Source organism: Sphingobacterium sp. 40-24 (genome assembly GCF_001899705.1).
GTDB lineage: Bacteria > Bacteroidota > Bacteroidia > Sphingobacteriales > Sphingobacteriaceae > Sphingobacterium > Sphingobacterium multivorum.
The window spans coordinates 1-57,671 of record NZ_MKWH01000048.1 but is presented as its reverse complement, the minus strand read 5'-3'; the positions used below and the strand labels follow the sequence as shown (position 1 = coordinate 57,671).

The window sequence follows — 57,671 nt, the reverse complement described above, 5'->3', positions numbered from 1 at the left end:
TAATAGCCCACGACGGCAAAAAACCTGAAATGGTCGCATTTGTCAAAGACCACCAGGAATTATTGGAGCGCGCCAATATCATTGCCACAGGTACTACAGGCTCTTATGTCAGGCAGACAGGACTGCCTGTAGAATTAAAATTAAGTGGCCCCATGGGTGGTGATGCACAGATCGCAGCTTTAGCCGCCGAAAGAAAAGTGGACGGCATTATTTTCTTTCGCGATCCACTAGGAAAACATGCACATGAACCAGATATTCAAATGCTTATGCGTGTATGTGATCTTTACAATGTCCCTTTGGCAACAAATCCTGCAACTGGAAGCCTTATCATTGAAGGTCTATTAGAAGACGTTGAATCCTAATTTCTATCGCTTATGGACAATGAAGTAATCGTTTCAATAGGGAAAATCCCCTATACAACGACAGTACAATACGGAAAGCATCAAATAACGGTCGATGAACCTGAAGATATAGGCGGTGAAGATCAGGGCATAAACCCTACTCCATTACTGTTATCATCCTTAGGGAGTTGCAAAGCCATTACCGTCAAAATGTATGCGGACCGCAAAAATTGGCTCCTGGAAGAAGTACAGGTGCGTTTATCTTATGAGGTGCAAACAAGTGAGCAGCAGCAAACGACCTATATACAATGCTTTATCAGCTTTAAAGGAGATCTAGATGAGGTGCAAAAGCAGCGGTTGTTCAAAATTGCTGAAAAGTGCCCCGTTCATAAGATATTATCAAATCCTATTGTAATAACTTCAAATCATTTATAATGTTTCTTGGGATAACGGATAACACTAATTATATTTGTCCGCGCAAAAAAGACCTTTAATAGCTCCTAGAATCGAATAGAAAAGGTTACTTGTCCTGCAATATAGATAATTGGAATAAAAATAAAGCAAACAATGCAATTGGATCCACAAATAGCAATAGACTCGCCTTTTAGATCGATCAAACGTGAAGACTGGAAAAATTTAAACGGAAAAGTATTGCACAATTTCAGTGTCGAAGATCTGGAAAATCTCCATGCACTGAATGAACCCTTGACAAATCAGGAAATAGAAGAAGTCTACTTTCCCTTGAGTCATCTACTTGAGATTCATATTGATCGTTTCCAAAGTCTTCACCAGCGAACAAACCGCTTCTTTGGCAAGGAAGTGAGCAAACTGCCTTATATCATCGGTATAGCTGGGTCGGTTGCTGTGGGAAAAAGTACGACAGCCCGTGTGCTACAACGTGTGCTTAGTCTACTCCCGTCCAAACCGAAGGTCGATTTGGTGACCACAGACGGTTTTCTTTACCCGAATCAATATCTTATCGAACGTGGTATTCTAAACCGAAAAGGCTTTCCTGAAAGCTATGATGCTAAAAGATTGATTCATTTCCTTTCAGCAGTGAAATCAGGAGCTCCAAAAATTACGGTTCCAGTATACAGCCACCTGGTCTACGACGTGTTGCCGGACGAACAGCAACAAGTGATTGAACAACCCGACATCCTTATTGTAGAAGGGATAAATGTATTACAAGTCAATTCCCAGCGACCACGAAAGGGACATAGCGTATTCGTTTCCGACTTTTTTGATTATTCAATCTATGTACATGCCAGCGAGAAAAATCTTATTGAATGGTATACCAATCGATTTGAGTCACTGCGTGCCACTGCATTTCAAAATCCGGCTTCATTTTTCCATAAATATGCTAATATGACAGCTGATGAAAGTCACACCATGGCTGTAAATATCTGGAACGAAATTAATAAGCCCAATCTAATTAAAAACATTTTGCCAACGAGATATCGCGCCGATCTTATTTTGGAAAAAGGAAGCCACCACTTTGTTAAAAATGTCAAAGTAAGAAAGATTTGACCCTACAGTCTCGTAAACTGCAGGATTTCATTTAATATGCTGCTTTGTACCTGTTGATGTACTTTATTGCTGGACGAGATTGCACTAACCTCAACTTTATACTTGATATAATCTTTAGTCATATCGGCGACCTTAATTGTAAAACCTTGGGAATGATCTAAATTTGGATTTTTTTGTAATAATGGACTTAAATACTGTTCCAATTCCGCCACTGCAAACGAACGATCAATCGGCAATTCGAATTTTACAACAATTTTATTTGACTTTTGGGAGGTCTTATTGACCAACGTTGCAGTAAACACCAAATTATTGGGAATCATCACAGCGTCGTCATCTTCATCGCGCACAACCAGATTAGCCAACGTGATATCCACGATTTTCCCCTGATATTCGCCGATTTTTATGCGATCGCCTACAGAAAACTGATCCGAAAACATAATAATCAAACCAGATATCATATTCGTGATGTATTCTCTAAAAATCACAGCAATAGCCATTGCGACAATTGTCATGCTGGTGATAAAATCTTTTGGGTTAATCCCAACCGCTATCATTAGGCTGACAATAATGAAAAAGACATTGCCTACCGTGGCGACACGCGTAATTCCGAGCACAAAATTACCCCGTACAACCTGCTGCTCATTTCGGCTATTGTATAGTTTTACAAGGATAAAATGACCAATGGAGATCAGGACACTAGCTGTTAGAAAAGTATTTAAGCCGTATGCCATATTCTGGATGATCTCCCGCTGCTTATAAAAGGTTTCAAACTGAACAAAGGATGCCGTTAGCGCAATTAACAATATAATTCGGACGATAAAAGAAATTGAAATCGGTTTTGTCATTTTTACACAAGCTTAAGTTGTCTATCTAGTCAAATTTAATGTTCTCCCATCACTATTCACGATATTTCATGTAAAATGGCTTCAAACAGGCTTGCTAAACTAAACAATTTTACTTTACGTAAAAAGCATTATCAGGAAATAGCTATCTTTGCCTAAAGACATTACATGCTATTAAATGAAGGAATCGAACGTGCAAACTGAACTTAACGTAAGCGGAATGCACTGTGCAAATTGCGCTATTTCAATCCACAAATACCTAGAAAACAACGGTGCTAAGGATATCTATGTCGATTTTGCATCAGATGAAGTGAAATTTTCGGAGATACCGCTGGAACAAATACCTGTGCTGGTCAAAGGCATTGAGTCTTTGGGTTACAAAGTTATGGAGGGTAAGGATAAGAAACCTAGCTTTTGGAAATCTATCGAGCTTAAGTTCCTCTGCTGCCTCATCTTTACGATACCCTTGTGGAGTCACATGTTTACGAATTTACCTATTCTGCATGATCCCTTTATCCAACTCGCGCTTTGTGCCCCAGTTTACATCATTGGTTTTTCCTATTTTGGCATCAGTGCATTTCGTTCCATCTGGAACAAAATGCCCAATATGGATGTACTCATCTTTATTGGATCTACAGCTGCTTTTGCCTATAGTCTCATTGGAACATATTATAATCTAGGACATGATTACCAGTTCTACGAAACATGTGCAACAATCATAACATTGGTATTTTTGGGAAATGTCCTCGAAAAAAGAGCCGTTACCAAAACCACATCAGCCATCAAAGAGCTGGTTAAATATCAAGATATACCCGCTATCAAAATTGAAAATGACCAAGAAGTCGAGCTATTAGCCCGAGAAATTAAATCCGGTGATATTTTAAAGGTAAATTCTGGAAATCTCATCCCCGCTGATGGCGATATTTTGGAAGGACAGGCTTGGGTGGACGAATCTATGCTAACCGGAGAAAGTCTACCTATTGAAAAACTTAAGTATGATGCCGTCATTGGCGGTACCTTACTAACCGAAGGAAATATCAGAATCGTGGCGACCAAAGTTGGGTCTAAAAGTGTACTGTATCAGATTATCCAATTAATTAAAGATGCGCAGAGTAAAAAGCCACCTATTCAAAAATTCGGTGATAAAGTAGCCGCTTATTTCGTTCCAATCGTTGTGACGATATCATTTTTCACTTTTTTTGTTACTTATTTTATCGCACAATTGCCGCTGCAGCAATCCCTCATGAATGCCATAGCTACCCTTGTTGTATCCTGTCCATGCGCTATGGGGCTAGCCACACCTACTGCTGTCATGGTTGGCCTGGGAAGAGCTGCAAAAAGTGGAATACTGATCAAAGGCGGAAGCACCATCGAGGAGATGTCCGATCTCAAACAGATGGTATTTGACAAAACGGGGACCCTAACGACAGGCGATTTTAATATCAAAGCGATTCAGACCTTTGGTATCGAACAATCGCAAGTCGAATCGATCATCGCACAATTGGAGAGTTATTCGAGCCATCCGATCGCCAAGTCGATCCGAAAACAGCTCAAGGAGATAAAATCTTACCGCATTATCTTTAAGGAAGTCAATGAAATAAAAGGGAAAGGAATCTTTGCGACCGACACAAATGGAAATAACTACTCCATTTGCAATGCAAAACTTGGCGAAAAAGATTACTCTAATCGTTATGACCTTACCTTAACCATCAATGGCGTTGTAATTGCAGGCATTGTCCTCGAAGATCAAATTAAGCCGTATGCAAAGGAACTCATCCAATACCTCAAAGATAAAGGCATACGGCCTATTCTTTTGAGTGGAGATCGACAAAGCAAATGTGAACGCACAGCACAGAAACTTGGTATTGCGGATGTATATTGGGACAAATCGCCAGAAGAAAAATTAGCAATCTTGTTCAAACTCAAAAAGAATGGCCCTACCGCAATGGTTGGTGACGGTATCAATGACGCTCCCGCATTAGCTGCTGCCGATGTTGGCATCTCGCTTGGCGATTCGACACATATTGCCATCCAATCGGCAAAGGTGGTTTTATTAAACAATGAGCTCAAATCTATTGAAAAGCTGCTGGAAATTGGTCACCATACCCTATTGACGATAAAGCAAAATCTCTTTTGGGCGTTCGCGTACAATATTGTGGCCATACCGCTTGCCGCGGTTGGCTTTCTCGGACCTATGCTTGCCGCCCTTAGCATGGCCTTTTCAGACTTAATTGTCATCGGCAATTCGATTCGGCTCCGCTTTAAAAAAATCAAATAAAAAGGATACCCCATAAGTACCAAGACAATCCATAAAAGATTGTCTTTTTTGTGTATATTAGGGCTTAAATCACTCGCTTTTGAGGTTAAATTTTTGTAACTTCGCATGCGTGGCAAGCCAGTTTAGAGGGCTTGCATACTAGTTTTATTGAAACCAAATTCATATGGCTGAAGAAACAGAAAACGACAACAATCTTGTTCCGGCAAACGACCGGATTATCCCAATTAACATCGAGGATCAGATGAAGTCTGCCTACATTGACTACTCCATGTCTGTCATTGTATCAAGAGCACTTCCTGATGCGCGTGATGGCATGAAGCCAGTACACAGACGTGTTCTTTATGGCATGCTGGACTTAGGGGTTACCAGTGGCAAGCCTTACAAAAAGTCTGCCCGTATCGTTGGTGACGTATTAGGTAAATATCACCCACATGGTGATTCATCCGTTTATGACACCATGGTTCGTATGGCTCAAGATTGGAGTTTACGTTATCCTTTGGTAGATGGTCAAGGTAACTACGGTTCCATCGATGGCGATCCACCTGCGGCGATGCGTTATACGGAGGCAAGATTAAAGAAAATTGCCGAGGAAATGCTATCTGATATCAACAAAGATACGGTTGATTTCCAAAATAACTTTGACGATTCCCTACAAGAACCAACAGTCCTTCCCACCCGTATTCCAAATCTCCTGGTCAACGGAGCTTCGGGGATTGCAGTGGGTATGGCTACAAATATGGCCCCACATAACCTATCCGAGGTTATCGATGGTACAATCGCTTTTATTGATAATCGTGATATCGAGGTTTCGGAATTGATGCAGCACATCAAAGGTCCAGACTTCCCTACAGGTGCATTAATCTACGGCTATGCTGGGGTTCAAGATGCTTGTAATACAGGTCGTGGCCGTATTGTTATGCGTGCAAAAGCTGAAATAGAAGCAACCAAATCGGGTAGAGAGCAGATTATCGTCACCGAAATTCCTTATCAAGTGAACAAGGCGAATATGATCGAGCGTACAGCCGAATTAGTTAACGAAAAGAAATTAGAAGGAATTTCTGCTATTCGTGATGAATCTGACCGTACCGGGATGCGTATTGTGTACGACATCAAGCGCGATGCAAATGCAAATGTTGTTTTAAACAATTTGTTTAAATACACAGCGCTACAAACTTCATTTTCAGTAAACAACATTGCTTTAGTTAAAGGAAGGCCAATGCTATTGAATCTGAAAGACATGATTCATGAGTTTGTAGAGCATAGACATGAGGTAATCGTTAGACGTACACGCTATGAGCTGGCGGAAGCTGAAAAACGTGCTCATATTCTAGAGGGGTATTTAATTGCCTTGGATCATTTGGATGAAGTCATCAAGTTGATCCGTAATTCGGATACTCCGGAAGATGCACGCCTTGGATTAATGGAGAAATTTGGCCTATCCGATCTTCAGGCTCGCGCGATCCTTGATATGACCTTACGTCGTCTAACAGGACTGGAACGTGATAAGATTAAAGAGGAATATGCTGAATTGATGAAAACAATTGACTATTTAAAATCGATATTGGAAGACGAGGGACTTCGTATGAAAATTATCAAAGATGAGTTAATTGAGATCAAAGAAAAATATGGTGACGAACGTAGATCCCAGATTGTACACTCTGCTGAAGATATGCGTATGGAAGATTTTATTGATGATGAAGAAATCGTTATCACAATCTCCCACAACAGTTACGTAAAACGCACACCATTATCCGAATACAAACGTCAGGGTCGCGGTGGCCGCGGATCAATTGGCACAAATACACGCGAAGAAGATTTTACCGAACATATCATTACAGCGTCGGCACATAATTATATGCTGCTATTTACAGAGGCAGGTCGCTGTTTCTGGTTGCGTGCATTTGAGATTCCTGAAGGAAGCCGTACTTCTAGAGGTCGAGCACTTCAAAATATCATCAACGTTCCAAAAGAAGAGAAAATAAAGGCCTTCATCCTGGTGAAGAACCTGAAAGACCAAGATTATTTGGAAAACAACTTCATTATTATGTGTACCAAAAAAGGTACGATTAAGAAGACGTCTTTGGAAGCCTATTCTCGTCCAAGAGCAAACGGTATCAATGCCATCAATATCAATGAAGGCGATCAATTAATTGAGGCTTGTTTGACTACTGGAAGCAGCGAAATTGTCATGGCACTGCGTTCTGGTCGTGCAATTCGTTTCAATGAATCTACGGTTCGTCCAATGGGCAGAACGGCAACAGGTGTACGTGGTATCACCTTGGCAGCGGAAAGCGATGAGGTGATTGGCATGATTAGTGTGAATGATTCGGAAACTACCGTGTTGGTCGTTTCTGAAAAAGGATATGGAAAACGTACAGATATCGAGGATTATCGCGTAACGAATCGTGGTGGTAAAGGTGTGAAAACAATCAACGTCACCGATAAGACAGGTGAACTTGTTGCAATTAAAGGCGTTACGGACAACGAGGACTTAATGATCATCAACAAATCTGGTATTGTTATCCGCATTGCTGTAGAAGAGTTAAGAGTAATGGGACGTGCAACACAAGGTGTAAGGCTCATTAATTTGAAAGATAACGACGAGATCGCGTCTATTACGAAAGTCGATCGTGAAGAAGAATCTGAAGAAGAGTCTGAACTGACCGAAGAGTCAACGGAAAATGGTGATTCGACTTCTGAAGAAAACACGGACTCAAACGAAGAATAAATAGTCTAATGAAAAACTTACTGATATCATTGTTAATATCTGCAAGTAGTTTAACTGTTGTTGCCCAATCCAATTTAAAGGAGGGCAGCAACAGTTTTGCTTTATATACCAAAACTGGCGAATTTAAAAATCTTGAAAATGCGCGAAAGTTTGCAGACGCCGCCTTCCAATCAAAGAAAGATTCGGCTTCTGTCAATAATAACCTTTTAAGGGCATTGGTATATAGCTCCTTGGCAGTTGCAGATTCAACAAGGAAGCAGCCCTATAAAATGGATCCTATCGACGTATCCATCAAATCACTTAAGCTTCTGGATCAAAAAAAAGCACGTCGAAACTTTCCTGCGGAAATGGACTACATTCGTCAAAATCTTGCTGGAGCCATATCCTATCAGGGAGCGTTGGCTTTAAAAGATGGCAAATTTGACAAAGCTTATAAAGCTTACCTTCGAATAGATTCACTTGGTTTCAAAAATAATGATCTCAAATATAATCTGGCGGTACTCTCCGGCAAGAATAAAGATTATATGAATTCAATCAAATATTATGATGAACTCATTAAAAGTGAACATCCAAAGCCTAATTACTTTCTTGAATTAGCGCAGATTTATTCGCTCGGAGGTACTAAACAGGATGTCTTGAACGTTCTTGAAAAAGGACATGCTATATTTCCTGAAAATAAACAGATACTTTTTAGATTAATTGATGTGTATTCGGCCAATAATTCTTATGACGCTATCTTAAATGTCATTGCTGATGCTATCCGTCTAGAACCTGAAAATGTCGAACTGAACTATATTGCAGGCTATTCTTACGAAAATGCCAATGATATAAAACGGGCGAAAGAATATTATAATAATGTATTGCGATTGGATCCGAATAATTATGAATCTAATCTTGCATTAGGGTTAATCAATCTGGAGACTTTATTAAAGGAGCCTTCCAACCAGGATATACAAGAGTTGACCATCGAGTATCTGTTGAAGGCAAATGAGATTAAGCCTTATGATGTCAATGCGCTTAAAGCTTTGGCTAAATATTATAAGCTTATTGATGACGCATCTCAATTAGACAGAGTGAATTTATTATTGAATCAATTAACAGTTAAATAGATATGAATTTAAAATCTCTATTATTATTAGCAGCAATAGGTACTGTATCTACCTCAGTTTCTTTTGCGCAGACGGGCAATGTTAAAAAGGCAAAATCTGCCCTAGCGAAATTCCAAGAATTGAAAGACGCTGGTACGGTTCAATTGGGTATTCCTAATTTGAAATCGGCGAAAGAAGCTATTGACGCAGCTGTTGTCAATGACAAAACAAAAGATAATGCGGAAGCGTGGACGGTATATGCATTGGTAAATGCAAACCTATCAACAATAGATAAGTCATCTGAATTAGCGAAATTGGCTGAGGACGGAATTGCGAAAGCAAAACAGCTGGATACAGACGGTGCGAATAAAGCGAATATTACTGTTGCAGAACAAATTCTGGGACAATATAATTTCAATTTGGGAGCAGAAGCATATCAAGCACAAAAATATGCTGAATCGTACAGCTCTTTTACAAAAGCGTTGACCTATCTTCCTGGAGATACATTAGTTACTTATTACAGCGGTGTTGCAGCGCTATCAAATAAGGATTATAAGAATGCTGTGGAACGTTATAAAGAACTAATTCCAAGAAAAGATTTCTCTTCGCATAAAACGATTATGGTCGATCTACCGAAATTGTACCTCTCTATGCAAGATACAACTTCAGCACTTGAATATGCAAAAAAAGCCGCTGAAGCTTATCCAGATGACAATGCGGCGATGACTCAAAACATCGAATTGAATCTGATTACAGGCCACGAAAAAGAAACAATTGATGCTATCACTGCACAATTAGCAAAAGATCCAAACAATAAAAGCTTAAATTATTACCTAGGCATAGCCCAATCTTCAGCGAAAAACGAAGACGCAGCAGTTGCAGCATACAAAAAAGCATTGGAGATTGATCCTAACTTTTTTGAGGCAAATACAAATTTAGCAATCACGTTAATGAACAAAACACGTGAAAAATTAAATGTTGTTAATAATAACAGAAAATTGACGCAAGCGCAATATGATGCAGAATTAAATAAGATTAAAGCAGAATTAAAGCCAGTGCTTCCTTACTTAGAGAAAGCAGTTTCTTTGCAACCAAAAAATGTAGATGCTTTAACGAATTTAAAGAACTACTATATTTTTATGCAAGACGAAGCTAAAACGGCCGAAATCAATGCTAAGATCAAAGAAGTAGAGTAAAAAATAAACTTCCATAAAAAAGCCCGCATCTGATGACGCGGGCTTTTTTATGGAAGTTTTTTAGGGTTAAGCTAAAATCGCAATTAACTCAATCTGAAATATCAACGTACATTCTCCTCCTTTTCGAGGTAACAACTCTTCCTTTCCATAAGCCAGTTTTGGTGGAAGGCACACCTCCCAGATTGATCCAACCGGCATCATTGAAATCGCTTCTTGCCAACCCACGATGAGTTCATTAATATAAAACGTTTCGGGGCGCTTCCGCTTATACGAACTATCGAATACAGTTCCGTCTAGAAGCTCGCCTTTATAATGGCAGATAACTTTAGCCGACTTCTTGGGAATTTGCCCCGCCCCCTTTGTTAATACCTTATAATGCAAACCCGATGCGCATACGACTACTCCTTCTTGCTGGGCATACTTTTCCAAAAATACCTTTCCAGCTTCCAGATTCTTTTCCGCAAGCGCTACTGAACTTAACTTATTTTTCTTTCTCTGAACCAAAACTCAATGGATTAAAATTCAATATTGCTAATTATTTATGTTAGCCTCAAAAATAACAGCTTTTTCTCCTTTTAACGAAAAAAGACCAAGTTTTTGTTCGATAGAACGCCTTTATCAAAGTAACTTTGCATCTAAGGTTTTCTCGAAACTGAATGCCTTACTCACCGGACAGTTTTCCTTCGCTTTATGCGCTATTGTTTGAAACTCAGTTTCGCTTATCGTTGGCACCTTTCCTTGCAGTTCAAGTTCAGATCGCACAATTGAACCATTCTCGAACACGATTGTCGACACGGTGATTAATTCTTCCGGGACAAAACCGGCTTCAGAAAGAAAAGCGCTCAATTGCATGGTGAAGCATCCTGCATGTGCTGCTGCCAATAATTCTTCGGGGTTTGTCCCCACACCATTTTCAAACCGTGTCGAAAATGAGTATTGCGTATGATCCAACGCTGTACTGTCTGTGGTCAGGCTACCTTTTCCTTCTTTCAGATTGCCATTCCATTGGGCTGTTGCTTTTCTTCTCATGTTTTCTATGCTAATTATTTAATTTTTCTAACGTTAATTTCTCCTGTCGCGATTCTAGCCTTTCAGGTATCTTTTATAGAACAAACAGTCGATCAAAAAGTTGTACATTATTGAATAATTGATGTCGCATTTTGAACAGCGCTTACGTTAACAATTGTATTAAAACTAAACTCATGAATAAATTATTGTACCTTTTCATCCTTGTTATCGCCTTCAATTCATGTAAAACTCGTCAAGTCAAAGAACAGGCTTTGATACAGGACTGTCCTGAAGAGAAGATTGTCAATAAAATACCTGGTCCCCCAGTAAAGGGTGAATCTGAAAAAGTTTACTATATCTATCAAGGCAAAAGAATTTCACCAAAACAATTTGACCAAGAATGGCTCGAGAAAAATTGTGATATTAAAGAGACAGTTGTTTATTGATTTTATTTCTTAAAACAAGCATAAAGACGTAATTTCGCCTAAAATTTTTATAATGACAGTTTCTCTTCGGGAGGTCAATCAAAAGATTTTAGGCTACGTCTCTTTAACTTTCCTTGGTTACCTCACAATCGGCCTATCGCTTGCTACCCTCCCCATCTTTATTCATCAAACTTTAGGATTTAATACAATTATTGCGGGACTGGTTATTAGCGTTCAATATATCGCTACTTTCCTACTACGTGGTTATGCAGGAAAAATTGTGGACACCAAGGGCCCCAAGATTTCCGTTCTGCGCAGCATGTTATTTTTTGCATTATCGGGACTCCTTTTACTGCTTGTTTTTTTATTCCGGTCTCAGCCTCTGCTCAGTTTGGGTCTCCTACTTATTACCCGCTTGTTTACTGGAATTGGAGAGGGTCTAGTGGGTGCGAGCCCTATAAATTGGGCATTAATGGAGCTCGGCGACGAACATGTCGCAAAAGCGATCTCTTTCAACGGAATAGCCAGCTATGGTGCATTGGCTATTGGTGCGCCCTTGGGTGTGTTGCTGGTGGATCATATCAATTATGAAGCTTTGGCTCTATTGACCAGTGCTATTGGTCTGCTCGGCTATTTTTATTGCCGCGCAAAAACACCCTATCAAGTGGCAGGTAAAAAGGCTGAAAAAGTGAGTTTTAGACGCGTATTGATTTTAGTAGCTCCCTTTGGAATTTGTCTTGCTTTAGGTGGTCTGGGGTTTGGCAGTATCTCCACTTTTATGACGCTTTACTATGAACATTTCAATTGGGAAAATGGGGCAGCATGCTTAACTTTATTTGGCGTATTTTTCATTTTAACACGACTAATTTTCAATAAGGTTATTGACCAATATGGTGGGCTCAAGGTTGCCTTAGTTAGTCTTTTCGTTGAAACAGTAGGCCTCGCGGTTATCGCCGTGGCAATTGATCCCTTATGGACCCTATTGGGCGCTGCGTTAACGGGTTTTGGCTTCTCATTGGTATTTCCTGCGCTTGGTGTCGAAGCCATTAAACGGGTAGACCAAAGTCAACAAGGCTCTGCTCTGGCTGCTTATGGGCTATTTATTGATATTTCACTTGGCATCACAGGTCCATTAATTGGCTTTTTGGCCAATAATAGGGGGATGACAGCGATATACCCATTTAGTACCATGATGGTCTGCATTGGTTTTGCCGTTGTTGGAAACCTACTCTATCAAAAAAAGCGGGAGCTGACACCATAGTCTCCACTAAATCCATACATCGTATCAAAGATATACCTACAAAAAGAGCGGTGAATGTTTAAACATTCACCGCTCTTTTTGTAGATATATTCGTTAAATTTAACCCTCAATACTAGGTACGCCAACAACTTCATTGGTATCAGCATTGTAATCGATACCCTCAAAATTGAAACCGAACAAATTGAAAAACTCGTTACGATAACCTTCAATATCTGAAATTTCCGCTAAATTTTCAGTTGTTGCTTTCTCCCACAATGCTGCAACTTCAGCCTGAACATCTTCACGCATTTCTAAGTCATCAACACGGATACGACCTTTTTCATCAAGCAATACTTTGCCGTCAGCAGTATAAAGTCGCTCGGCAAACAAACGTTGCATTTGTTCAATTGTACCCTCGTGAATTCCTTTTTCTTTCATGACTTTGTACAATAAAGAAATGTATAAAGGAACAACAGGAATAGCTGAGCTTGATTGCGTAACCAAAGCTTTATTCACCGATACATAAGATACACCATTAATATCGCTCAAAATCGCGTTTATGGCAGGCACTGTTCCTTCTAAATCATCCTTCGCACGACCAATCGTACCATTACGGTAAATTGGATAAGTAAGTTCAGGACCTATGTAAGAATAGGCAACTGTTTTCGCTCCATCAGCTAACACACCAGCAGCTTTAAGATCTTCGATCCAAAACTTCCAGTCTTCTCCACCCATAACAGCTACAGTATTCGCAATATCATCTTCATTTTCAACAGGCTGAATGGTAATATCTGAAATTACACCCGTATGGAAATCTACCGTTTTGTTGGTAAATGGTTCTTGTATCGGTTTCAAAACAGAAGCATGTGCTACCCCCGTTTTTGGATGCGTACGGCGTGGTGATGCCAAACTGTAAACCACTAAATCAACCTGTCCCAGATCCTTTTTAATAAGTTCAATAGTTTGTTTTTTCACTTCGTCCGAAAAAGCGTCGCCATTGATACTTTTGGCATATAATCCCGCCTCATGGGCTTCTTTCTCAAAAGCTGCGGAATTGTACCATCCGGCAGTCCCGGGCTTGCCTTCTGCCGCAGGTTTTTCAAAAAATACACCGATTGTAGCAGCTCCAGAACCAAATGCTGCAGAAATCCGAGATGCAATACCAAATCCAGTAGAAGCACCGATTACCAATACTTTCTTTGGACCATTCGCGATCTCACCTTTGGATTTCACGTATTCAATTTGATTTTTAATGTTTTGCGCAGCCCCTTGTGGATGCGAGGTTAAACAAATAAAACCTCTAGTTCTTGGTTGTATAATCATCTTGATTAATTTTCTTACTACTTGTTTTATTGATTAGGCAAAATAAGGAATTTTAAATGAGAAAATCGCGATAAAAATCAATTAGTTTTTGTTTCATTTTCATTTAAACGGACATTTGCTTACTTTCACAAAGTTAAGTATACATCGCATTCCACTTATTTATGCCAATCCAATTTACAATAAAAAAGAATAAAAAAAATGCACTTTTTTTAGGAACGCTAGCCGCCTTATTTTTTGCCAGTACCTTCGTTCTAAACCGCATTATGGCCGTGTCCGGTGGAAGCTGGCAATGGACAGCCTCCTTACGGTTTATTTGGATGCTCCCAGTCTTACTTATCATTGTTGCCATAAGAGGAAACCTCATCGATTTACTTAAAGAAATCAGATCCAACCTTTGGCAATGGCTTCTTTGGAGTACCATCGGATTCGGACTGTTCTATGCGGCGCTTACCTATGGCGCAAATTATGGCCCATCTTGGCTCGTGGCCAGCACTTTCGAATTCACCATTATAGCCGGCATGTTTATTGGTCCGTTGCTCGAAAAGAAAGGTCAGCGAAAAAGCATATCAAAAGCTTCACTCCTCTTCTCCATTCTAATTTTTTTAGGTATTCTTTTGATGCAAATTTCAGAAGCCCAGTCAACCTCCTTAAACAGCATGTTATTGGGAACCATCCCTGTATTGATCGGTGCCATTGCCTATCCCTTAGGTAACCGTAAAATGATGAAAATATCAAATAATAGGTTAGATGCTTTTCAACGCACGCTCGGGATGACGCTCTGTAGTATGCCATTTTGGATTATCCTGAGTCTATTTGGCTATTCTGATCATGGTTTACCAACTGATAGCCAGCTCTTCCAAACCTTTTTAGTGGCCATTTGTTCGGGGGTGATTGCAACACTTTTATTTTTCTCAGCTACTGATTTCGTTCATCACGATCATAAAGCCTTAGCAGCTGTAGAGGCAACACAGGCCATGGAAGTTATTTTTACGCTGCTAGGCGAAATTCTCATCTTGCAGGCGGCACTTCCAAATGTATATTCCTGTATGGGTATTGTATTGGTGGTCATTGGCATGATACTCCATAGTCGCACAAGTTAATAATCCCCTATCTTTTATCTGCTTGTAATGTTCTGCTTATTTTACTCAGGTTTAAGCTGTTGGCCATTGCCGAGAAAATATCATAATAGGTTCCTTTATGTGTGTATAGATCTTCATGTTGTCCTTTCTCCACCACCATCCCCTTTTCCATGACCACAATAGCATTGGAATCGATGATCTGGGAGATACTGTGGGAAACGATAATTACTGTACGGTCTTTCTTTATGGCATCCAAACTATTTTTAATCTGTTCGGTCGCAATGGCGTCCAAATTAGCCGTAGGCTCGTCGAGAAAAATAATCGGTGGATTTTTTAAAAACAAACGAGCTATAGCGATCCGCTGCTGCTGCCCCCCTGACAGCGATTGCGCATCTGAATCGTAACCTTTGGGCAAATCCATAATCTGCTCATGGATATAGGCCTTTTTGGCCGCTTCAATGATCTCTTCCCTGGAACTTCCCATTTTACCATATTCAATATTTTCAAAGATAGTTCCTTTAAAAATATGATTCCGTTGCAATACCATACCGATATGTCGACGGAGAAACGCTGTATCGTATTTTGCCAAGTCTACCCCATCCAAAAAAATTTGCCCACTGGTGGGTTCATAAAATTTATCCAATAAGTTGATAATCGTACTTTTCCCGGCTCCACTCAGCCCCACTAATGCCGTAATTTCATTTGGCTTGATCTCAAAATTTACATCCTTTAAAGCAACCGTCCCATTCGGATATTCAAAAAATACATTCCGTAACGCCAAATGTCCTTTTATCTGTGCCGGCTTATAATCTCCCTTTGATTCTATATACTCGTCAGATTCCAAAATTTCAAAGAAAGATTCCGAATAGACCAGGGCATCGTTTACTTCATCATAAATCCGGTGCAGCTGACGAATCGGTGCCGAAACGTTATTAAATAACATAATATGAAACATAATCGCACCAATGGTAATTTGGCCCGAGAGAACAAGATAGGCCGTTAAAACAATAATTATGACAACGGCAATCTGTTCTACGAAATTTTTAATGCTATCGTAAAAAAAACTTGTTTTTCGAGTTTCCATTTGATTCTCAGTCATTTCATATTGAATCTTTTCATGACGTTTCGCTTCTTCTGGCTCTCGAACGAAAGACTTAATTACCAAAATTGAATCGATCAAACTAATGATCCGATTATTTTTCGACTCCCGGTATTTGCGCATCTGCCTCCTAAAGCCCGTCAATCTGGAGGCTTGGGTCTGACTAATATAAAGATACAAGGGAATAACAGCCAATCCCACTAGACCTACGTATACATTAGCGTAGAACATACAGATTAATGCAATGATTGCATTGGCAAACAAAGGTAGAATATCAATAAAGAAATTTTGGACCAGACGTGTCAACGAACTGATCCCGGCATCTATCCGGGTAGCCAATTTTCCACTTTCATTGTCGCTTGAGGTATAGAAGGCTAACTTATAGGTTAAAATGCGGTTTACAATGGATTGAGAAAAGTCACGTGCGATATAAATGCGAAGTTTCTCCCCGTAAAATTTCTGACCAAATTGCACAAAAGCGTAGACAATTTCTTTAATTAGTAAAATAACACTGATTATACCAACAAGATACATGCCCTTCGATAAAGGCTCCTTGGCGACCATCAGCTCATTAATTTGATCGACGGTATAACGTAAAATAAAAGCGTTTATTTGCGCCGCGAAAGACCCCACTACCGTTAATAGCAACGTATAAATAATCAGCTGACGATAAGGTTTGGCAAAGGGAACAATTTTCTTAAATAATTGTGGGATAGTCATTGAAATCGATTTAATACACAGGAAACAATTAAGCTACGGACATTGTTTAACTGAAAGCATACAATCAATTTGATCGCAACGTCGGGCTGACCTAAATTAGGAAGATATCCAAACCGTGAGGCCAGCTTCTTTGATAAGCGAATAACTTAAACGGTACTGTAAGGAATATGTCTGGCATGACACAAACAGGGCTATCCAAAATGGATAGCCCTGTTTGTGTGAAGTGATAGCCCCGCTACATTAACCAAAAATCCGATTTAACACTTTGGCAAGGCGTAAACCACCTTTGAGCATACATTGCTCCATAATATCCTTGTTTTGATAGACATAAGTGTACGATAAATTGGCGTTATTAGCTACGTCAGCGTAAATCTTTTCAGCTAATTGATTTGATTCATACAACCAATTCGAGAGTTCTCCAGCCGCTAACTGCGCATTCTCTTTTTTATTGTTCACATCTAAAACAGTTGCAAACTCGGTGTAACTATACTTCTCATTATCAACCAAATCGCTATCCCATACACGATGAATATTCGATTTTTTTCCAAACCAGCTTACTTCAATCTTATTGCCTCCTTGATCCTCAGCACGGCTAACGTGCATGGGTTGATGCGCATCGCCCAAAATATGGATCAAGAAATAGAGGTTTTGCTTTTGCTGGTCCATTGGAAGAGTTTTATCTGCAAACGACTTCTCAATACGTAACGCTGTCTTATAAAGATTCTCGTCGGCTGAACTTTCCAAACCCAATTGAAAATCAGCCCAGGGTAAATTCGAGTTTAAATTGATAAAATGGGAATTTCCCAGTTTTTTAAATTCAGGATTGGGATCTGATTTAATAAAATCTCCCCAGTTGGCCCAATAAGCCAGTTTCTGTTTTCCAATAATTTTCCCTATATTTTTTTTGGCTTTTTTTGTCAAATGGCGTTCCGCAATTTCGGCCACGACACGATGTCCTGTTGTACCCCACGCAAATACCGAAGAAAGCTGAAAACACATTGCCATTGCCAGCAAACCCTTAATCATTTTTTTCATTAGATTGTTGTTTTAAATGATGACGAAGTTCTTACCTGTAAAAAACGCTATTCTCTTCACAAACTGGAGTTGAAAAGCGGAATCAAACCTGTAATAACTCATCTTACTATACTAAATGTTAATTATTTGAAAATATCGAAGGTATACTTCGCTGAGGACCAAAACTCATCCAGCGCAATTATTCGAGGCTTAAAAAAAGAAATGAGCTCAGCCCAGTCTGTCTCTTTAAAAACGCTGTAACCTGTTAAGCTTGTGTAGATCCGACAAATCGGTTTCCCATATTCGTCCGTTCCGTCCATGTCCCAAATCCACTCCTCTTCAAGAAGATCCTGCAACAACGCTTTAAACTGAAAAAATTGTTCTGCCATCAATGCCCTCAGTCCAGCATCAGGTTGTGACCACTGTATCGCAACAGTTGCCACTTTGTTATCCGCATCCATTTTGAAGTATAAATGCTTAATGCCTGTCTTGTAGTTGATCCAATTTACCTTATCCCCATCTGCAGAAGTATGTAAAGCCATAAATTGGCCAAACTTCGTCCAGAATAACTGTTTTAATTGTTTTATCTCTTCCCTTGAATACACCGATACAAATTTTAGTCAACAAAATTAGCAAAATAGCGCGGTATGTCTAAACCTTATTGGTATCAAAATTGTTGTTTTAACAATATATATTCGAAAGATGAACATGGATAAGAAAAAATCACTGTTACTGTTAGCTGGCGTCGCACTTAGCGCTGTGGCCTATAATGCCTTTAAGCCCGTCATCTCGCGACCTGACGTCGTCGATCCTTTTGACTTGGATAAATACCTTGGAAAATGGTATGAAATAGCTAGACTCGATTTTTATTGGGAAAAAGGCTTAAGTCAAGTTTCGGCAGAATACAGCAAAAATAAAAATGGTACAATACGTGTCAATAACCAAGGCTACTCCGAAGACAAAGAACGCTGGAAACAGTCTATCGGAAAAGCTAAATTTGTCAACAGCCCCAATGAAGGTGCACTTAAAGTGTCGTTCTTTGGACCGTTTTACAGTGGCTATAATATCGTAAAAATAACATCGGATTATAAATATGCACTTATTTTTGGAGACAACCTCGACTATATGTGGATTTTGGGCCGTGAAAGGGAAATTCCAGATAAAATAAGAAATGAATTTTTAACCTATGCCCTCCAATGTGGATATAAAACAGGCGATCTGGTGTGGACCAAGCACTAATCCTGTATAGATCAAACCTTAGTTAAAGATAGGGGCCAATAGCTGATAGTTTAACGTCTTGTCCTGCGAGAGCACATCGGCTATTTCTTCAATATCCTCTGGGGTAATTGCATTTCTGATACCTGCATTGTAAAGGTTCGTAAGGAAAAATGCAGCTTCACGTTTTTCGTTAAGCGGCAAAATTGAACTCCCGACATAGAAATTTAATACAGATACAGCATATTCGCCAAACAGGTTAAAACCGAAATCACCATTTTTCTGGAGGCAATAACGCATCATTTTTTCAAAATCAGAACGCAAAGTATCTTTAATCTCAGTAGTCATTGAACATCTTTTTAGAGGCATAGTTGCCGAAAATAGTGTATAACAACATACACTCTTCTCCTGGCTGGACAAAAATGCAAAAAATATCCCAAACAATGTACCGCGAAGCAGTAGATTGTTTGGGATAAATGAAGCGTTATGCTACGAATGGTTTACAATGCTTCTGCATGTTGAGAAACATCCAAGCCAAGCTCTTCATCTGTTTCTTCGACGCGCAATGGAGCGATAAGATCGGTGATCTTCAATAGTACCAATGAACCCACGAAGGCAAAAAATGACACCGCAAATAACGCGACCATATGGACAAAAAACAATTTCGTCTCGCCAAAAAATAGGCCATTGTCCACAACAAGTGGATTAACATTATGGTGAGCAAACACACCGGTAAGTACCATACCAACCATACCGCCTACCCCGTGACAAGGGAACACATCCAACGTATCGTCTATACTTGTTTTGCTTCTCAGATATACAACCAGATTACTAACCAAAGCACCAACCAAACCAATGATCATCGCATGTGGAATACTGACAAAACCAGCTGCTGGAGTAATCGCAACCAAACCAACAACGGCACCGATACATGCCCCCATTGCTGAAGGTTTTTTTCCACGTATGATATCAACAAATATCCATGCCATGGCGGCCATGGCCGATGCTGTAGTTGTGGTCGCAAAAGCATATGCTGCCAACGAATTTGCTCCACCAGCAGAACCGGCATTAAATCCAAACCAGCCAAACCACAGGAGTGCTGTACCCAATATCACATAGCTTATACGTGCGGGGTTATGACTTTGCGTCTTACGTCCTTTTAAATAAATAGCAGCTGCCAACGCTGCCCAACCAGCTGACATGTGCACAACTGTACCACCGGCAAAATCAAGAACACCAAATTTTGCCAATATACCTTCTGGATGCCAAGTAGCATGTGCCAATGGCATATAAATAAAAATACTGAATAGGATAATAAATAGCATAAATGAATTGAAACGAATACGTTCCGCAAAAGCCCCAGTAATTAATGCCGGTGTGATAATCGCAAACTTCAATTGAAACATAGCAAACAAAACCAAAGGTATAGTGGGAAGCGCTCCCCAAGCAACATTCCCTAATGTACCTTTCATCATAAAAAATGTACGCGGATCACCCACAATACCACCGATATCATCGCCGAAAGCTAAACTAAAGCCAACAATGACCCAAAGGATTGTCATTAAACACATACATATAAAGCTTTGCATCATCGTTGAAATTACATTCTTCTTGCTAACCATACCGCCGTAAAAAAAGGCAAGTCCAGGTGTCATAATCAACACCAATGCAGAAGAAGTCAACAACCAGGCCGTATCTCCCGTATCAAATTCTGTCTTGTTTAAGTCAGACAAGTCAATCGAGGGAAATACAAGTCCTAATACTCCCAAAAGAACTAGAACAATGAGTGGAATAATTTTTTTCATTTGTTTAAACTGATTAGTGTTTTCAATACATTAATAAAATTGTTAAAAAAATACAAGAACAAAACAAAAACCTACTTTCGCTTATAATTTTTTCAAATATAAAGTCTTTTTATTAAAAAAATACCATGTTATTTTATTTTTTATGATTTTTTTTACATAATTTCACAAATACAAATACAAAAACCACAATAATCACTTTATTTTTAAACCAAAAACCAAACAAAACAAGAAAAACAAAGATAATTTCACCTAAAAACATCAAGCAAATCAAACTTAAACCCCAAAAAACATGAAAAGACTTCTAACAACCATCATTTTATCGACATTTCTAATAAAAACAGCCGCGTGCCAAGAAGAAACAAAAGAAAAAGGAATAGAAATATCCGGATCAGTAGACACCTATTGGAAATATGATTTTCAAAACAAACCCAACATCAACACCTATTTTACGGAAGACAACAATTCTGTGTCTATTGGCATGGTGGATTTGGCTGTAAAAAAGAAGTTTAAAAAAGCATCATTTGTCGGAGAATTATCTTTTGGCCCCAGAGGGCAGTATCGATCCATTATGAATGGTGATGGCCAGGCCGGCGATGACAAAAACAGTTTCCACATCCAAAATTTATATGTAGGCTATGATCTAACCGAGAAGCTCAATCTTACTGCAGGATTCATGGGAACATTTGTGGGTTTTGAAGTAATATCGCCCACATACAACTTTCATTATTCAACTTCCTATTTATTTGGCGCCGGCCCATTTCAAGACGCAGGTTTAAAAGCTACCTATAGTTTCTCAGACAAAGTAGCCTTAATGGTCGGACTATTTAACGACTGGAACGTCTATCAAGATATGAACGGAGTTTCCCATGTCGGATCACAACTGGCCTATACTCCCAATGACAAAAGCAGCTTCTATCTCAATTTTCTGACAGGATCGTCCGCTGGCGGTAAAAACAATTACAGTTCCGGGACCTTGGTCGATCTCGTTGCTAATTATGACTTCACCTCAAAATTTTTCCTTGGATTAAATGCTACAAATTATAAAAAGAGAGATGGTGGCGGTTACTCTGGAATAGCACTTTATCCAAGAATTCATTTTTCAGAAAATTTTGGCCTAGGATTACGCGAAGAGTTTTTCCAAACGCATAAAGAGGAAGAAAATGGAATCCCTAGTTCCAATATCCTCGCAACCACCTTAACAGCAGAATACAATTACCATGGATTCAAATTTATTCCCGAAATCAGAATTGACAAAGGAAATACCGAACGATTCATCAAGAACGACTTAAGCCCAACTAAATCTGCAGGACAATTTCTATTGGCCTGTGTATACAGTTTCTAAAGAGCATTCCATTACACCAAAGAAAAGGGCAGGTTACACTGCAATGCCCCCAAAAGCGAGACACTTTCTGGGGGCATTTTTATGAGAAAAAACATAGTTTGGAATTCAAACTTAGTCTTGTCGATCGGATCGTTCAAGGTTATTGTTCAGCAGAAAACACTTACCGTACACTTATCGAAACATGCCGATCCATAATACGATCGGATTCGGGCGCATCTGCCTTATACTTGGCAAACTGTGAACCGTACCCCTCTGCACCGATTACCTGTTTGGAAAGCTGCTCTTTACCCAGGTAATCCTTTACAGCTGTTGCGCGCTCAAGCGATAACTTTTTATTAAAATCCTCATTACCTGTTTTGTCGGTATAACCACCGATCTTAATATTGGCTGCAGGAAAAGCCTTTAATATCGCCGCAAGATTACGCAGTTGCACCTGGCTTTCAGGCAACACCTCGGCTGTACCTGTTTTGAAATTCAGGTTATCGAAATCAAACCAGGTATTTTTCAGGGAATCCTCACCGATCGACTTATAATCGGATTTTAGAAATTGGACCAACTGATCTTCTATCCCGCCTTTAAATGCAGCAAGTTTGACACCATCTGGCAAGATGACCTCCGTCTGCTCGCGCTCCACTAAACTGGAACCTGTTTTCATGGTACTTGAATCCACCATTGCACTGTTCACACTGGTGTCGGTAGCACCGTCTTGCTTACTGCCACTGCAGCCTTTTCCAAATAAAAACCAGAGTAGAGCCAATATAACCAAGGCGATAAAAATCTTCCACCAACCGCCACCGGACCCGCTTCTGGAACTGTTTTCAGCTATCGCTGCCCGCGACTCTCCTGTTCTCGGCAATGACAAAGGCTCTTTATGTGCTTCCAACTCATTTGCCGGATTAATGGAGCTTGACTTATGACTATCGACCTCCTTGACAACATCAACAGGAACTGCAGGTTCAGTCACCGACTCCACAGGTGGAGAAAAATGCGCCCCATCGAAAAGCTTTCCAAAGGCACCTAAACCTAAACCCGCTGGCACAGCAGCAGCAAAAGCTGTTTTATTTTCCTGCAAAACATGACCGATACGTTCAAAATCCCAATTTTGTCCCTTATTTGTTAAACTGGAGAATATCGCTGGCAGAGAAAAATTCATTAATTTCCCAATGGAACTACCATCATAGCCCAAATAACCGGCAACGGTACTCAAAACGGTATCCAGGCCACCACCAAATATTGATCCCAGTAGCCCAGCCGAATTCTCACCTTCCACCGCACGAGCCCCTGCAGACTCATCCGCGTTTGTCACACCGCCGAGAAGTCCTTTGAGATCAAAATCCGCGAAATGCTGCTTGGCCTTTTCAAGTATTGCCGAAATTCCACCGGAATCGGAATGTTGGCTTAAACCTAAAAACAAGGCGGGAATTGTTGCATTCAACCCCTGCTTCACCCCCTCTTTATCCTGGTTTAAAACTTGCCCTATCTGAGCGACCGCTTCTTCGTCAAAAAAGTCCTTCGCCCCTTTTAAAAGCTGATTTTCCATAATCTTCGTTTATTTTTAGTTTTTATAAAACTCTAACAAACAAAGGTTTAATTTGTTTACTCAATACGATTTACTGATCAAAATCACCCGAAAGCCATTTCGGAAGAACAAACTCGGATGCCAAATGAGCCCATCGGTAGTTCTGCCAATTAGCTTTACTGATCCACAGCACTTCGTCCAGCTCTTCGTAAGCCTCAAATGCATGACGCTCTGCCAGTTTAATTAAATAGATATAGCCCACGACAACCGTATTAAGCTCATTTACGGCTTGCGTACTGTGGCTTCCGATAAACCGTATTTCCATCCCGCCCACGTCATACTGAAGCTCCTCCTTGAGTTCGCGAATTAAGGTCTCCTCACGGCTTTCTTCCGGAGCTACCTTCCCGCCGGGCAGCTGAAAATAGCTAGAACCTTTTTTACGAACCATCAGCAAATCTCCTTCTGGGGCAAGCATCACCCCCGAGCAAATAACAATTTTGTCCATATCACTTATTTCACACTGATTATTTCAGACCACAAAACTAACTTTTTATCCATCATCAAAGAAATATATCCCCCGCATTCAAGACAGCTCTTTACAACCAAATTTCACACCAAGTGAACGTCCTAACCTCGAAAATCTGTTAGGGTTCACAAAACGAATATTAAAGGTTTAACGGTAATTCTTTTTCTTTCAACTGCAATAAAATTGCAAATAATAAACTAATTATCTAAGTTTAAGGTATAAAACGATAATCTATACATCCATATATGAATCGAAGATTAACCTGTTTCATACTAAGCATGTTGTTTCTATTGCTGGGATGCCGGCAAGATAAGAAAAACACAACAAAGACCAATCAGCAAACTGAACAGCGAAAACCTACACCTCCTAAAGAGCAGGTTGAGAAGAAAAAAGTATTTACGGCTGAGGATATTATCCTAAAAAAAGAGCTGCTTTACAACAAATACACCCTGGAGGACAGTTATCCCTATAAAGATACCACGCGAGGTTTTCAATGGGATAAAATCAAGGAACGCCTGGCCTTTATCGAAAATTTTCAACAGTCTCCATCGCTGTACGGCGTTCTACAAAATTATCAAAATGAAAAGGGCGAAGCGCCAACAATCCAGAATTATAAGCGGGACTCTTATAAACGCGTGTCCGACAGTTTCAATGTCGAACGCTATCAAGCGGCACCCCTCTACGTTCTTAACAGCGCGAAGGCCGTTCGTTACGGTCGGGACGGCTGGCTCGTTCGCGTACAAGGCCCCGACAGCATCGCACGGATTCCGATTGAGGGTATTTCATTCGAAGGGAAATATACCGTACCCAAAAGATATCTTCGTATCATTAGCGATACCGTACAGTTCAACATTATCAATGTTGTCGATGTGAAGAACCAAAATATCTGCACCTTGGAGAAGGTCGGTAGCGAATGGCTTGTCCGAAGCATGAACCCCGTGACGAGTGGCCGGCACAAACCTCCCCATGCCCAGGAAACACCGACAGGCCTCTTTGTGGTCCAGGAACACAAATCCAAGATGTTTTACTATGAAGACGGTACCAAAACTTATGCCGGATTCGCCCCCTATGCTACCCGATTTACCGCCGGGGCCTATATACATGGGGTTCCAGTTAACAATCCCAACGGCAGCATCATTGAATATAGTGAGAGTCTGGGCACAATACCCAAGTCCCATATGTGCGTCAGAAATGCGTCATCTCACGCTCAATTTGTCTATAAACGGTCAAAAGACCTCGCTTCGCTGGTTGTTGTTATTGATTAACAATATTTAACATTCTGTAAATCAAATATGTATTATCTTTAATCATTAATTTTGTAAACATCTACACAGAAAAGGGAGAAGAATGGGAAATACGTTTATGTTTCTTTTGATGGCACTTAATACAGCACTGTCCTCACAAGAAGAATTAAAAACAACAGATCAACAAACCACCAGCACTCATCGTATCAATGTCGAACGTCAACATACCGAAGTTGACTCATTGTATGATGAAATGAATCTAGGCAAAGTATTAAAATACGAAGCGTTTCGTCAAGCAATGGAAGGCAGAAAAGAACTTCCGATCCACAACAAGGACATCATGACCGTCATCGATTTTTCATTGGCATCAACGGAAAAGAGGCTTGTGGTACTCGATCTTGCGCACAAAAAAGTACTATTCAACACGCTGGTCGCACATGGAAAAAATAGCGGTGAAAACTATGCCGTCAATTTTTCAAATCAACGGGAATCACTGAAAAGTTCTTTAGGATTCTTTACAACAGAAAACACCTACAATGGCGAGAACGGCTACTCTTTGGTTTTAAATGGTCTTGAAGAGGGGATAAATGACAATGCAAAAGCACGATATGTTGTGATGCATGGCGCCGACTACTGTAGCACAGGAACAATAGCAAGTTTAGGCAGACTTGGCAAAAGCTACGGCTGCCCCGCGGTTCCAAGAGAGTTTGCAGGTCCAATCATTAACACAATCAAAGATGGAACGTTGTTGTTTATTTACGCTGACAACTCCGAATACCTCGCAAAAACACGTTTGATCCATCAACCTAATATATTAATGGCTCAATTTCAAAAAAGACAGTCTGCCTTTGATCACGAAGGCTAACAACAAAAAAGCCTGATAGAAATATTTCATCAGGCTTTTTTATGTTGTAAATCACTGTCCGACAGAGCACCTTCGCATTCACGTTAAGCTAAGATTTATGCTTTTTCTTAAATTTCAACATCCAATTGTAAATTGCATCGTCATGAAACAGTCGTTCCACGCTTCCGTGTGTGCCCCCTTTTATTACATTTAAGCTCACATTTGCTTCCGGATCCTCTCTTTTTATCGCATTCATAATTTTTCGGGATTCCGAAATTGGCACAGCACGATCAGCAGTACCATGATGAAGCCATATCGGCACCTGCGTCAGGTTAGATGCATACTGACTCGATCCACCACCACATATAGCAACGGCAGCAGCCACCCTTTCAGGATATTTGCCAGCCACATCCATTGTGCCATAGCCTCCCATACTCATGCCGCAAACGTAAATACGGTCGGGGTCGGCATTGTAATGTTCAATAACATAGTCAACAATTTCGATCACTTTGTCTGGATCCCATCCTCCCCGGGACTGTGGTGCAACAATTATCCCAGGTACATCCTGCCCTTTATTGATGGCATACAATACACCGTAACGCTTTACACGGTCTAAATTTGTCCCGGACAAACTTCTTCCGTGCAAAAACACAAACACAGGCTGCTTTTCAGATTCCAATGAATCCGGTGCAGCATCTTTCAATAGAAAAGGATAAGCAGTCTCCCCTTTTATAGCGTGTATCTCCTGCGCATTTACGCGCATCAACAGCATAAAGAAAAAACAGATATACAGGTAAATTTTTCGCATACTTCTTGTCTATGACTATTTAGCTTAATTTTGGAGCACTAAAAATACAATTAAATGACTTTTATGGTATGCATTTAACATGTTTTAACACTTCGATTTCGAGAACATGGCCATTCAAAGAAAAGAAAGGCCTCATTCCTTATTAGCACAAATTGATCATTTGAAAGATTCCATCCAATTATAATTGCATTTCATGCCAAAATTATCTTAGTTTGTAACATTGTCGCAAAATATCCAAGCTCTCACATGAAAATATTGCATACCGCCGATTGGCATTTAGGAAAACGATTGGACAGTTTTTCCCGGATAGATGAACAAGTACTGGTCATGGACGAAATCGTTCATATCGCAGATCGGGAAAACGTGGATCTGGTGATCATCGCAGGAGATCTGTTCGATGCCTTCAATCCAGGTGTGGAAGCCATTGAGTTATTTTACCGAACCATCAAGCGTCTTACAAAGAATGGCATGCGCCCTGTAATAGCAATCGCAGGCAATCACGATTCACCTCATTTGATTGATGCGCCCGATCCTTTGGCAAGAGCGTCGGGGATCATCTTAATCGGGCATCCTCATGCTGTGGTCACTCCTTTCGCAACAGAGGGTTTCACCGTGTTACAGTCAGATACAGGCTTCATCGAATTAAGCTTGCCGCAATTTGACGACCCGATTCGTATTCTTCACACAGCCTATGCCAATGAAATACGCTTAAAACAGTATCTAGGCGAAGAGAAAGAAAGTAAATTGAATGAAGTGTTAGCGGCAAATTGGCAAAAAATAGCCAATACCTATTGCGATGATAAAGGCGTCAATATATTGACGGCACATCTTTACATGAATAAATTGGGCAGTCCACTTTTAGAGGAGCCAGATGGCGAAAAACCGGTCAAAATTGGTAATGCAGACTTAATCTATTCAGAGGCCATCCCGCCGCAGGTCCAATACACGGCATTAGGGCATCTCCATGGTTATAAAAATATCGGTTCGGCTGAGAAACCGGTGATTTATGCATCTTCGCCCCTATGTTATAGCTTTTCGGAGGCTGGGCAAACTAAATACGTTGCGCTGGTGAATGTATCGGCCGGCGAACAAGCAATTGTCGAGCGCATTCCATTGACTCAGGGCAAACCGCTGGTCCGAAAATCATTCGACGATATTGAGCAGTGTATATCTTGGTTGTCTGAAAACCCCAATGCATTGGTGGAGCTCACGCTGAAATCGGAGACCTTCTTAAAAGCCGAGGACCGCAAGCGAATCTATCAGAGCCATTCGGGAATAATCTACCTCATTCCGCTCGTTAAGCAAGATGAGCAAGAGCTGCTTGAAGCCAAAGAAATTAATCTTACACAAGACATGTCGACCTTATTCAACGATTATTTTAAATCCAAGAACGGCAACCAGGCACCCAATGATGACATCCTCGATCTTTTTCGCGAAATCCTAAACTCATAATCCATGATTCCATTAAAGTTAACTCTAGAAGGGATATACTCTTATCAAGAACGTCAGACGATCGATTTCACTGCGCTTTCTCAAGCAGGTCTTTTTGGTATCTTCGGTGCGGTGGGTTCCGGCAAATCATCGATATTGGAAGCAATTACCTACGCCTTATTTGGGGAAACAGAACGCCTGAATGCACGGGATAAGCGCGCTTATAACATGATGAATCTAAAGTCTAACCGATCTTATATTGAGCTTGATTTCGTCAACTTTGAAGACCGTACATTTAGAATTACCCGCGAATTTAAACGCAATTCCAAAAAATTCGATGATGTGAAATCGCCCACGGTTGTACTCTACGAAAAAATCAATGAAGCATGGGTTCCACTAGAAAGCAGCAATACACAGCATATCATCGGATTAAGCTATGAGAACTTCAAGCGGACAATCATCATTCCTCAAGGACAGTTTAAAGAGTTTATAGAACTCGGAGCCAAGGAACGCACGGATATGATGAAAGAAATTTTTCAGCTGCATCGATTCGACCTGCAGGATAAAGTTTCCAACCTCTATAAAAAAAATCAGTCCGAACTGGATCACCTCAACGGTCAATTAATCGGATTTGATGAGGTCACAACCGAACTGATAGAAACGACCGAAACAAATCTCCAACTGGCAGTCGAGTCCTTTGTCGTCCTTGAGTCGTCGTACAAGGCGCATCATGAAAGGTTCTTAAGCCTCAAAAAACTCAAAGAGGATTTCTTAGAACTCCGAACAGTGAAAGCACTCTTTCAGCAATTGCTAGAACAAAAAGATGAAAAAGAAACTTTAAGGTTAAAGTTAAATCGCTTTGAGGAAGCGCAAACCAACTTTCTACATATTCTTAAAACTAAGGAAAAATTAGCGGCGGAAGGCCTAATTACACAGAAAAGAGTAGAAACTGAAAAGCAGAGACAGGCCGAAATTCAACAGCTGATCCAGGAGCATTCCTCAAGTCTAAATCTGTTGAAATCACAATATGAGCTGCTACCACAGCGTCGTATTCAGGAATTGGACCTGGAATTGATAAGCCAATTGATTACGTTTTCAAATGAAATCAAGAGTTTACAGGATCGGGCGCAGAAGGGACGCAATTTTGTGCAGGAAACGAAAGATCAACAACGACATTGTAAAGCCAGAATTCAGGAGACAGAAATTCAAATCGTCAGCCTAAAGCGAGCAAAACCCTCATCTCAAGAACTCATGGAGCTGGGTCAGTGGTATACCAAGCAGCAGAGCATCCAGCAGCAGGAAGACGACCTGAACAAACAGGCCATTGATTTAGAAAAAAGCATAGCCATACTGAAGAATGAACTCCATGCCTTCCATCCTGATCTCGAAGAATTTCGATCCAATCATCCTCTTGTCGTCAATGCCCTCGAGCAAAAACTTCAAGCACTCCAAGATGAAAAATCTCATCTTCTCCTGCAGCAAAGGCTGACCCAATATGCAGAAAACCTTAAAGCAGGCTCCCCGTGCCCACTATGTGGAGCTTTGGAACATCCCGCCATCAATCAAGGACAGGATATTTCTCACCAGGTTGCCGCTAATGAGAAATTGATTACTGAGACAAATGAGAACCTTAAGCACCAACAGGATCAGCAATTTCAGGTCGAGAAACTTCAGCTACGTTTGCAGTCACTAAATGATCAGCAACAAGATCTACATACGAAAATACAGCTGAATGCCCGTAACAAAATTGCGCATGCCCAACAATTTACATGGGCCGGTTATAGTCCTTCGGATGAATCCAGCTACACATCAAATAAGCAGGAGCTTGCCCGGATCGAAACGCAACTAGCAAAAGTGGAGCAACAACTTGGCGAACATCAAGCTACACTCGCCTCCGTTGAGGAAAAGCTGGAGAAATACAATAAAGCACTGCATCAGTTTGAACGTGATGAAGCAAGCAAACAGGCCCAGATTAATCAAAATATGGGGAATCTAAAAACGCTGCGCTGGTCCGACTATAAAATGCGGGAGTCCGAAGCAGTCGAACAGGAATATACTGCACTGAAAAGATCGAATCTTGAGATTGAGCGCGACTACATTGCTTTAAGCGAACGATTAAATGAGTTAAACAGTCAATTTGCAGCCCAAAACAGCTTGGTACAGACCATTGTTGAACAGCTCGGACATATCGAACGTGAAAGTCAAGAGGCCGATGTCACGCTCCAACAGCTACTTGAGGCGTCACCCTTTGAAACGTTGGAAGAGATTCGGCAAATACTCGCGGAGAATTTGTCTGTCATACAGATCCGACAAGAGCTGGAGCAATTTCAGATTCAATTTGAAACGGTGAAGGCACAGATCAGTCAGTTGGAAAAGAAACTCGTCGACCAGGTATATGACGAAAACCAATTTCTCGCGCAGGAAAAAATCCTGGATGAGAGCGCCCAAGAATTGAAAGCAAGCACAGAAAATGTTGCCCGACTTCAACAAGAGCGCGATCAGCTAAGAATCGCCTATGCTAAAAAGGAAAATCTCCAGCAACAACAGATCAAACTAAGTTTACGCCACGATAATTTGAAACAACTTTTTAATCTATTTAAAGGTGCGGGCTTTGTGCAATATGTTTCTTCGATTTATTTACGGCAGCTGTGTGATCATGCGAACATTCGTTTCCATCGCATGACCCGCAATCAACTTAGCCTGCAGCTGAATGACAACAATGAATTTGAAATTATCGATTATTTGAATGAGGGAAAAAATCGCAGTGTAAAAACACTATCCGGTGGACAGGCATTTCAGGTATCCCTAAGTCTGGCTTTGGCCTTAGCAGAAAGTGTACAGTCTAATTCGCGTGCGGCCAGAAACTTCTTTTTTATCGATGAAGGCTTTGGAACACAAGATATCACTTCTGTTAATATTGTTTTCGAAACCCTATTAGATTTACATAAGGAAAACCGCATCGTCGGTATTATTTCACATGTTGAAGAGCTCAAAGAACGTATTCCAGTATCCCTTTCAATAGAAAAGGATGAAGAGCGTGGCAGTCAAATTTTTATCAATTAATTCCGTTTTATTTTGTATATTAGTTATAGCGGTTCCGCTGAACGAGCCTGATCGCTATAACCAACAAAAACAAAAGATTATGGGCTTATTTTCAAACAATAAAAAAGGAAAAGGGTCTCATCCTTTTTTTCATAAGGCGACCAAAACAGTAAGCGGCACGGCCTTTTCAGCTAAAGAAACCAGTCAAACAAGGACGGTACAATCCATGCTTTTTGTCAAACAATACGATATACTAACGATCTTAAGGGAGGTTTTAATGCCGCAGAATCAAAACTAAAATTAAGCAGATTTCCATCTTCCATACTAACGTGAATGATGTTGGCCCTCCATGTAAACGTAAACAGACTATGTTTACTACGCACGATTAGTGCCTAGGTTAAAGAAAGTCTAGGTACAGCATAGCGTATAAAGCTATCAAAATTTAGCAAAACAACATGATTGCTAATCACTGGGAACCAGAACTTCACAATTGGCTTTAGGGCAGAAAAAAGAAATACAATAAAACATTGAAATTATAAAAAAGAAAGTTTATTTTAACCAGACAAAACTTTTTCCAAAAAAATATTGTCATACGATAAATAACAATCGATAGACAGTATATTTGTCAGCTATATGAAGTACAAACAAATCAACAATAATTCCATCAATCAAATCATGCTAATCGTCATCATTCTGGCGATATGTATATTGATCTTTACAAGCTTATTCTACTACCTCCCCGGTTTTCTGGGAGCAGTTACCTTATATATTCTTTTTAGAAAAATCAATTTTAAGTTGACTGAAGAAAAAAAATGGAATAAATCTTTCGCCAGTATTTTATTGATATTATTGACTATCATATTCTTGGTAGGGCCACTCTATCTGTTAATCAACTACATGGTACCTCAGGTAACAGAAGTCATTAGCAACAAAGACGATCTGATGCACAAGTTTGACTCGATCAAAACGTACTTTAAAGATAGCCCCTATTTAAGCAATATCGATCTTTCTGATACCGCCTTAATGGGAACGCTTCAAAAAGCAGCTAAATTTATACCCAATATTCTGAATTCCGTTGCGGAAGTTGGTGTCAATATACTGGTAGCGCTATTTGTGTTGTATTTTATGTTGGTTAGCAGCAAAAAACTAGAACAAACCATTTATCAAGCGATCCCTTTCACCCAAACCAGTAAAGCCGAGTTGTGGAAAGAGTTTGATATGATGGTAAAATCCAATGCAATCGGCATCCCGATTTTGGCTATATGCCAAGGTATTGTAGCGGGGCTTGGTTATTGGTTCTTTGGCTTGGAGAGCCCGATCTTTCTGGGAATTCTTACCGCAGTTTCCACTATAATCCCAATTTTGGGAACGATGGTGGTGTATCTACCAGCAGCGCTTTTTCTACTGGCGAATGGACAGTCCGGAAATGCAATAGGTCTTGCCTTATATGGTATCATTATTATTGGTAGTATTGATAATGTACTTCGATTTACCATATTGAAAAAGTTGGGTGACGTTCATCCCTTAATAACGGTATTCGGTGTTTTGCTGGGATTAAACCTATTTGGTATGCTGGGATTGATCTTCGGTCCACTAATCCTATCTTGTGTGGGTGTATTATTGAAAGTGTATAGCATTGAATTTGGAAGAAGTACGCCAGAAATTATTCAATCTACCTCATTGACAGACTCAAAGTCTACGCATGACGGTCCTGACATCATAGAATAAAGGAACTGCAACAGGTTAAATTGTTTTGATCACAACATGCATTAATATCCAGTATACTGTCATAAATGAATTTCTACGATTAAGAATCCCTTTTTTTTCATAGTTTTGATCATTAGTATAATACATTCTTCAATACTTTCTACGTAAAAATTGACGATGTATTAAGCATAAACATTAAAACGATAAAATCACGAAAACTGATTTAAAAGCAAACGTATTCTATGAATAAAAAGATAATCTTAGGAGTGACAGCGTTATTGGCCGCCGGCATTCTTTCCTCATGCAACAACAACAAACCGAAAACAGATCAAACTGCAAATACTACGCAGGAAGCCAGTGCTGACAGCCATGATCATGCAGGTCATGATCATGCAGACCACGATCCTAGTCAAGCTGCGCCAAAGCAATCTTCCGACCCTGCGGCCATTCTGCCTAATTTCACATTTTATCAGCTTCGTTCGGGCATCCGTGTTACGCAGGAAAACGTTGCTAAAGACAAGAATACCGTTTTTATTCTATTTGATCCCGGGTGTAGTCATTGCCAACATGAAGCTACGGAGCTTGAAAAGAATATTGATCGTATAAAAGACGTCAATATTTATTATATTTCCATGAATGATCCGGCCTTAGTACTAGGTTTTTTTGACACCTTTGCACCTAAACTATCCAAAGCATCCAACGTAGAGGTATTGATTGATAAAGACCAAACGTTTATACAGACCATCCACGTACCTTCACAATTTCCCGCAAATTACGTCTATGGTGCGGACGGAAAACTAAAAGCACATTGGGAAGGTGAAAAAAATATTAACGAAGCAATAAGCCAATTTCATAAATAATCTGAAATGCTAAACATAGCAATCAATGGATTCGGACGCATCGGTCGGAATACACTACGTAATATCTTTTTACGGGAGGCTTTCGATGAACTGCAGGTCATTGCCATCAATGACCTGACAGATACGAAGACCTTAGCCCACCTATTTAAATACGATTCTGTACATGGTCCTTTTCCTGGCACCGTGACACACGATGAAAAACATATTATTGTCAATGGTCTTTCCATCTTGGTTACCAATGAAAAAGATCCTGCAGCACTGCCTTGGCAGGAGCTTCAAATTGATGTTGTCATCGAATCTACAGGGTATTTCACCAGTCGTGACAAAGCGGCTCTCCACCTGGAAGCTGGTGCAAAAAAAGTGATTATCTCCGCCCCGGCACAAGATAAAGACATTCCAACAGTGGTATTGGGCATTAATGACAGTGTCATTGATCTATCTGCTTCGATTTTATCCAATGCCTCCTGTACAACAAACAATGTTGCTCCCCTCGTTAAAATATTGGATGAAAATTGGGGCATCAGAGATGGCTATATTACCACGGTTCATTCCATGACGGGAGACCAGAATCTTCACGACGCACCACATAAAGATTTAAGGAGAGCGCGGGCAGCATCGTCGGCGATCATTCCAACAACTACTGGTGCCGCTAAAGCGATTACCAATGTTTTTCCGCATCTGCAGAATAAACTTGGCGGAGCCGGGATACGTGTCCCCGTACTCAACGGTTCATTGACGGACTTTACCTGTACGCTCGAGAAAGAAACCACTGTAGAGGAAATCAATAAAGCATTCAAAGCTGCAGCAGAAGACGAATTAAAAAACGTATTATTTTATACAGAAGATCCCATCGTTTCGGTAGATATCATCAATAACCCCTATTCATGTGTATTTGATGCGCAGTTAACCTCGGTGGTGGGCGGTCTGGTCAAAGTTGTGGGCTGGTATGACAATGAATTTGGTTATTCCAATCGTTTGGTTGACCTTCTGATCAAGATCGATAGGCTCACACATAAGGTTGCTACCTCATCATCATCTTAGGATAGGTGGCGGCATAAAAAAAGCGTCCTTGCCAATTATAATTGGCAAGGACGCTTTTTTTTCTTCATGCATTAATTTTACATTTCCCCTTCAACGCCTAATCCAAATAACGCAAAATCATATTTGACCGGATCCAGCGGATCCAGTAAACGCAGATTGGCTGTTAATTCCTGGGCTGTTTTCCAATTCACTTTATCCAGCGTAATTAGACCAAATTTGCGGGCAACACGCTCGACATGGACATCACAGGGACAGATGAGATCTTTTGGGGACAGGCGGTGCCAAATACCAAAATCTACACCTTTTGTATCTTTTCTGACCATCCAGCGTAAAAACATATTGATCCGCTTGACGGTTGACTTCTGTGCTGGACTACTAATGTGCTTCCGTGTACGAACAGGATAATCAGGTAAGGAAAAGAAATAGGTTTTAAAGGCATTCAGTGCCATTTCTAGGTCGACCTCTTCCCTGTTCTCCTGTCCTACGAGAAAAGCATCCTCCAAAGATTCGAAATGCGCATAGTGATGCTTAAAAAAAGAAACAAAATAAAGAATGTCGGTATCATTGAAGGTACGGTGCTTAAATCCCAGCAAGGTCTTTAAATCCTGTTCTTGGTGATTTACAATATAATCGTATGGCGAACCATCCATACGAGCCACCAGTTCATTACATTTATTGATAATCGTCTTTCTTTGTCCCCAAGCCATGATGGAAGCCAAAAATCCCATGATCTCAATATCCTGTTTCCGGGAAAATTGATGGGGAATCGATATGGGATCATTTGGAATAAAACCAGGTTGATTATATTCATCAACTTTCTTATCCAAGAAATCTTTCAGATCAAAATCAACGTCCATACTAATCCTTATCTTCCAGTTTGAAGAATACCTTTACAAATCTTTGCGATCAAGCCTGGGCCTTCGTAGATAAAACCGGTATAAACTTGAATGAGACTGGCTCCAGCATCTAACTTCTCAATGGCATCTTTCGCCGAATGAATCCCCCCTACACCGATGATCGGAAATGCCTTGTTGGATTTTTCACTTAAGTAGCGAATCACTTCCGTTGAACGTTTGGTCAAAGGACGTCCACTTACACCACCCGCTTCATTGATCAGCTCCTGTTGGCTCTGTAAGCCTTCTCTTGAAATCGTCGTATTCGTTGCGATAACACCTGCAATTTGAGTTTCCAAAACGATCTCGACAATATCATCCAATTGACTATCCGTCAAATCGGGCGCTATTTTAAGCAAGATGGGCTTCGGAGCCGATTTTGCGATATTGAGGCTTTGTAAAGTATTCAATATATGTTTTAAAGGCTCCTTTTCCTGTAAATCCCGTAAGCCCGGTGTATTCGGAGAACTCACATTGACAACAAAATAATCCACGTAGTCAAACAATGCATTGAAGCAATAAATATAATCATTGACAGCTTCTTCATTGGGTGTCACCTTATTCTTACCGATATTTCCCCCTATTAACAATCCTTTTCGATCCTTTAGATTTTTCAATCTTGTAGCGGCAACATCTGCCCCCTGATTATTAAATCCCATTCTATTGATCAACGCTTCATCGGGAACAAGGCGGAACATCCTGGGTTTATCGTTGCCCGGCTGTGGCTTAGGAGTTACCGTTCCAATTTCGATAAAACCAAATCCCAAATTAGTCATATCCGCAATATATTCCGCATTTTTATCAAAGCCAGCAGCAAGGCCCACCGGATTTTTAAATTTCAATCCAAAGACTTCGCGTTCCAAACGTGGATCTTCCACGGTAAAAAAAGCATTCAATAATTGTTTGGCGCCCCAAATTTTTGAGAAAACATTCAATCCACCGGTCACTTTATGGTGAGCCGTCTCCGGATTCATTGTAAAGAATATAGGTTTGACTAATTTATACATAATCGCAAAGTTACTCAAAGAAGAAGAAATATTCATTACTTTTGTACTTTTGCAGTTGAAATGATATCAATAAATAATTTAACATTTGAAATAGGATCTCGCGCTTTATATGACGAAGCAAACTGGCATATCAAACCAGGAGATAAAGTTGGCTTGATCGGTGCCAATGGTACAGGTAAATCGACTTTACTTCGCCTTATTGTCGGTCAATATACGCCCACATCAGGAACGATTTCCATGGCGAAGGACCTTAAGATTGGTTATTTAAACCAGGACTTATTGTCGTACCATTCTGACAAAAGCATTTTGCATGTTGCCATGGAAGCTTTTGAGCGCCAAAATCAATTACATGCCGAAATCGAGGACTTACTCCACAAACTAGAAACAGATTATTCGGATGAAATCCTGAATAAACTAAGTGATAAACAAGTAGAATTTGAGGCTTTAGATGGTTATAACATCGAATTTAAGGCCCATGAAATCCTTGCCGGTTTAGGTTTTTCCGAAGAAGAACAGAAAAGACCATTGGCCACTTTCTCCGGAGGATGGCGTATGCGGGTTATGCTTGCCCGTATCTTATTGCAAACTCCAGATATTCTGTTATTGGATGAACCGACCAACCACATGGACTTACCTTCCATCAAATGGCTGGAGAACTATCTGCAAGCATTTGATGGCGCCATTGTGATTGTTTCCCACGATCGATATTTTCTTGACCGCATCATCAAGAAAACGGTAGAATCACGTAAAGGAAAATTAACACTTTATGCAGGTAACTACAGTTTTTATCTTGAAGAGAAGGAACTACGGAATGAATTGCAGGCCAATCAATTCAAAAACCAGCAAGCCAAGATAAAACAGGAAGAACGCCTTATCGAGCGTTTCCGCGCCAAGGCTTCTAAAGCCAAAATGGCGCAGTCGCGTATCAAAGCATTAGATCGCTTGGAGAGAATTGACGATGTGGACGATGACAATCCTACGGTAAACTTCAGCTTTAAATTTTCAAAACCTTCGGGGCGCCACGTCGTGACATTGGAAAATATTTCCAAGTCATACCCTAACCTGGAGATCTTAAAAAATACTTCAGCCATTATAGAAAAGGGTGATAAAATAGCCCTAATTGGTGCCAATGGTAAAGGTAAATCTACCCTCTTACGTATCGTGGCCAATGCGGATCACCAGTTTGAAGGAAAAGCAGAACAGGGACACAATGTTTCGCAGACATTTTTTGCGCAACACCAGCTGGAGGCGCTGCACCTGGAAAATTCCATCCTTGCCGAGTTACAAACTTTTGCGCCGAAGCATACAGAGACTGAATTGCGCTCGATCCTTGGATGTTTTCTATTCACTGGTGATGACGCATTCAAAAAGATCAAAGTACTCTCCGGAGGTGAGAAATCGCGTGTGGCCCTTGCAAAAGCATTAACCGCGGACGCGAACTTCTTAGCGCTCGATGAGCCTACCAACCACTTGGATATGCAGTCTGTCAACATTCTGATCCAGGCCTTGCAGCAATACGAAGGTACATTTATCGTTGTCTCCCACGATCGTTATTTCTTAGACAATGTAGCAAACAAAATCTGGTACATTGAAGACAAACAGATCAAGGAATACCCAGGTACCTATCAGGAGTATGAAGAATGGGCTGCAAAACGCGTCGTAAAGGCGGACGTAAAAACGGAGAAAAAAATCAAGGAAGAACCCAAAGTAAAGAAAGAAAAGCAACCACTTACGGAAGATAAAACACGTTTGTTGAGTAAAAAAAATAAGGAGCTAACGTCTTTTGAACAAAAAATTGAAGAGCAAGAAATTTTAGTTAAAAATTTAGAATCAAAACTTGCCGACGAAGCAGTGTATTCGGATGCGACTAAGTTACAGGAAACTACACGCTCTTACAACTCAGCGAAGGCATTATTGACGCAATTTCAGGAGAGTTGGGAACAGCTGGCGGAAGAAATCATGGAATTGGAAAATGGTTAATTTTTTTGGCTTAAAATCAGCTTATTAAACCTCAAAGCGTGATTTTAAGCCAAAATTATTTGCAGGAACAGGATTAAAGCCCTACTTTTGCATCACTTCAAACAAGGAACGGCAGTTCAAAAACAAAGAAGTAGGATTCCGTAGCTCAGCTGGTAGAGCAATACACTTTTAATGTATGGGTCCTGGGTTCGAATCCCAGCGGGATCACTCTATGGTCATCAGGATTTTCTAAATTCTGATGACTTTTTTTTTGACCTTCTAACCCACTCTTACTCAGCCTAATAAGATTAAGAAAAGCATTCGATTTAGGAGTTCGAAAAGTCTTGCCGTCAAACTCCAGTTTTTGGTAGTAAATTGAACTCGCAATCTTCCTTCGATCATCTAAGCTACCTTCGACATATCTCTGCGCTAAATTGGATATACCATCTAACGCTAAAGACAATTTGCCTGGGATATCTTGATCCTTACCTGCTTTAACAAGTCCTTTCAAATTCTCTTCGAGTTCTTCAAGTTTCTGTTTACATTCTTTTTTGACCTCATTGTAATCGTCCTCGTCCAATCTATCAGTTAAAAACAGATCTCTTGCCTTAGTTAACTTTTGGTTGACTTTCTCGATATCTGCGATCACTGATTTTCTTTCGTCATCCACATTACCACAATATCTTTTGTAATTCCTTAAAAGAGCCACTTTTAGAAGGTCCTTATGTTCAGGTAAGATCTCATATTTTCTTAGATCATCAACAAACTTTTTGTTTAAATCGTCAGAGTTATGTCTGAATCCACATTTAGAATTACAGTGATAATAACTGTAAAGTTTGGTATTACCTTTGGACGTACTTGCAGTCAATGTACTACCACAACGAGGGCAGATTAAAATCCCTCGTAAAGGAAAACTTTCATTGCTCAAAACTTTGCTCTCTCCTACCTCAGTCCTACTCTTTCGACTTTTCCCGTCCAGAACCCGCTGAACCTTCTCAAATAGTTCTTCGCTGATTAAAGGTACATGCTTCCCTTTAACGTAATGTGCAGGTTCATTCTCAAATTCCGCAATAAAAACTTTTCCGGCGTATACTGGATTTCGGATAGCGACCATGAAGGCATTTCTGGTCAAATTTTTACCCTCTCTTTTATTCATCAGCACTCGAATGTGCTCAGAAGGCAATTCGCCTTTCGCAATTTCTTCAAATGCCCATATGATATTATCAGCCTCAGGATGCAAAACACCTATATATTTCCTTCCATCCTCTGTACATCTGTTTATATATCCGTACGGCGGTGTGCCCATAATCCGGCCTTCTTTTCGTGCCCTCCTCATTCCATAGAATACATTCAAAGCCCTCCTATCATTTTCAACTTCCGGAGTTGAGAGATATATCGCCAGTACAATCTTGTTCTCCGGGATCTTAAGGTCTAACGGCTGTTCTATTGCTTGAGGCTCAACTTGTAAACTTTCTAAAACACTGATCATATGATAAGCATCCCCAGCATTTCTACTAAACCGATCCCATTTAGTAAATAGGATTAACCGTGGCTCTCGATCTTTCTTACTTCTTTTCTTTAAATTTTTCAGATAAGCGCTCCATTCCGGTCGTTCAAAATTTTTAGCGGAATGATCCTCAAATATTACATTCTGAACTGCAATACCGTACTTTGCACAATACCCCTTTAGCCGTTCTGCTTGATCTCGTTGTGAATAACCTTTGTCAGCCTGTTCATCTGTGGATACTCGAATATACAGGTCGGCAATTTTGCTGCTATAGTTCTTTTTCATACGAATACATTTAACTGTGAATACTTTTAGGAATTAACATGAAAGGACTGCTGTCCTCGTCTTCATAGGACGGAAATCTGAAATGTAACTCAGCTGTCCCAAATAACTTAGTCTTTCTCATTGGAAATTATTTATAATCTTGGAAATCGCGGTTAAACCAATAAGCTGAATGCTAATAATTTATCACCACGAAGAATATTACAAAATTACAAAAAATAGATTATTCCGGAGAGAAGTACTGTTTGATAGTGACCCTTGTTAGCATATGTAAAAAATCGAGCATTTCGATAGCTTCTTCTTCAGTAACCTTCTTACCGGTTTTGCGGACAACCTCCATAAACTCGTCTAGGGATATTTCTTCCAGCTCAATAAAAGCGGATTGCTTCAACATCTCAAGGTTGAATTTTTTCCCTGGTTTGGAAGTTCCATATTTTTTCATATTAGCTGACACCTTACTGGTAAAGCTATCTTAAAATCTCCCCAACAAACCAAGAATGGAAAAAAAATGAGTAACTTTTCCTACCAGTTCCTATCAATATCTTTTTCATTTCATTACGGCAAACCATAAATGCTTTTAAATACATTTAACTATTTTAGTGTATTAAACACATTTTCAAAATAACAAGTAGATACATATATATTTCGACTCTTTAAGGCATTGTTTTTTAACTGACATATTGACCTTAAGGATTAGATGGATGAAAGCTTAGATTCAGCAATATTCCAAGTATAAGGTCAAGGAATTTTGTATAAATGGGACAATTTGTCCTTAAACAATTTAGGGCATAATTACTGTGATCTATAAATTACAAATTATAAACATATGGCAACCAGTGTAATTGCAAGACAGAGCGGAGACGACTTCCAATCAAAATTCTTTTGGCTAAAAGCCTGTGGATTGAACCATTCACATACATGTATCAAAAAAGTTGCCTGGGAAATGGACTGTACGTTTGGATTCGATGACGTGGTCGTATATTATGATCCAGCAGCCAAAGAATCCGGGTATGATGTTACAGAAGACTACTACCAAGTAAAATTCCATGTTGACCACAAAAGAGGCTTTACGTGTGAAGCGCTAATGGATCCGGAGTTTATCGGAAATAAGACAGAATCAATTTTACAGAGATTACATAACAATTATAAAAAAGATCCAAATACTTTTGCTTTAAAACGGTACAATATAGTAAATACTTGGGGCTTGGACCGGAACGATGATCTACCGAGATTACTTGGAAATAATGGAGGCATTCGGCTTGACGTTTTATTTAAAAATGGGCCTAAATCAGCAAACGGTAAAATAAGGGAGGCATGGAAAGCTCATCTTGAAATTGATAGTGATGAAAAATTGCGAGAAATCCTTGCACCGTTGAGAATAATGCACAGTTTTGGTGATGAAAGGCAAGTTAAAGATCAACTAAATACTAATCTTGTCTTGTCAGGATTGAGACCTATACCTGCCGATCAGCACTCTAGCAAATATAACGACCTCATTCAAAAATTACACGCGTCGGGCAGAAATGTATTTACCAAAGATGAACTCTTGGAGATTTTAAAGGCAGAGGATCTTTACGTAGGCAAAACAGCCGAAGAAGATTTTTTTAAAGTTGGTGTGCGCAGTTTTAGAAAAGGTGCTGAAAATTTAGAAAATGAAGTTGACCAAATTAGCTGTTTTCTTCACTGCTTTTCTAGTAGATTTATTTTAGAAGAATATGCTGGAATGGAATTCATTAACGAACAAATAAAAGCAACTGCAGAGAAAATAATTGTAAATAAAAAACCTGTATTATTACATCTGGATACACACCTATCTCTAGCGACCTTATTGGGTTCGCAGCTCAATCCTAAATATGGCGTTCCAGAAATTACCCTTGTACAAAAAACATTTAATGGCAAGAAGTTATGGAAAGCCGATGCGGAAACGACACCGGTACAGACTGCTCCTTTTTGGACAATCACCGAGGAACAGCTCAATGAACAAGGTGACGAAACAGTCTTGTCAATTAACGTGACCCATAATATAATCGAAGATGTAAATGCATTTGTCGAAGAAAATCTCGCCCACGTCAAAGCACGTGTCCACGCATCCTTACTGCCAAAAATTGGAGCTACTTCATTAATCGATGCCAATCACGCAGTTTCAGCACTTGAAGAGCTAATAAGTACAATGAAAACGGTGAAACGTAAATCCCAAGCGATGGGAAAAGTTCATGTATTTATTGCCGCTCCAAATGCCATGGCTTTCTATCTTGGTCAGAAGATCAGCCTGCTTGGAAAAGTGGCGCTATATGAGTTTGACTTTGAACAACAGCGAAATGGTGGGTATCATGCCATTCTGGAAATATAATAACTTAATATTAAACCTACATGAAAATCAATTCGTACTTCAATGACTTTTTGTCAAATATTAGACTCACATCTTCTCAAAAAGATGATTTAAAAAGAGGACATAAGACATTACGCGACCGTCTTGCTGCAGATGATGAACTTAAGGACATCATTATTTCAACATTCCTACAGGGTAGTTACAGAAGGTCTACCGCCGTCAGACCTTTAAATGGTAAGCGCGCAGACGTTGATGTGATAGTAGTCACCAACCTAGACCGAAATGAAATTACACCTCAGCAGGCCATTGAAAAATTTATCCCATTTGTAGAAAAACATTATAAGGGAAAGTATGAAATTCAAGGTCGATCAATTGGAATTGAACTATCTTACGTTGATCTGGATATTGTAATAACTTCTGCTCCGTCTGAATCAGATAGAGAACTTCTAAAATCAAGCAGTGTGACATCTAGTCTAATGCTTGAAGATTTTACCAATGATTATGAATGGCGCCTAACAAAAGGATGGAGCGATCCTGATCCTATGAAAGCTTTTAACTTTTTGGCAGAATCTGTAAAAAACCAAGCTGAGTGGAAAATGGAGCCTTTATGGATTCCGGACAGTGAAGCTAATTCCTGGGACCAAACTCATCCACTAGAGCAGATCCGTTGGACTAGAGACAAGAATAAAAATACAAACAAGCATTTTGTAAATATTGTTAAAGCATTAAAATGGTGGAGGACGCTGAAGCTAACTGACCTAAAATATCCAAAAGGTTATCCAATCGAACACATGATCGGTGATTGCTGTCCGGACGGTGTCACTTCTGTTGCCGAAGGTGTTTACAAGACACTGCAGGGAATAGTAGACACCTACAGTTCAGAGAGGTTATGGGGGACTACTCCTGTCCTACCTGACCGAGGTGTACCAGAACACAATGTGTGGAAAAGAGTTTCCAATGATGATTTTATTTCATTTTATGATTCTGTAGAAGAATATGCAGCACTGGCGAAGGAGGCATTGGAGGCTGAAACTTTAAAGGAGCAGGTAGAGAAGTGGAGAGAATTCTTTGGTGATAAATTTCCATCATACGACGGAGATGACACCAAAAATACGCTATCCTCTGGCTCAGCTGGGTTTACAACAAGAAAGGAGAATACAGATGCTGGACCAGGTAGATTCGCATAATTTGGAGCCTACCGAAATATTGAAAGCTGCTCGCAGGCAACTGGAGGATATTAAAGGCTATCAAATGCTAGAGGATATGACTTGGGATTACATCGTAAAAAAGTGGAAACTGACCTTTAAAATATCCATTGAAAGCTCTGACCAGGACTTAGTGCCAAACGATACCGTTTGGCATGTTTTAGTTGACCAAAAATATCCCGCAGGCAATATTTTGGTGATGCCTGACAGCAAAGAAGGCATTACAACCACTTTTCAGCATCAGGATTTTAATCATATCATTAAAGATCGACCATGGTCCAGCGGCAAGCTATGTCTTGACGAGAGTCAAGGAAGCTGGGGAAGAAAACAATATCTTACCGAACCGAAATACGGAACATCAAGACTTTATTGGCATATCGATAGATGTAAAAGCTGGCTAACCGCCGCCAGCAATAATACTTTGGTTGAAGATGGTGATCCTTTCGAATTGCCAGCATTCCCACCAAGACAAAAATACCAGCTTTTTTTTAACGAAAACAGGGCTACATTTGATAGCTGGTGTAAAAGTGATCATAAGGAAGGAACTTTCACTTACAAGCAATTGAGCAAGGAAATTTATGCAGTCCTGCAATTTAGAAGCGACAATTTTAGCATTGAGCCTAACTGGGGTAAATACATTACGGATAGCCAAAACGGGCATCAGCACGGAATTTGGCTAGTTCTTGAAAATATTCCAGTAATTCGCCCGTGGCAGATTCCAACTACTTATGGAGAATTAATTGAGATATTAAATCTTCAAAAAATTGATCTGCTATCCACCTTTGTAAAGCAGACACACAATCTAAAGAAACAAGGCTCATTTCCTAATGCTGTATTTTTAGGTTTTCCTGTAGCAGAGCGGATCGGACAGGGAAATCATTTAATGCATTGGTTTGCGTTCACATATCCACAATTACCAAAAATAAAAGGATTCCGACCCAATGCCACCGGCTTATCAAAACATCTAATCAAACTGGCTTTACAGCCTAATAAAAAAATAAACTGGATCAAAACAGACAACTGGAATCAAGAACAATTGACAAATAGAGGCAGAATGAAAAAAGATACGTCAGAAATGAAAGTATTGTTAATTGGAGCAGGATCTGTTGGCTCAATTTTCATTCAGTCACTGGTGAGACTTGGTATGAATGACATTAAAGTAATAGATCCTGATACGTTGGTCGCAGGAAATTTATCGCGCCATATTTTGACACTAGACTCTATCGGGCTTCCAAAAGCCGAAGCATTATCAAATCATCTGAACCGCATATTCCCTTCTGTACATTGCACATATGAAAATTCTTCGCTTGGGGATGCCATCAGTCAAAACAAGGTAACCTTATCAGATTTTGATATTGTTATTGAAGCCACTGGTCAAGATTCCGTCATTGCTTTTCTCAATGACAGTTTGGTGGATAGCACATGTTTGCTTACATCCATATCAACAGGTTATATGGCAGACACTTTGTACCTCTATACGATTCGACTCAATAGCGGTGAACAAAATTTTTTAAGTGATTTTAATGCAAAATCTAAAAAATGGCTGGAAATGGATGCAAAAAAGGTAAGCGGAGAAGAACAATTAATTGAAGGTATAGGCTGTTGGCACCCCTTATTCCCTGCTAGAATAGATGACATACAAATGCTTGCAGGTGCCGCAGTGAAAAGTTTTGAAAAGCAGATTTTTGATGGTGACACATCTAAATTAACCATCATCCAAAAACAATATAACAACAACGATACATTTATAGGTATCAAAATATTCGAAGAATAACGATGGTCTACGCTAATATTGAAAATAATTTAAAAATTCATCTTTCCGAAGATCTACTTTTTGAACTACAAACGTACTGCTCCCAGTCCGGAAATTTAGAAACGGGAGGAATACTGATCGGATATTACGAAGATAATAATATGTCAGCGAATATTACGGCTGTCACCGGTCCGCCCAGTGACTCTAAACATGGTAGAACAACATTTGTAAGGGGAACAAAGGGTTTAAAAAAAATCTTAGACAACCACTGGCAAAAAGGTCGATATTACCTCGGAGAATGGCATTATCATCCCTATGCTTTACCTGATCCAAGCTTCCAGGATATCAACCAGATGAAGAAAATATCCACAGATCATAAATATCATTGTCCAGAACCATTGATGATTATTATCGGAATGGAAGGAAAAAGCTTCATAAACCGTATTTTTGCGTCTTTAAAAGGGCAAAATTTAATTGAGTTTCATCCGATAGAAAGAATAACCACCTGATGTAAATTAAAATGATCCCGTTTCACTTGTATTTCCTCGAATTTCATGGTTTTTTTCATTCTTCAATTTTGCAAAGATCAAGAAGAAAACTTTCTGCTTTTTTTTCATAAAAATAACGGTAATGCTAAAAATAGCTTAGAATGAGTAGTTTACGAGGTGGTCTATCGTTGTCGGTAACGATTTAGTAATGGTGCTTGTTGCATTCATCTTCACTCAATTTCCTTGTAAATCAATAGCAAATATAAAAAATATATTAAACAAAACCCCTCTTTTCGTGGCTTGTTTTTACATTCCCATTTTTATATTTCACATTCTTTCATAAAATCTTACGGGAAAATCTTTCAAGAGTTAGGGTCATATTGGGAAATAATGTGGGGTTTAAAGGCAATATTTGTAAACATGAAGTAGTGCTTACAAATAAACCTTTAGCTATGAGAAAGACTTTGAGCCACATTCTTGCCGAAATTGAGAAACAGGAACGTAAAGTCTCCTCCTCTACGACACGCCTTATTGATGAAGCCTATCAAATGACGATTTATCTGCAAGAGTTATTGAATACGCTAAAGGAGTACATTTTGAAAGAGGGTTTTAAAGACAATAAGGAAGAAATCAACTTCTTTAAAAATACCAAACCGCAAATACTTGGCAAGCTGATATACTACAATAAGGTTTTTCGCATCGAAACATCCTGTCCTGTGGAAACCGGAAAAATGTACCATTCCTATTTTTCAGCGCAGTTGCAGGAGTTGAAGCTGGATTTTAGGGAGAACATCAGCAATTCCTATTTTTACCGATATTATCGTTTGAGACGGGTAGACAGGGATGAGGAATATTTTATGCGGGGACGGATAAACTATCATGACGGGCTAAACAGCTTTGTTTTTGAAATTGACCCGCAATTTAGTACTTACTATGATTATAAGGCAGCACGCATCATAGCAAATGAGTTATTATATTCTTATTTGATAACGAGGATTAGCCCCGATGATAATCCTGACAATATTTTATTGGATGGAGAAGCCAAAAAAGATATATTTTGGACACAGACAAAGAATGCACTCATTGAATTGATTTACGCCCTCCATGCTGCCGATGCCATTTCACACGGAAAATTGGGTATTCGCAAAATCAGTATGGTATTTCAAATCCTGTTCCGTGTTTCTCTCAATGATATACACAACAGCTTTCACCGTATGAAAACCCGTTCAGGCTCCCGCACTTTGTTTTTAGACCAACTCAAATCCAGCTTAGAGGATTACATGGACAGGGAAGACAGCTACTAATAACAAACCTTTTACCATAAATGAACAGCATCATACGGTGCTGTTTTTTTTTGACCATTAGCCTATATGTGTATATAGACACATCCGTTGTTTGGAATACCCGTTTGCAACATTAAAAATAAGAAACTGCTACAAAACAGCACTTTACGCCAATTGCAAAAAAAATGAAAAAAGTGCCTTTTTGATAGACACGTATCGGAAGACAGCCCCAGCCAAACGCTCCAATTTTGTACAGTGAACATTAAGCAACTGTGCAATGAAAATAATAACCATTGAAGAAGAAGTATGGAAGCAGCTCAACGAGCGCATTAAATCCATAAGCGAGTACCTCCTGAAACTGGAAGACACCAGTTACGATAGTTTGTGGCTCAATAACCATGAAGTCTGCCAGTACCTCCACATCAGCGAAAAAACGCTTTGGCGTATGCGTACCAAAGGCGAAATCGCCTACTCCAAGATGTACGGACAATATTACTACACCATACGAGCCATAAAGGATATGCTCAATGCCCACGCCGTGGAGACCAGCGAGGAATATGTGCGGGAACTTATGGCAAAGGGCAAAAGCTATGTCGAAAAAGGGAGAAAAATAAAGTCGGGAAAATAATTAAAACGTATTGCTATGAACATAGACAGAATGGAATTTTTTGCGTGGATGGAGCGTATCATGGAGCGTTTCGATATTCTGAAACAACATCTCATAGATATGCAGAAGCAACGCAATACCATAGACGGCGAAGAACTATTGGACAATCAAGACCTCTTGCAAATGCTGAAAATCAGCCACCGCTCTTTGCAGCGATACCGCTCATCCGGCAAGCTGCCGTATTACACCATTAGTGGCAAGCTGTACTACAAATTATCGGATGTACACCAATTCATAAGGGAAAGTTTCAACGTTCCCCTGCAACGTACAAAGGACAATCAGTGACAAACGATGCCACCGGGAGACAGGTACGGCTATGCCGTACCCACATCCATTACTTTCGGCAGATAACATTTTAAAATATCAATATTATGAGCGAACAGACAATTGAAAATCCACAGCAAGCCCCCGAACAGCTTTCGGATGTTTTGTTGGTCATGGATAAAGAGAAAAAGAAAATCCAAGCGGTTACAGGCATTGATGAAAACGGTAGTCTGAAAACCGTTGATGCCGATAAAAAGAACCAAAGCGAGTTCATGCGGGTAGATAAGAGCGGGGATATATTTTCCAACTTCTTCTCCAACTTTTGGCGGCAGCTAAAAGCCCCTACACGCTTCTCATTCTTTAAAGTACCTGCACAGGAAGCAGTCGAAACAGCCCAAAAAATTCAACAACAGGTTGATACCCCTACCAAAGAGGGCGAGGCGGTCATGGTCAAGCATGAGGTCAAAGAGCCAAAGGAGCAACAACAAGAAAACAAAAAAGATATGGAAACAGCACAAACAACACAGGCAACGCAAACAACAGAAGCAACGCCGGAAAAAAGCGATTACCGCTACAAAGCCGAGGATATTGATTGGAAGACCTTAGAGCAACTCGGCGTGAAACGGGAAACCCTCGAAAAAATGGGTGCGATGGACAGCTTATTAAAGGGCTACAAAACCAATTTTGTAGTGCCTGTAAGTGTCAATTTAGGTACGGTTGTACTCCGTTCGGATGCAAGGCTCGGTCTTCATAGTGGTCAGGACGGAACGCCTGTATTCGCTATGTATGGTGTCCGTCACGAGCCGAACCTACATGCACCTTTCTTCGGTCACGAATTTACAAAAGAAGACAGGGACAACCTGCTCAAAACCGGAAACATGGGGCGTGTCGTGGATTTGACTTATCCAAAGACTGGCGAAATAGTTCCGTCTATTCTTAGTATTGATAAATTGACAAATGAGGTTATCTCCTTACCGCAGAGTTGGATAAAAGTGCCTGACGAAATTGGCGGTGTAAAACTCAATGAAGAACAAAAGAAAGACTTATACGAGGGCAAATCTATCTACATTGAGGGTATGGTTTCCAAGAAAGGAAAAACTTTCGACAGCGATGTCCAGTACAATGCGGATAAGCGTTACCCGGAGTACCTTTTTGACCGGGGTGCAAACTATAAACAATCCCAAAACCAGCAAACCAGCCAGCAACAGGGACAAGCACCGTATGAAGCACCGAAAACGTTCAGGGGAAAAGAACTGACCGACCAGCAATATGAAAAGTACAATGCGGGGCAAACAGTTCATGTGGATGGTTTGATTGACAAGAAAGGCAAAAAATATCAGGGCTATATCACCTTTGATAAACAAACCGGGAAAGAGGATTTCTCATTCACCAACCCCAACAAGCTGAAAGATAAAATACAGCCCGCCGAAGCCAATAAAACGCAGGTATCCGTCAATTCCGAGGGGAAAACCAACGAGGCGACCAAAAATATCCAAGAGCCTTTAAAATCCCAACAGAATGCTCCTGTCAACAAACAACAACAGGAACAGCAGGAACCACCCAAAGCCAATAAATCCAGAGGCATGAGACGATAATCACTAAAAAAAAGATATGAAAGCAGTTATTGCAGAAAAACCAAGCGTAGCCCGTGAGATAGCCGCCTTGTTGGGAGCCACCGATAAAAAGGATGGCTACCTGACAGGTAACGGCTATCAGGTTACGTGGGCGTTCGGGCATTTGGTCGGACTGGCTATGCCGGAAGACTACGGATTGTCGGGTTTCCAAAGGGAAGCCCTGCCCATTTTACCCAATCCCTTTTTACTGACGGTACGAAAGGTAAGAAAGGATAAAGCCTACGTTCCCGATAGCGGAGCGGTTAAGCAGTTGAAAATTATAGAGCAGGTCATCAGCCGCTCGGATAGCATCATCGTGGCTACCGATGCAGGGCGTGAGGGCGAACTCATCTTTAGGTACATTTATGAATACCTAAAGTGCAACAAACCATTTGAACGCCTTTGGATAAGTTCACTTACCGAAAAAGCCATCAAGCAAGGGTTTGACAATCTAAAGGCAGGCAGCGACTTTGACGGGCTTTACCAAGCCGGGCAAGGACGGAGCCAAGCCGATTGGCTCGTGGGTATCAACGCTTCGCAGGCATTGAGTATTGCAGGGCGTGGCGTGTACTCCCTCGGTAGAGTACAAACGCCCACGCTTGCCCTTATTTGCAAACGGTATCTCGAAAACAAAAACTTTACCGTCAAAAAGTATTGGCAGATACAGTTAGGACACCGCAAGGAATTTGTGGACTTTAAAAGCCTTTCCAAAACCAAATGGGAAGACAAAAAGCTGGCTGACGATACGCTAAAATCCATTGAGCGTACCGGAACAGCTACGGTTACTGCGGTCGAAACCAAAACAGTTTCAGAGCAACCACCCTTGTTGTTCGACCTGACGGGATTGCAAAAGGAAGCGAACAAAAGGCTGTTCCTGACCGCCGAAGAAACGCTGAACATTGCCCAAAGCCTATACGAAAAGAAACTTATCACCTATCCACGTACCGGGAGCAAATATATCCCCGAAGATATTTGGGCAGAAATACCCGCATTGGTAAGGAAGTTGGAAGCAAGGGCATCCTGTAAAGAAGCGGTTGGGAAACTGAAATGGGGTCGCTTCAATAAACGTATCATAAACGATGTAAAGGTAACAGACCATCACGGTCTGCTCATCACCGAAACGCTCCCATCCAAATTACCCCTAAACGAAGAAGGCATATATGACATGATTGCCCTGCGTTTGCTGGAAGCCCTATCACAAGCCTGTACCAAAGAAATAACCGACATCACATTACAGGCTTTGCATTATGATTTTACGCTGAAAGGCTGTAAAATCCACGAAGCGGGTTGGCGTGGTATCAGAAAGAACTTTAAAGAGGATGACGATGAACCTATGCAGGAATTACCGGAATTAAAGAGCGGTGATGAACTGAAAATAAAAGAGGCATCCGTATTGGAAAAGAAAACCAAACCGCCTGTGCTTTATACCGAAGCTGGTTTGTTGTCCGCAATGGAAAATGCCGGAAAGGAAATAGCGAACGAAGACGAGCGTAAAGCCCTGCAAGGCATCGGCATTGGCACACCTGCTACACGGGCGGCAATCATCGAAACGCTTTTTAAAAGGGATTATATCAAGCGTGAAAAGAAATCCCTTATTCCTACCGAAAAAGGATTACAGGTCTATGAAGCGGTAAAGGATAAAAGAATTGCCGATGTAGCCATGACCGCCGAATGGGAAATGGCTTTGCAGAAGATTGAGAACAATGAGGCAGATGCTACGTATTTTCACCAATCCATGAAAGCCTATGCCTCATCCGTTACACAGGAACTTTTGAGCATCAGCATTGCGGGCGAAAAGCATCCCGAACTCATTTGTCCCAAATGCAAAAACCATAAACTGCTTATCAGGGATAAGGTGGTCAAATGCCCCGATGAAACGTGTAACTGGCTCCTGTTCCGCAATATTTGCGGGGTACAGTTGAGCCTTAACGAAGTAGAAAACCTCGTAAACAAAAGAATGACCAGCCTTATCAAAGGAATGAAAAGCAAAGCGGGCAAAAAATTCGATGCCCGTATAGTACTGAAAGATAATAGCGAAACCTCTTTTGAATTTAACAACAATACATATAAAAAGAAATGAACAGCAACGCAATCATAAGCCGGAAGGAAATAGAAAACCTTATTTACACGGTACGGGGCAAACAGGTTATGTTTGATAGCGACCTTGCATCTTTATACCAAGTAGAAACAAAGAACCTCAATAAAGCCGTAAAAAGGAATATCGAGCGTTTTCCCGAAACGTTCTGCTTCCAACTGAACCAAGAGGAACTTGAAAACTTGAGGTTCCAATTTGGAACCTCAAGTTTAAATTACGGCGGCAGGCGTTATTTACCCTACGTGTTCACCGAGCAAGGGGTCGCCATGCTATCCGCCGTGCTGCGCAGCGAGATAGCCGTAAAGGTCAGCATTGAGATTATGAATGCCTTTGTGGAAATGCGAAAATTGTTAATCGGCAATGCCGCATTGTTTTCCCGGATGGATAAAATGGAACTCAAACAGATTGAAGCGGACGGCAAGTTTGAGGAAATCTTTAAGGCTTTGGAAAGTGATAAGCTGCACAGCGAAAAAGGTATTTTCTATGACGGACAGATATTTGATGCCTATACCTTTGTCGCAGATATTATACGGAGCGCACAAAGGTCAATTATCCTTATCGACAACTATGTGGATGATACGGTGCTAACGCTACTCGGAAAGCGTGGGCAATCCGTATCAGCCACTATTTATACCAAAAGCATCAGCAATCAGTTACAACTCGATTTGCAACGCTACAACAGCCAATATCCCGCTATCAATATCCATGCTTTTGCCCATGCGCATGACCGTTTCCTCATTATTGACGGGACAGAACTGTACCATATCGGCGCATCATTAAAGGATTTGGGCAAGAAATGGTTTGCCTTTTCCAAGATGAACACGGAGGTTGGCAAGATGCTTTACTTTTTAGATAATACATAAACTACGAACTATGAAAAACAAAACGCCACTTACCTATTACGGGGGCAAGCAAAGGCTGGCTTCGGTAATTTTACCGTTAATTCCAAGTCACGAAACATATACAGAAACCTTTGTTGGTGGAGGTGTAATTTTTTGGTCTAAAGCCCCATCCAATGTAGAAATTATAAACGACAACAACCGGGAAATCATCAACTTTTACGAAGTTGTACAAAATGAGTTTATTGAACTTGAAAAATTAATCCGGATAAGTTTATACAGCCGCTCATTACACAGCGATGCAACCGTTATGTACAATAACCCGCATCTGTTCAGCCGTATTCAGCGTGTATGGGCGGTGTGGGTGCTTGCTTCCCAATCCTTTGGCGGTAAGCTAAATGGTGGTTGGGGCTATGAGCGGACAAAGAAACAGGCTTCCACTAAGATTTGGAGAAAACGGGAAGCATTTACGATTGAATATGCCATAAGGCTGCAATCGGTACAGGTTGAATGTATGGATGCGCTTCGGGTTATCAGAAGCCGGGATTATGCGGGGGCATTCCACTATTGCGACCCACCTTATTTTAATGCACATTGCGGTCATTATAATGAATACAATATAACCGATTTTGAAGCCCTTTTATCCCAATAGTGGTATTGCTACACGAGTGATGGAGGGCATTCTGTGTTAGCCTTAATAGAGGGGCAGTTTGATGAAAATAACCCGGCTTCATGGGAAGATGATTTGTGTCCCTGTCCTGTAAAGGCAGTCATGAGGAATTACCGGATATTAAACGGCTATCCCGTAGCCCCATTGAGGTATGACAGTATGTATGGGTTACGCTCGGAACCGGTAGACGAGGAATTTTGATAAAAAGTAAACGAGGATCTGCAAGTCCTCGTTTACTTTTTCCCTATTTACCATCGCTACTTCTCGTCCTGGTTATTCATCTTATTGATGAGGGCATCCCGAAGCGCATCCGCAAATTTGGTTGGGTTAATCTTCCGGTTTTTGAGTTCCAAAAATATATGATAGACATTACCTAAATCAATATTGAACACCCTTTCAAAATACTTGGCAATCTCCCTTATGTCTGCATTGCCATTGTCAAAGACACCCAAAGCGTGCAAGGCATAAATCAGCTCGGTCAGGTAGGCTTTGCTGGCTGTCCAAGTCAACTTTGGCAGGTCGGCATATTCTTCGCCCTGTTCGGTGGTTTTATATAGTTGGTCTTCGATATAGACCTGTATCAAATCATTCGCTATTATCTTGGCTACCTTGTAATCGTGGGAGGTAGAAAAGGACTGGTCAGACTGAAAGTAATAGGTATCCAGCCACAGCTTTATATCGTGCTTGCCCCGTAAAAACATTTTCTCGTCAAGGAACGAGTTGTTGCTACGGTAGTACTTGTAAAAATCAATGTTGTTGTCAAAGAACCTTTTCAGCTTCTTCAATTCTTTTTTAAGGTATTTTCTAATGCGCTTTGACCCGTAGGGCTTTCTCGTTTCAATTTTATAGATGGCATTGTAGTAGATGAGTTTTGCAACAATGACTGGCTTTTGATATTTGAAAAACCGGATTTCTTCATCAGCGTTCTTAAACCCTCTTTTCAAGACATATTCCTTTACTTCTGACAGGCATTGCACAATGCGGTTTATAACAGCTTCCGTCCGTTGTACCGAGCAATCGTTTTCAATCTCCAATTCGTTGATGGCTGTTTCCAGTTTATGTAGTGTTTCATTATAGAATTTATTCATCCGCTTATTTTGATATAGATGTTATTAGTTAAAACAGAAAAGCTAATACTGTTCATATTAGCTTCCTTATGCAATTACTGCAACGTGTATCGTGTTGATGATGGAACGATAGATAGATTTTGTTGCATACTTTAATGGGTTGTAGTATGATGCAGGTAAATCATTACGAATTATACCCGCATCACCAACTGTTTTTTGACCGATATTTTACGGTTCGCAGTTTACAACCTTAGTTATTCAATTTTAATAAGTCAAGGCAAGCCCTATACCCCATCCCATATCACTATCATAGTGGGTGCGGATGCCGATGTTTTTGTTGATGATGTAACTAAGTTCTCCCATATATTCATAGTCTGTGTTTACCATGAAGCCACCTCTTAACCTTTTGGTGATGGGAATATCCTCACGCATCAGCGCCAGCCTTACAATACCATCGTGATAAACCTCTGCCTGAAAATTAATGAGCATGGGCAAGGTGTACACAAAACCTAAGCTCACAGCCCGGCGTGTATCCTTTTTATTCTTTTGTCCGAATAAGTTTGTTTCGTGTTCGTCTATTCCCATTTTTCGGTAACGCCAGTCAAATCCCACAAAGGGCATAAACCATTGCATTTTCCCCAAATACCTGCCCAAATGGGTTTCTACTTCATAGCCGTGCATATCATTGTAACCTAAACGCCATTCCGAACTCAAATTCCACCTTGTGTTTTGCAGCATTGCCATACCGTCATTACCATTGGTGGCGAAATCATTCTGTGCCATGAAATGGGGCATGTTGCTTTCCCGCTGTAATGCTTTATAGGATTTAGCCTTATCAGGCAGGTAGGGGTTTTGGTAATCGCCTACGGCAAACACCCTGTTCATCCCCGACATCATGTGGTACAGGATGTGGCAGTGAAAGAACCAATCGCCCTCCTCATTGGCGGCAAACTCGATGGTGTCCGTTTCCATTGGCATGATGTCAATGATATTTTTCATAGGTGCATTTTCACCTTTGCCGTTCAGCACCCGGAAATCAAATCCATGCAGGTGCATCGGGTGGCGCATCATGGAGTTGTTATAAATGGTGATGCGCAGAACCTCACCTTTCTTAACGGGTATTTTGTCCGTTTCAGAAAGCACCCTGTTGTCCATGCTCCAAACGTAGCGGTTCATATTCCCGGTAAGGGTAAATTTTATGTCCTTTACGGGCGCATCTTTGGGAAGCGTGGTATTGTAGGGAGATTTGAGCATGGCATAGTTTAAGGTAACAATATCTCCCAAAGCATTTGCATTGTAACGGTTGGGGTCGTTGTCCATATTCATACCCTCGTGCTTGCTGTGGTCTGCTTTCTTTCCCGCTTCTCCGGTTATTTCGGGGTACATGACCACGTTCATATCCATTTGGTTCAGGCTCATCTTCATGCCCATATCGTTCAAATCGCCGTTCATCTTCATCATGTCGTTCATCATCTTCATCCCCTCGAAATACTTCAGTCGTGGGAGCGGAGAAATAAGCTGTTTGACACCGTTACCGATAAAGTAGCTTGCCGATTGCGTCCTGTCCTCGGTAGTCGCTAAAAACTCATACGCCAATCCGTCTTCGGGGATGGTAACGACCACATCATAGGTTTCGGATACGGCAATGATTAACCTGTCCACTTCGACAGGCTCCACATCGTTGCCATCACTGGCGACCACGGTAATCTTACCTCCGGCATAGCGCAGCCAGAAATAGGAAGATGCACCGCCGTTGGATATGCGAAGCCGTACTTTGTCTCCTGCCTTTAAGGTTTTGCCGTCAACCGTTTTTAGCTCCGGTGCATTGCTGCCATTGATAAGGATTTTATCATAGTAAACATCGCTCACATCCATTGCCAGCATCCGCTTCCACTCATTGGTTACTTTCACGCCAAATTTTCCCTCTTTAATGGCTTCAACGTATGACTGCGTAGCGTTCTTTTTGATAGCCGCCCAATCGTTGGCGTTGTGCAGCATCCGGTTGATGTTGTCGGGGTTGTAATTCGTCCATTCGCTTAGGATAATGGGTACGGTCGGCAAATCGTCAATCCCTTTTCTAAAGGTCTTGTCATTCTCCCGTTTCTTCATTACAAAATTACCGTACATACCTATCTGCTCCTGCAATCCCGAATGGGAATGATACCAGTGCGTACCGTGCTGGATAATTGGGAAACGGTAGGTATAGGTTGTACCGGGTTCAATGGGCTGCTGCGTAAGATGGGGTACACCGTCTTCCTTATTGGGCAGGAACACGCCATGCCAGTGCAATGAGGTACTTTCTTTCAATAGATTGTGTACTACTATCTCGGCAGTGTCGCCCTCGGTAAACGTAAGGGTAGGCATCGGGATTTGCCCGTTTACGGCAATCGCTCTTTTTTGCTTACCTGCATAGTTGACAAGGGTATCTTTTACATACAGGTCGTAATGCACTACTTTC

General features: G+C 40.5%; 49 protein-coding genes, 1 tRNA gene and 1 pseudogene (1 of these 51 running past the window's edge). 33 read left to right on the top strand and 18 right to left on the bottom strand.

Annotated features, from left to right (window positions below; genetic code table 11):
* The 3 genes from BGP15_RS18545 to coaA form a co-directional block, all read left to right on the top strand.
* Positions 1-362, top strand: the 3' portion of a protein-coding gene (locus BGP15_RS18545; RefSeq protein ID WP_046673562.1) for a methylglyoxal synthase. 19 nt of this gene lie to the left of the window's left edge; the window shows 362 of its 381 coding nt (coding positions 20-381); its start codon lies beyond the left edge, outside the window; its stop codon occupies positions 360-362.
* 12 nt (positions 363-374) lie between these two features.
* Positions 375-776 carry an OsmC family protein gene (locus BGP15_RS18540; protein WP_070568864.1) on the top strand — a complete coding sequence of 134 codons (402 nt, stop codon included), beginning with the start codon at positions 375-377 and terminating at the stop codon, positions 774-776.
* Between the two features lie 132 nt (positions 777-908).
* Complete coding sequence (gene coaA, locus BGP15_RS18535; RefSeq protein WP_046673564.1) at positions 909-1,868, top strand: type I pantothenate kinase; 960 nt, start codon at positions 909-911, stop codon at positions 1,866-1,868.
* Between the two features lie 2 nt (positions 1,869-1,870).
* Here the strand turns inward: coaA and BGP15_RS18530 are convergent, their stop codons facing one another.
* The gene (locus BGP15_RS18530) at positions 1,871-2,713 is read right to left on the bottom strand and encodes a mechanosensitive ion channel family protein (RefSeq protein WP_286770451.1); all 843 of its coding nucleotides are present in this window, start codon (positions 2,711-2,713) and stop codon (positions 1,871-1,873) included.
* A 175-nt stretch (positions 2,714-2,888) separates the two neighbouring features.
* Here BGP15_RS18530 and BGP15_RS18525 point away from each other — a divergent pair, with 175 nt between their 5' ends.
* The 4 genes from BGP15_RS18525 (at position 2,889) to BGP15_RS18510 (ending at position 10,000) form a co-directional block, all read left to right on the top strand.
* Entirely contained in the window at positions 2,889-4,988 is a 2,100-nt protein-coding gene (locus BGP15_RS18525) for a heavy metal translocating P-type ATPase (RefSeq protein WP_115048794.1), read from the top strand.
* Positions 4,989-5,151: 163 nt separating this feature from the next.
* Positions 5,152-7,716, top strand: a complete 2,565-nt coding sequence (gene gyrA, locus BGP15_RS18520; protein ID WP_070568875.1) for a DNA gyrase subunit A — start codon at positions 5,152-5,154, stop codon at positions 7,714-7,716.
* A gap of 8 nt (positions 7,717-7,724) precedes the next feature.
* On the top strand, positions 7,725-8,825 hold the full coding sequence (locus BGP15_RS18515) for a tetratricopeptide repeat protein (protein WP_070568880.1): 1,101 nt from the start codon (positions 7,725-7,727) through the stop codon (positions 8,823-8,825).
* A gap of 2 nt (positions 8,826-8,827) precedes the next feature.
* The gene (locus BGP15_RS18510) at positions 8,828-10,000 is read left to right on the top strand and encodes a tetratricopeptide repeat protein (RefSeq protein ID WP_112376491.1); all 1,173 of its coding nucleotides are present in this window, start codon (positions 8,828-8,830) and stop codon (positions 9,998-10,000) included.
* A 66-nt stretch (positions 10,001-10,066) separates the two neighbouring features.
* On the opposite strand, the gene BGP15_RS18505 is transcribed toward BGP15_RS18510, so the two are convergent.
* Both BGP15_RS18505 and BGP15_RS18500 read right to left on the bottom strand, forming a co-directional pair.
* A complete protein-coding gene (locus BGP15_RS18505; RefSeq protein WP_286770450.1) occupies positions 10,067-10,504 on the bottom strand; it encodes an FKBP-type peptidyl-prolyl cis-trans isomerase in 438 nt (145 codons plus the stop codon).
* A 114-nt stretch (positions 10,505-10,618) separates the two neighbouring features.
* A complete protein-coding gene (locus BGP15_RS18500; protein ID WP_070568887.1) occupies positions 10,619-11,029 on the bottom strand; it encodes an OsmC family protein in 411 nt (136 codons plus the stop codon).
* Positions 11,030-11,202: 173 nt separating this feature from the next.
* Here BGP15_RS18500 and BGP15_RS18495 point away from each other — a divergent pair, with 173 nt between their 5' ends.
* Together BGP15_RS18495 and BGP15_RS18490 are read left to right on the top strand one after the other, a co-directional pair.
* Positions 11,203-11,454, top strand: coding sequence for a hypothetical protein (locus BGP15_RS18495; protein ID WP_046673571.1), 252 nt, complete (start codon positions 11,203-11,205; stop codon positions 11,452-11,454).
* 52 nt (positions 11,455-11,506) lie between these two features.
* A complete protein-coding gene (locus BGP15_RS18490) occupies positions 11,507-12,694 on the top strand; it encodes an MFS transporter (RefSeq protein WP_286770449.1) in 1,188 nt (395 codons plus the stop codon).
* Positions 12,695-12,793: 99 nt separating this feature from the next.
* Here BGP15_RS18490 and fabV read toward each other — a convergent pair whose 3' ends face one another.
* On the bottom strand, positions 12,794-13,996 hold the full coding sequence (fabV, locus tag BGP15_RS18485; RefSeq protein WP_286770448.1) for an enoyl-ACP reductase FabV: 1,203 nt from the start codon (positions 13,994-13,996) through the stop codon (positions 12,794-12,796).
* 161 nt (positions 13,997-14,157) lie between these two features.
* On the opposite strand from fabV, the gene BGP15_RS18480 reads away from it, so the two are divergent.
* On the top strand, positions 14,158-15,096 hold the full coding sequence (locus BGP15_RS18480; protein ID WP_286770447.1) for a DMT family transporter: 939 nt from the start codon (positions 14,158-14,160) through the stop codon (positions 15,094-15,096).
* 7 nt (positions 15,097-15,103) lie between these two features.
* Here BGP15_RS18480 and BGP15_RS18475 read toward each other — a convergent pair whose 3' ends face one another.
* The 3 genes from BGP15_RS18475 to BGP15_RS18465 form a co-directional block, all read right to left on the bottom strand.
* The gene (locus tag BGP15_RS18475; protein WP_286770446.1) at positions 15,104-16,894 is read right to left on the bottom strand and encodes an ABC transporter ATP-binding protein; all 1,791 of its coding nucleotides are present in this window, start codon (positions 16,892-16,894) and stop codon (positions 15,104-15,106) included.
* A gap of 240 nt (positions 16,895-17,134) precedes the next feature.
* Positions 17,135-17,929: a S1/P1 nuclease gene (locus BGP15_RS18470; protein WP_070568908.1), complete on the bottom strand. Its 795-nt coding sequence runs from the start codon at positions 17,927-17,929 to the stop codon at positions 17,135-17,137.
* A gap of 122 nt (positions 17,930-18,051) precedes the next feature.
* Positions 18,052-18,513 (bottom strand): DUF4268 domain-containing protein, encoded by a 462-nt coding sequence (locus tag BGP15_RS18465; RefSeq protein WP_070568910.1) that lies wholly within the window; start codon positions 18,511-18,513, stop codon positions 18,052-18,054.
* 103 nt (positions 18,514-18,616) lie between these two features.
* Here BGP15_RS18465 and BGP15_RS18460 point away from each other — a divergent pair, with 103 nt between their 5' ends.
* On the top strand, positions 18,617-19,147 hold the full coding sequence (locus BGP15_RS18460) for a lipocalin family protein (protein WP_070569098.1): 531 nt from the start codon (positions 18,617-18,619) through the stop codon (positions 19,145-19,147).
* An 18-nt stretch (positions 19,148-19,165) separates the two neighbouring features.
* On the opposite strand, the gene BGP15_RS18455 is transcribed toward BGP15_RS18460, so the two are convergent.
* Together BGP15_RS18455 and BGP15_RS18450 are read right to left on the bottom strand one after the other, a co-directional pair.
* Positions 19,166-19,471, bottom strand: coding sequence for a hypothetical protein (locus BGP15_RS18455; RefSeq protein ID WP_046673578.1), 306 nt, complete (start codon positions 19,469-19,471; stop codon positions 19,166-19,168).
* Between the two features lie 152 nt (positions 19,472-19,623).
* On the bottom strand, positions 19,624-20,928 hold the full coding sequence (locus tag BGP15_RS18450) for an ammonium transporter (RefSeq protein WP_046673579.1): 1,305 nt from the start codon (positions 20,926-20,928) through the stop codon (positions 19,624-19,626).
* A 289-nt stretch (positions 20,929-21,217) separates the two neighbouring features.
* Between BGP15_RS18450 and BGP15_RS18445 the strand changes: the two genes are divergently transcribed.
* Positions 21,218-22,270 carry an outer membrane beta-barrel protein gene (locus BGP15_RS18445; protein ID WP_286770445.1) on the top strand — a complete coding sequence of 351 codons (1,053 nt, stop codon included), beginning with the start codon at positions 21,218-21,220 and terminating at the stop codon, positions 22,268-22,270.
* A 160-nt stretch (positions 22,271-22,430) separates the two neighbouring features.
* On the opposite strand, the gene BGP15_RS18440 is transcribed toward BGP15_RS18445, so the two are convergent.
* Both BGP15_RS18440 and BGP15_RS18435 read right to left on the bottom strand, forming a co-directional pair.
* The gene (locus BGP15_RS18440) at positions 22,431-23,810 is read right to left on the bottom strand and encodes an OmpA family protein (protein WP_286770444.1); all 1,380 of its coding nucleotides are present in this window, start codon (positions 23,808-23,810) and stop codon (positions 22,431-22,433) included.
* Between the two features lie 70 nt (positions 23,811-23,880).
* Positions 23,881-24,294, bottom strand: a complete 414-nt coding sequence (locus BGP15_RS18435; protein WP_053003618.1) for an NUDIX hydrolase — start codon at positions 24,292-24,294, stop codon at positions 23,881-23,883.
* 266 nt (positions 24,295-24,560) lie between these two features.
* Here BGP15_RS18435 and BGP15_RS18430 point away from each other — a divergent pair, with 266 nt between their 5' ends.
* The gene (locus BGP15_RS18430; RefSeq protein ID WP_286770443.1) at positions 24,561-25,580 is read left to right on the top strand and encodes a L,D-transpeptidase; all 1,020 of its coding nucleotides are present in this window, start codon (positions 24,561-24,563) and stop codon (positions 25,578-25,580) included.
* 82 nt (positions 25,581-25,662) lie between these two features.
* Positions 25,663-26,424 (top strand): murein L,D-transpeptidase catalytic domain family protein, encoded by a 762-nt coding sequence (locus BGP15_RS18425; RefSeq protein ID WP_286770442.1) that lies wholly within the window; start codon positions 25,663-25,665, stop codon positions 26,422-26,424.
* An 88-nt stretch (positions 26,425-26,512) separates the two neighbouring features.
* Here the strand turns inward: BGP15_RS18425 and BGP15_RS18420 are convergent, their stop codons facing one another.
* A complete protein-coding gene (locus BGP15_RS18420) occupies positions 26,513-27,211 on the bottom strand; it encodes a carboxylesterase family protein (protein ID WP_053003619.1) in 699 nt (232 codons plus the stop codon).
* A gap of 246 nt (positions 27,212-27,457) precedes the next feature.
* On the opposite strand from BGP15_RS18420, the gene BGP15_RS18415 reads away from it, so the two are divergent.
* The 6 genes from BGP15_RS18415 to gap all read left to right on the top strand — a co-directional run bounded on the left by BGP15_RS18415 (position 27,458) and on the right by gap (position 35,292).
* Positions 27,458-28,663 (top strand): metallophosphoesterase family protein, encoded by a 1,206-nt coding sequence (locus BGP15_RS18415; RefSeq protein WP_286752003.1) that lies wholly within the window; start codon positions 27,458-27,460, stop codon positions 28,661-28,663.
* 3 nt (positions 28,664-28,666) lie between these two features.
* Positions 28,667-31,705, top strand: coding sequence for an AAA family ATPase (locus BGP15_RS18410; RefSeq protein ID WP_286770441.1), 3,039 nt, complete (start codon positions 28,667-28,669; stop codon positions 31,703-31,705).
* Positions 31,706-31,784: 79 nt separating this feature from the next.
* Positions 31,785-31,982, top strand: a complete 198-nt coding sequence (locus tag BGP15_RS18405; protein WP_286770440.1) for a hypothetical protein — start codon at positions 31,785-31,787, stop codon at positions 31,980-31,982.
* A 335-nt stretch (positions 31,983-32,317) separates the two neighbouring features.
* Positions 32,318-33,412 (top strand): AI-2E family transporter, encoded by a 1,095-nt coding sequence (locus BGP15_RS18400; protein WP_070568932.1) that lies wholly within the window; start codon positions 32,318-32,320, stop codon positions 33,410-33,412.
* Positions 33,413-33,633: 221 nt separating this feature from the next.
* A complete protein-coding gene (locus BGP15_RS18395) occupies positions 33,634-34,251 on the top strand; it encodes a TlpA family protein disulfide reductase (protein WP_070568934.1) in 618 nt (205 codons plus the stop codon).
* A gap of 6 nt (positions 34,252-34,257) precedes the next feature.
* The gene (gap, locus tag BGP15_RS18390; RefSeq protein WP_286770439.1) at positions 34,258-35,292 is read left to right on the top strand and encodes a type I glyceraldehyde-3-phosphate dehydrogenase; all 1,035 of its coding nucleotides are present in this window, start codon (positions 34,258-34,260) and stop codon (positions 35,290-35,292) included.
* Positions 35,293-35,369: 77 nt separating this feature from the next.
* Here the strand turns inward: gap and BGP15_RS18385 are convergent, their stop codons facing one another.
* Positions 35,370-36,149, bottom strand: coding sequence for a TIGR02757 family protein (locus BGP15_RS18385; protein ID WP_286752006.1), 780 nt, complete (start codon positions 36,147-36,149; stop codon positions 35,370-35,372).
* Positions 36,150-36,157: 8 nt separating this feature from the next.
* On the bottom strand, positions 36,158-37,192 hold the full coding sequence (locus BGP15_RS18380; protein WP_070569103.1) for a quinone-dependent dihydroorotate dehydrogenase: 1,035 nt from the start codon (positions 37,190-37,192) through the stop codon (positions 36,158-36,160).
* 60 nt (positions 37,193-37,252) lie between these two features.
* On the opposite strand from BGP15_RS18380, the gene BGP15_RS18375 reads away from it, so the two are divergent.
* Both BGP15_RS18375 and BGP15_RS18370 read left to right on the top strand, forming a co-directional pair.
* Complete coding sequence (locus tag BGP15_RS18375) at positions 37,253-39,172, top strand: ABC-F family ATP-binding cassette domain-containing protein (RefSeq protein ID WP_070568943.1); 1,920 nt, start codon at positions 37,253-37,255, stop codon at positions 39,170-39,172.
* A gap of 134 nt (positions 39,173-39,306) precedes the next feature.
* Positions 39,307-39,379: transfer RNA gene (locus tag BGP15_RS18370), tRNA-Lys, on the top strand.
* Between the two features lie 541 nt (positions 39,380-39,920).
* Here BGP15_RS18370 and BGP15_RS27000 read toward each other — a convergent pair.
* Positions 39,921-40,943: pseudogene (locus tag BGP15_RS27000) on the bottom strand (recombinase family protein); the annotation flags it as partial.
* Between the two features lie 220 nt (positions 40,944-41,163).
* Positions 41,164-41,382, bottom strand: a complete 219-nt coding sequence (locus tag BGP15_RS18365; protein ID WP_078704204.1) for a hypothetical protein — start codon at positions 41,380-41,382, stop codon at positions 41,164-41,166.
* Positions 41,383-41,766: 384 nt separating this feature from the next.
* Here BGP15_RS18365 and BGP15_RS18360 point away from each other — a divergent pair, with 384 nt between their 5' ends.
* From BGP15_RS18360 to BGP15_RS18310, 11 genes are all read left to right on the top strand, one after another.
* Complete coding sequence (locus tag BGP15_RS18360; RefSeq protein ID WP_078704205.1) at positions 41,767-43,290, top strand: SAVED domain-containing protein; 1,524 nt, start codon at positions 41,767-41,769, stop codon at positions 43,288-43,290.
* 20 nt (positions 43,291-43,310) lie between these two features.
* Positions 43,311-44,456, top strand: coding sequence for an SMODS domain-containing nucleotidyltransferase (locus tag BGP15_RS18355; protein WP_078704206.1), 1,146 nt, complete (start codon positions 43,311-43,313; stop codon positions 44,454-44,456).
* Positions 44,368-46,248: a ThiF family adenylyltransferase gene (locus BGP15_RS18350; protein WP_286770438.1), complete on the top strand. Its 1,881-nt coding sequence runs from the start codon at positions 44,368-44,370 to the stop codon at positions 46,246-46,248. The genes BGP15_RS18355 and BGP15_RS18350 overlap by 89 nt, the downstream gene beginning before the upstream one ends.
* 2 nt (positions 46,249-46,250) lie before the next feature.
* Positions 46,251-46,736 (top strand): Mov34/MPN/PAD-1 family protein, encoded by a 486-nt coding sequence (locus BGP15_RS18345; protein ID WP_286770437.1) that lies wholly within the window; start codon positions 46,251-46,253, stop codon positions 46,734-46,736.
* 431 nt (positions 46,737-47,167) lie between these two features.
* A complete protein-coding gene (locus BGP15_RS18340; protein ID WP_286770436.1) occupies positions 47,168-48,019 on the top strand; it encodes an RteC domain-containing protein in 852 nt (283 codons plus the stop codon).
* Between the two features lie 256 nt (positions 48,020-48,275).
* A complete protein-coding gene (locus tag BGP15_RS18335; RefSeq protein WP_286770435.1) occupies positions 48,276-48,626 on the top strand; it encodes a helix-turn-helix domain-containing protein in 351 nt (116 codons plus the stop codon).
* 15 nt (positions 48,627-48,641) lie between these two features.
* Positions 48,642-48,950 carry a helix-turn-helix domain-containing protein gene (locus BGP15_RS18330; protein ID WP_286770434.1) on the top strand — a complete coding sequence of 103 codons (309 nt, stop codon included), beginning with the start codon at positions 48,642-48,644 and terminating at the stop codon, positions 48,948-48,950.
* Between the two features lie 86 nt (positions 48,951-49,036).
* Positions 49,037-50,524 (top strand): DUF3945 domain-containing protein, encoded by a 1,488-nt coding sequence (locus BGP15_RS18325; RefSeq protein ID WP_286770433.1) that lies wholly within the window; start codon positions 49,037-49,039, stop codon positions 50,522-50,524.
* A gap of 16 nt (positions 50,525-50,540) precedes the next feature.
* A complete protein-coding gene (locus BGP15_RS18320; protein WP_286770432.1) occupies positions 50,541-52,622 on the top strand; it encodes a type IA DNA topoisomerase in 2,082 nt (693 codons plus the stop codon).
* Positions 52,619-53,500, top strand: a complete 882-nt coding sequence (locus BGP15_RS18315) for an ORF6N domain-containing protein (RefSeq protein WP_286770431.1) — start codon at positions 52,619-52,621, stop codon at positions 53,498-53,500. The genes BGP15_RS18320 and BGP15_RS18315 overlap by 4 nt, the downstream gene beginning before the upstream one ends.
* A gap of 10 nt (positions 53,501-53,510) precedes the next feature.
* Complete coding sequence (locus tag BGP15_RS18310; protein ID WP_286770430.1) at positions 53,511-54,128, top strand: DNA adenine methylase; 618 nt, start codon at positions 53,511-53,513, stop codon at positions 54,126-54,128.
* Between the two features lie 275 nt (positions 54,129-54,403).
* Here the strand turns inward: BGP15_RS18310 and BGP15_RS18305 are convergent, their stop codons facing one another.
* Both BGP15_RS18305 and BGP15_RS18300 read right to left on the bottom strand, forming a co-directional pair.
* A complete protein-coding gene (locus tag BGP15_RS18305) occupies positions 54,404-55,234 on the bottom strand; it encodes an RteC domain-containing protein (protein WP_286770429.1) in 831 nt (276 codons plus the stop codon).
* 243 nt (positions 55,235-55,477) lie between these two features.
* Positions 55,478-57,671 (bottom strand): multicopper oxidase family protein (locus BGP15_RS18300; RefSeq protein WP_286770428.1); only part of this gene is annotated, 2,194 nt, incomplete at its 5' end.

Excerpts from the sequence above, each read along its gene's own strand:
- BGP15_RS18540 (WP_070568864.1), top strand. The coding sequence starts at position 375 with ATGGACAATGAAGTAATCGTTTCAATAGGGAAAATCCCCTATACAACG.
- coaA (WP_046673564.1), top strand. The coding sequence starts at position 909 with ATGCAATTGGATCCACAAATAGCAATAGACTCGCCTTTTAGATCGATC.
- BGP15_RS18530 (WP_286770451.1), bottom strand. The coding sequence starts at position 2,713 with ATGACAAAACCGATTTCAATTTCTTTTATCGTCCGAATTATATTGTTA.
- BGP15_RS18525 (WP_115048794.1), top strand. The coding sequence starts at position 2,889 with ATGAAGGAATCGAACGTGCAAACTGAACTTAACGTAAGCGGAATGCAC.
- gyrA (WP_070568875.1), top strand. The coding sequence starts at position 5,152 with ATGGCTGAAGAAACAGAAAACGACAACAATCTTGTTCCGGCAAACGAC.
- BGP15_RS18515 (WP_070568880.1), top strand. The coding sequence starts at position 7,725 with ATGAAAAACTTACTGATATCATTGTTAATATCTGCAAGTAGTTTAACT.
- BGP15_RS18510 (WP_112376491.1), top strand. The coding sequence starts at position 8,828 with ATGAATTTAAAATCTCTATTATTATTAGCAGCAATAGGTACTGTATCT.
- BGP15_RS18500 (WP_070568887.1), bottom strand. The coding sequence starts at position 11,029 with ATGAGAAGAAAAGCAACAGCCCAATGGAATGGCAATCTGAAAGAAGGA.
- BGP15_RS18495 (WP_046673571.1), top strand. The coding sequence starts at position 11,203 with ATGAATAAATTATTGTACCTTTTCATCCTTGTTATCGCCTTCAATTCA.
- BGP15_RS18490 (WP_286770449.1), top strand. The coding sequence starts at position 11,507 with ATGACAGTTTCTCTTCGGGAGGTCAATCAAAAGATTTTAGGCTACGTC.
- fabV (WP_286770448.1), bottom strand. The coding sequence starts at position 13,996 with ATGATTATACAACCAAGAACTAGAGGTTTTATTTGTTTAACCTCGCAT.
- BGP15_RS18480 (WP_286770447.1), top strand. The coding sequence starts at position 14,158 with ATGCCAATCCAATTTACAATAAAAAAGAATAAAAAAAATGCACTTTTT.
- BGP15_RS18475 (WP_286770446.1), bottom strand. The coding sequence starts at position 16,894 with ATGACTATCCCACAATTATTTAAGAAAATTGTTCCCTTTGCCAAACCT.
- BGP15_RS18470 (WP_070568908.1), bottom strand. The coding sequence starts at position 17,929 with ATGAAAAAAATGATTAAGGGTTTGCTGGCAATGGCAATGTGTTTTCAG.
- BGP15_RS18460 (WP_070569098.1), top strand. The coding sequence starts at position 18,617 with ATGGATAAGAAAAAATCACTGTTACTGTTAGCTGGCGTCGCACTTAGC.
- BGP15_RS18455 (WP_046673578.1), bottom strand. The coding sequence starts at position 19,471 with ATGACTACTGAGATTAAAGATACTTTGCGTTCTGATTTTGAAAAAATG.
- BGP15_RS18450 (WP_046673579.1), bottom strand. The coding sequence starts at position 20,928 with ATGAAAAAAATTATTCCACTCATTGTTCTAGTTCTTTTGGGAGTATTA.
- BGP15_RS18445 (WP_286770445.1), top strand. The coding sequence starts at position 21,218 with ATGAAAAGACTTCTAACAACCATCATTTTATCGACATTTCTAATAAAA.
- BGP15_RS18440 (WP_286770444.1), bottom strand. The coding sequence starts at position 23,810 with ATGGAAAATCAGCTTTTAAAAGGGGCGAAGGACTTTTTTGACGAAGAA.
- BGP15_RS18435 (WP_053003618.1), bottom strand. The coding sequence starts at position 24,294 with ATGGACAAAATTGTTATTTGCTCGGGGGTGATGCTTGCCCCAGAAGGA.
- BGP15_RS18430 (WP_286770443.1), top strand. The coding sequence starts at position 24,561 with ATGAATCGAAGATTAACCTGTTTCATACTAAGCATGTTGTTTCTATTG.
- BGP15_RS18425 (WP_286770442.1), top strand. The coding sequence starts at position 25,663 with ATGGGAAATACGTTTATGTTTCTTTTGATGGCACTTAATACAGCACTG.
- BGP15_RS18420 (WP_053003619.1), bottom strand. The coding sequence starts at position 27,211 with ATGCGAAAAATTTACCTGTATATCTGTTTTTTCTTTATGCTGTTGATG.
- BGP15_RS18415 (WP_286752003.1), top strand. The coding sequence starts at position 27,458 with ATGAAAATATTGCATACCGCCGATTGGCATTTAGGAAAACGATTGGAC.
- BGP15_RS18410 (WP_286770441.1), top strand. The coding sequence starts at position 28,667 with ATGATTCCATTAAAGTTAACTCTAGAAGGGATATACTCTTATCAAGAA.
- BGP15_RS18405 (WP_286770440.1), top strand. The coding sequence starts at position 31,785 with ATGGGCTTATTTTCAAACAATAAAAAAGGAAAAGGGTCTCATCCTTTT.
- BGP15_RS18400 (WP_070568932.1), top strand. The coding sequence starts at position 32,318 with ATGAAGTACAAACAAATCAACAATAATTCCATCAATCAAATCATGCTA.
- BGP15_RS18395 (WP_070568934.1), top strand. The coding sequence starts at position 33,634 with ATGAATAAAAAGATAATCTTAGGAGTGACAGCGTTATTGGCCGCCGGC.
- gap (WP_286770439.1), top strand. The coding sequence starts at position 34,258 with ATGCTAAACATAGCAATCAATGGATTCGGACGCATCGGTCGGAATACA.
- BGP15_RS18385 (WP_286752006.1), bottom strand. The coding sequence starts at position 36,149 with ATGGACGTTGATTTTGATCTGAAAGATTTCTTGGATAAGAAAGTTGAT.
- BGP15_RS18380 (WP_070569103.1), bottom strand. The coding sequence starts at position 37,192 with ATGTATAAATTAGTCAAACCTATATTCTTTACAATGAATCCGGAGACG.
- BGP15_RS18375 (WP_070568943.1), top strand. The coding sequence starts at position 37,253 with ATGATATCAATAAATAATTTAACATTTGAAATAGGATCTCGCGCTTTA.
- BGP15_RS18365 (WP_078704204.1), bottom strand. The coding sequence starts at position 41,382 with ATGAAAAAATATGGAACTTCCAAACCAGGGAAAAAATTCAACCTTGAG.
- BGP15_RS18360 (WP_078704205.1), top strand. The coding sequence starts at position 41,767 with ATGGCAACCAGTGTAATTGCAAGACAGAGCGGAGACGACTTCCAATCA.
- BGP15_RS18355 (WP_078704206.1), top strand. The coding sequence starts at position 43,311 with ATGAAAATCAATTCGTACTTCAATGACTTTTTGTCAAATATTAGACTC.
- BGP15_RS18350 (WP_286770438.1), top strand. The coding sequence starts at position 44,368 with ATGACACCAAAAATACGCTATCCTCTGGCTCAGCTGGGTTTACAACAA.
- BGP15_RS18345 (WP_286770437.1), top strand. The coding sequence starts at position 46,251 with ATGGTCTACGCTAATATTGAAAATAATTTAAAAATTCATCTTTCCGAA.
- BGP15_RS18340 (WP_286770436.1), top strand. The coding sequence starts at position 47,168 with ATGAGAAAGACTTTGAGCCACATTCTTGCCGAAATTGAGAAACAGGAA.
- BGP15_RS18335 (WP_286770435.1), top strand. The coding sequence starts at position 48,276 with ATGAAAATAATAACCATTGAAGAAGAAGTATGGAAGCAGCTCAACGAG.
- BGP15_RS18330 (WP_286770434.1), top strand. The coding sequence starts at position 48,642 with ATGAACATAGACAGAATGGAATTTTTTGCGTGGATGGAGCGTATCATG.
- BGP15_RS18325 (WP_286770433.1), top strand. The coding sequence starts at position 49,037 with ATGAGCGAACAGACAATTGAAAATCCACAGCAAGCCCCCGAACAGCTT.
- BGP15_RS18320 (WP_286770432.1), top strand. The coding sequence starts at position 50,541 with ATGAAAGCAGTTATTGCAGAAAAACCAAGCGTAGCCCGTGAGATAGCC.
- BGP15_RS18315 (WP_286770431.1), top strand. The coding sequence starts at position 52,619 with ATGAACAGCAACGCAATCATAAGCCGGAAGGAAATAGAAAACCTTATT.
- BGP15_RS18310 (WP_286770430.1), top strand. The coding sequence starts at position 53,511 with ATGAAAAACAAAACGCCACTTACCTATTACGGGGGCAAGCAAAGGCTG.
- BGP15_RS18305 (WP_286770429.1), bottom strand. The coding sequence starts at position 55,234 with ATGAATAAATTCTATAATGAAACACTACATAAACTGGAAACAGCCATC.